The sequence below is a fragment of the Ruegeria sp. BJ6 genome, from assembly GCF_056537885.1.
Genome location: NZ_JBQFSG010000002.1, coordinates 1 through 56100, shown reverse-complemented (window position 1 = coordinate 56100; position 56100 = coordinate 1). Strand labels below are relative to the sequence as shown.

Annotated in this window: 56 protein-coding genes (1 of these 56 only partly in view); 37 read left to right on the top strand and 19 right to left on the bottom strand. The window is 57.6% G+C overall.

What is annotated here, in order from left to right; translation table 11 throughout:
* Positions 1-325, top strand: partial view of a CbtA family protein gene (locus ACR0D6_RS05505; protein ID WP_170651580.1) — the final stretch only. 374 nt of this gene lie to the left of the window's left edge; 325 of the gene's 699 nt are visible here — the last part of the coding sequence; its start codon lies off the left edge, out of view; it ends in the stop codon at positions 323-325.
* A 64-nt stretch (positions 326-389) separates the two neighbouring features.
* The gene (locus ACR0D6_RS05500; protein ID WP_170651579.1) at positions 390-884 is read left to right on the top strand and encodes a hypothetical protein; all 495 of its coding nucleotides are present in this window, start codon (positions 390-392) and stop codon (positions 882-884) included.
* Here the strand turns inward: ACR0D6_RS05500 and ACR0D6_RS05495 are convergent.
* Positions 872-1207 carry a DUF1636 family protein gene (locus ACR0D6_RS05495; RefSeq protein ID WP_480764772.1) on the bottom strand — a complete coding sequence of 112 codons (336 nt, stop codon included), beginning with the start codon at positions 1205-1207 and terminating at the stop codon, positions 872-874. The genes ACR0D6_RS05500 and ACR0D6_RS05495 overlap by 13 nt on opposite strands.
* Before the next feature lie 169 nt (positions 1208-1376).
* Between ACR0D6_RS05495 and ACR0D6_RS05490 the strand changes: the two genes are divergently transcribed.
* From ACR0D6_RS05490 to mdoH, 7 genes are all read left to right on the top strand, one after another.
* Positions 1377-1841, top strand: coding sequence for a DUF302 domain-containing protein (locus ACR0D6_RS05490; RefSeq protein WP_480450111.1), 465 nt, complete (start codon positions 1377-1379; stop codon positions 1839-1841).
* A gap of 78 nt (positions 1842-1919) precedes the next feature.
* Positions 1920-3539, top strand: a complete 1620-nt coding sequence (locus ACR0D6_RS05485) for a thiamine pyrophosphate-binding protein (RefSeq protein ID WP_480764771.1) — start codon at positions 1920-1922, stop codon at positions 3537-3539.
* Positions 3526-4710, top strand: coding sequence for a CaiB/BaiF CoA transferase family protein (locus ACR0D6_RS05480; protein WP_480764770.1), 1185 nt, complete (start codon positions 3526-3528; stop codon positions 4708-4710). Before ACR0D6_RS05485 ends, ACR0D6_RS05480 begins: the two co-directional genes overlap by 14 nt.
* Before the next feature lie 180 nt (positions 4711-4890).
* The gene (locus ACR0D6_RS05475) at positions 4891-6261 is read left to right on the top strand and encodes a tetratricopeptide repeat protein (RefSeq protein WP_480764769.1); all 1371 of its coding nucleotides are present in this window, start codon (positions 4891-4893) and stop codon (positions 6259-6261) included.
* Positions 6262-6290: 29 nt separating this feature from the next.
* Complete coding sequence (locus tag ACR0D6_RS05470) at positions 6291-7508, top strand: OpgC family protein (protein ID WP_480764768.1); 1218 nt, start codon at positions 6291-6293, stop codon at positions 7506-7508.
* Entirely contained in the window at positions 7505-9004 is a 1500-nt protein-coding gene (locus ACR0D6_RS05465) for an OpgD/OpgG family glucan biosynthesis protein (RefSeq protein ID WP_480764767.1), read from the top strand. Before ACR0D6_RS05470 ends, ACR0D6_RS05465 begins: the two co-directional genes overlap by 4 nt.
* The gene (mdoH, locus tag ACR0D6_RS05460; RefSeq protein WP_480765238.1) at positions 9001-10872 is read left to right on the top strand and encodes a glucans biosynthesis glucosyltransferase MdoH; all 1872 of its coding nucleotides are present in this window, start codon (positions 9001-9003) and stop codon (positions 10870-10872) included. The genes ACR0D6_RS05465 and mdoH overlap by 4 nt, the downstream gene beginning before the upstream one ends.
* Here mdoH and ACR0D6_RS05455 read toward each other — a convergent pair whose 3' ends face one another.
* A complete protein-coding gene (locus tag ACR0D6_RS05455; protein WP_480764766.1) occupies positions 10873-11688 on the bottom strand; it encodes a CE1 family esterase in 816 nt (271 codons plus the stop codon).
* Positions 11688-12164: a rhodanese-like domain-containing protein gene (locus tag ACR0D6_RS05450; RefSeq protein WP_480764765.1), complete on the bottom strand. Its 477-nt coding sequence runs from the start codon at positions 12162-12164 to the stop codon at positions 11688-11690. The genes ACR0D6_RS05455 and ACR0D6_RS05450 overlap by 1 nt, the downstream gene beginning before the upstream one ends.
* A 224-nt stretch (positions 12165-12388) precedes the next feature.
* On the opposite strand from ACR0D6_RS05450, the gene ACR0D6_RS05445 reads away from it, so the two are divergent.
* From ACR0D6_RS05445 to selD, 7 genes are read left to right on the top strand one after another with little or no spacing between them, the layout of a single operon-like run.
* Positions 12389-15259 carry a monovalent cation/H+ antiporter subunit A gene (locus ACR0D6_RS05445; protein ID WP_480450120.1) on the top strand — a complete coding sequence of 957 codons (2871 nt, stop codon included), beginning with the start codon at positions 12389-12391 and terminating at the stop codon, positions 15257-15259.
* Positions 15259-15618, top strand: coding sequence for a Na+/H+ antiporter subunit C (locus ACR0D6_RS05440; RefSeq protein WP_170651569.1), 360 nt, complete (start codon positions 15259-15261; stop codon positions 15616-15618). Before ACR0D6_RS05445 ends, ACR0D6_RS05440 begins: the two co-directional genes overlap by 1 nt.
* Positions 15615-17159, top strand: coding sequence for a monovalent cation/H+ antiporter subunit D (locus ACR0D6_RS05435; protein WP_480450121.1), 1545 nt, complete (start codon positions 15615-15617; stop codon positions 17157-17159). Before ACR0D6_RS05440 ends, ACR0D6_RS05435 begins: the two co-directional genes overlap by 4 nt.
* On the top strand, positions 17159-17656 hold the full coding sequence (locus ACR0D6_RS05430) for a Na+/H+ antiporter subunit E (protein WP_480450123.1): 498 nt from the start codon (positions 17159-17161) through the stop codon (positions 17654-17656). Before ACR0D6_RS05435 ends, ACR0D6_RS05430 begins: the two co-directional genes overlap by 1 nt.
* The gene (locus tag ACR0D6_RS05425; RefSeq protein ID WP_480450125.1) at positions 17653-17922 is read left to right on the top strand and encodes a K+/H+ antiporter subunit F; all 270 of its coding nucleotides are present in this window, start codon (positions 17653-17655) and stop codon (positions 17920-17922) included. Before ACR0D6_RS05430 ends, ACR0D6_RS05425 begins: the two co-directional genes overlap by 4 nt.
* 7 nt (positions 17923-17929) lie before the next feature.
* Positions 17930-18316: a Na+/H+ antiporter subunit G gene (locus ACR0D6_RS05420; RefSeq protein ID WP_170651566.1), complete on the top strand. Its 387-nt coding sequence runs from the start codon at positions 17930-17932 to the stop codon at positions 18314-18316.
* A gap of 5 nt (positions 18317-18321) precedes the next feature.
* Entirely contained in the window at positions 18322-20481 is a 2160-nt protein-coding gene (gene selD, locus ACR0D6_RS05415) for a selenide, water dikinase SelD (RefSeq protein WP_480764764.1), read from the top strand.
* On the opposite strand, the gene mnmH is transcribed toward selD, so the two are convergent.
* Positions 20472-21524 carry a tRNA 2-selenouridine(34) synthase MnmH gene (gene mnmH, locus ACR0D6_RS05410; RefSeq protein ID WP_480764763.1) on the bottom strand — a complete coding sequence of 351 codons (1053 nt, stop codon included), beginning with the start codon at positions 21522-21524 and terminating at the stop codon, positions 20472-20474. The genes selD and mnmH overlap by 10 nt on opposite strands.
* On the opposite strand from mnmH, the gene ACR0D6_RS05405 reads away from it, so the two are divergent.
* Together ACR0D6_RS05405 and ACR0D6_RS05400 are read left to right on the top strand one after the other, a co-directional pair.
* Positions 21523-21879 carry a hypothetical protein gene (locus tag ACR0D6_RS05405; protein ID WP_480764762.1) on the top strand — a complete coding sequence of 119 codons (357 nt, stop codon included), beginning with the start codon at positions 21523-21525 and terminating at the stop codon, positions 21877-21879. The two genes, mnmH and ACR0D6_RS05405, sit on opposite strands and share 2 nt — an antisense overlap.
* Complete coding sequence (locus ACR0D6_RS05400; RefSeq protein ID WP_480764761.1) at positions 21849-23594, top strand: tetratricopeptide repeat-containing sulfotransferase family protein; 1746 nt, start codon at positions 21849-21851, stop codon at positions 23592-23594. Before ACR0D6_RS05405 ends, ACR0D6_RS05400 begins: the two co-directional genes overlap by 31 nt.
* Positions 23595-23650: 56 nt before the next feature.
* Here the strand turns inward: ACR0D6_RS05400 and ACR0D6_RS05395 are convergent, their stop codons facing one another.
* A complete protein-coding gene (locus ACR0D6_RS05395) occupies positions 23651-25228 on the bottom strand; it encodes a bifunctional metallophosphatase/5'-nucleotidase (protein WP_170651562.1) in 1578 nt (525 codons plus the stop codon).
* 107 nt (positions 25229-25335) lie between these two features.
* On the opposite strand from ACR0D6_RS05395, the gene ACR0D6_RS05390 reads away from it, so the two are divergent.
* The 4 genes from ACR0D6_RS05390 to arsC are packed head-to-tail and all read left to right on the top strand — an operon-like array spanning position 25336 to position 27495.
* Positions 25336-25674 (top strand): DUF952 domain-containing protein, encoded by a 339-nt coding sequence (locus ACR0D6_RS05390; RefSeq protein ID WP_480764760.1) that lies wholly within the window; start codon positions 25336-25338, stop codon positions 25672-25674.
* Positions 25671-26102: a DUF1330 domain-containing protein gene (locus ACR0D6_RS05385; RefSeq protein WP_480764759.1), complete on the top strand. Its 432-nt coding sequence runs from the start codon at positions 25671-25673 to the stop codon at positions 26100-26102. Before ACR0D6_RS05390 ends, ACR0D6_RS05385 begins: the two co-directional genes overlap by 4 nt.
* Positions 26099-27157: a quinone-dependent dihydroorotate dehydrogenase gene (locus ACR0D6_RS05380; protein ID WP_480764758.1), complete on the top strand. Its 1059-nt coding sequence runs from the start codon at positions 26099-26101 to the stop codon at positions 27155-27157. Before ACR0D6_RS05385 ends, ACR0D6_RS05380 begins: the two co-directional genes overlap by 4 nt.
* Entirely contained in the window at positions 27154-27495 is a 342-nt protein-coding gene (gene arsC / locus ACR0D6_RS05375; protein ID WP_480764757.1) for an arsenate reductase (glutaredoxin), read from the top strand. Before ACR0D6_RS05380 ends, arsC begins: the two co-directional genes overlap by 4 nt.
* 3 nt (positions 27496-27498) lie before the next feature.
* Here arsC and ACR0D6_RS05370 read toward each other — a convergent pair whose 3' ends face one another.
* From ACR0D6_RS05370 to ACR0D6_RS05360, 3 genes are read right to left on the bottom strand one after another with little or no spacing between them, the layout of a single operon-like run.
* Positions 27499-28815, bottom strand: a complete 1317-nt coding sequence (locus ACR0D6_RS05370) for an MATE family efflux transporter (protein WP_480764756.1) — start codon at positions 28813-28815, stop codon at positions 27499-27501.
* Positions 28816-28821: 6 nt separating this feature from the next.
* Complete coding sequence (locus ACR0D6_RS05365; RefSeq protein WP_170651556.1) at positions 28822-29340, bottom strand: PaaI family thioesterase; 519 nt, start codon at positions 29338-29340, stop codon at positions 28822-28824.
* Positions 29341-29760 carry a PaaI family thioesterase gene (locus tag ACR0D6_RS05360; protein WP_170651555.1) on the bottom strand — a complete coding sequence of 140 codons (420 nt, stop codon included), beginning with the start codon at positions 29758-29760 and terminating at the stop codon, positions 29341-29343.
* 116 nt (positions 29761-29876) lie between these two features.
* Here ACR0D6_RS05360 and ACR0D6_RS05355 point away from each other — a divergent pair, with 116 nt between their 5' ends.
* From ACR0D6_RS05355 to ACR0D6_RS05315, 9 genes are all read left to right on the top strand, one after another.
* On the top strand, positions 29877-30245 hold the full coding sequence (locus ACR0D6_RS05355) for a MerR family transcriptional regulator (protein WP_170651554.1): 369 nt from the start codon (positions 29877-29879) through the stop codon (positions 30243-30245).
* Between the two features lie 151 nt (positions 30246-30396).
* Entirely contained in the window at positions 30397-30585 is a 189-nt protein-coding gene (locus ACR0D6_RS05350) for a hypothetical protein (protein ID WP_170651553.1), read from the top strand.
* 213 nt (positions 30586-30798) lie between these two features.
* On the top strand, positions 30799-31200 hold the full coding sequence (locus ACR0D6_RS05345; protein ID WP_170651552.1) for a MerR family transcriptional regulator: 402 nt from the start codon (positions 30799-30801) through the stop codon (positions 31198-31200).
* Positions 31201-31245: 45 nt separating this feature from the next.
* Entirely contained in the window at positions 31246-33027 is a 1782-nt protein-coding gene (locus ACR0D6_RS05340) for an acyl-CoA dehydrogenase C-terminal domain-containing protein (RefSeq protein ID WP_170651551.1), read from the top strand.
* 55 nt (positions 33028-33082) lie between these two features.
* Positions 33083-33295 (top strand): hypothetical protein, encoded by a 213-nt coding sequence (locus ACR0D6_RS05335; RefSeq protein ID WP_170651550.1) that lies wholly within the window; start codon positions 33083-33085, stop codon positions 33293-33295.
* A gap of 276 nt (positions 33296-33571) precedes the next feature.
* On the top strand, positions 33572-34210 hold the full coding sequence (locus ACR0D6_RS05330) for a glutathione S-transferase family protein (RefSeq protein WP_480764755.1): 639 nt from the start codon (positions 33572-33574) through the stop codon (positions 34208-34210).
* An 11-nt stretch (positions 34211-34221) separates the two neighbouring features.
* Positions 34222-35433 carry an acetyl-CoA C-acetyltransferase gene (locus tag ACR0D6_RS05325; RefSeq protein ID WP_480450140.1) on the top strand — a complete coding sequence of 404 codons (1212 nt, stop codon included), beginning with the start codon at positions 34222-34224 and terminating at the stop codon, positions 35431-35433.
* Positions 35433-35921 (top strand): cupin domain-containing protein, encoded by a 489-nt coding sequence (locus tag ACR0D6_RS05320; RefSeq protein WP_480764754.1) that lies wholly within the window; start codon positions 35433-35435, stop codon positions 35919-35921. The genes ACR0D6_RS05325 and ACR0D6_RS05320 overlap by 1 nt, the downstream gene beginning before the upstream one ends.
* A complete protein-coding gene (locus ACR0D6_RS05315; protein ID WP_480764753.1) occupies positions 35914-38115 on the top strand; it encodes a 3-hydroxyacyl-CoA dehydrogenase NAD-binding domain-containing protein in 2202 nt (733 codons plus the stop codon). Before ACR0D6_RS05320 ends, ACR0D6_RS05315 begins: the two co-directional genes overlap by 8 nt.
* Positions 38116-38170: 55 nt before the next feature.
* Here ACR0D6_RS05315 and ACR0D6_RS05310 read toward each other — a convergent pair whose 3' ends face one another.
* From ACR0D6_RS05310 to ACR0D6_RS05300, 3 genes are all read right to left on the bottom strand, one after another.
* Positions 38171-38857 (bottom strand): Hint domain-containing protein, encoded by a 687-nt coding sequence (locus ACR0D6_RS05310; protein WP_480764752.1) that lies wholly within the window; start codon positions 38855-38857, stop codon positions 38171-38173.
* A 281-nt stretch (positions 38858-39138) separates the two neighbouring features.
* Positions 39139-39789 carry a sulfotransferase family 2 domain-containing protein gene (locus ACR0D6_RS05305; protein WP_480764751.1) on the bottom strand — a complete coding sequence of 217 codons (651 nt, stop codon included), beginning with the start codon at positions 39787-39789 and terminating at the stop codon, positions 39139-39141.
* 9 nt (positions 39790-39798) lie between these two features.
* On the bottom strand, positions 39799-40734 hold the full coding sequence (locus ACR0D6_RS05300) for a DMT family transporter (RefSeq protein ID WP_480764750.1): 936 nt from the start codon (positions 40732-40734) through the stop codon (positions 39799-39801).
* 153 nt (positions 40735-40887) lie between these two features.
* On the opposite strand from ACR0D6_RS05300, the gene ACR0D6_RS05295 reads away from it, so the two are divergent.
* Positions 40888-41901, top strand: a complete 1014-nt coding sequence (locus ACR0D6_RS05295; RefSeq protein WP_480764749.1) for a hypothetical protein — start codon at positions 40888-40890, stop codon at positions 41899-41901.
* Positions 41902-41925: 24 nt separating this feature from the next.
* Here ACR0D6_RS05295 and upp read toward each other — a convergent pair whose 3' ends face one another.
* The 6 genes from upp to ACR0D6_RS05265 all read right to left on the bottom strand — a co-directional run bounded on the left by upp (position 41926) and on the right by ACR0D6_RS05265 (position 47641).
* A complete protein-coding gene (gene upp, locus ACR0D6_RS05290; protein WP_170651541.1) occupies positions 41926-42558 on the bottom strand; it encodes a uracil phosphoribosyltransferase in 633 nt (210 codons plus the stop codon).
* Complete coding sequence (locus ACR0D6_RS05285; protein WP_480764748.1) at positions 42555-43541, bottom strand: adenosine deaminase; 987 nt, start codon at positions 43539-43541, stop codon at positions 42555-42557. Before ACR0D6_RS05285 ends, upp begins: the two co-directional genes overlap by 4 nt.
* Entirely contained in the window at positions 43538-44749 is a 1212-nt protein-coding gene (locus tag ACR0D6_RS05280; RefSeq protein ID WP_480764747.1) for a phosphopentomutase, read from the bottom strand. The genes ACR0D6_RS05285 and ACR0D6_RS05280 overlap by 4 nt, the downstream gene beginning before the upstream one ends.
* Entirely contained in the window at positions 44746-46053 is a 1308-nt protein-coding gene (locus ACR0D6_RS05275; RefSeq protein WP_480764746.1) for a thymidine phosphorylase, read from the bottom strand. Before ACR0D6_RS05275 ends, ACR0D6_RS05280 begins: the two co-directional genes overlap by 4 nt.
* Positions 46054-46057: 4 nt before the next feature.
* Positions 46058-46450, bottom strand: coding sequence for a cytidine deaminase (locus ACR0D6_RS05270; RefSeq protein ID WP_170651537.1), 393 nt, complete (start codon positions 46448-46450; stop codon positions 46058-46060).
* A gap of 105 nt (positions 46451-46555) precedes the next feature.
* Complete coding sequence (locus ACR0D6_RS05265) at positions 46556-47641, bottom strand: cupin domain-containing protein (RefSeq protein ID WP_480764745.1); 1086 nt, start codon at positions 47639-47641, stop codon at positions 46556-46558.
* A 143-nt stretch (positions 47642-47784) separates the two neighbouring features.
* Between ACR0D6_RS05265 and ACR0D6_RS05260 the strand changes: the two genes are divergently transcribed.
* Both ACR0D6_RS05260 and ACR0D6_RS05255 read left to right on the top strand, forming a co-directional pair.
* The gene (locus ACR0D6_RS05260) at positions 47785-50058 is read left to right on the top strand and encodes an NADP-dependent malic enzyme (RefSeq protein WP_170651535.1); all 2274 of its coding nucleotides are present in this window, start codon (positions 47785-47787) and stop codon (positions 50056-50058) included.
* Between the two features lie 45 nt (positions 50059-50103).
* Positions 50104-50493, top strand: a complete 390-nt coding sequence (locus tag ACR0D6_RS05255) for a GFA family protein (RefSeq protein WP_170651534.1) — start codon at positions 50104-50106, stop codon at positions 50491-50493.
* 44 nt (positions 50494-50537) lie between these two features.
* Here ACR0D6_RS05255 and ACR0D6_RS05250 read toward each other — a convergent pair whose 3' ends face one another.
* The gene (locus ACR0D6_RS05250; protein WP_480450154.1) at positions 50538-50891 is read right to left on the bottom strand and encodes a hypothetical protein; all 354 of its coding nucleotides are present in this window, start codon (positions 50889-50891) and stop codon (positions 50538-50540) included.
* A gap of 183 nt (positions 50892-51074) precedes the next feature.
* Here ACR0D6_RS05250 and ACR0D6_RS05245 point away from each other — a divergent pair, with 183 nt between their 5' ends.
* The 3 genes from ACR0D6_RS05245 to ACR0D6_RS05235 all read left to right on the top strand — a co-directional run bounded on the left by ACR0D6_RS05245 (position 51075) and on the right by ACR0D6_RS05235 (position 54727).
* On the top strand, positions 51075-51197 hold the full coding sequence (locus ACR0D6_RS05245; protein ID WP_480764744.1) for a hypothetical protein: 123 nt from the start codon (positions 51075-51077) through the stop codon (positions 51195-51197).
* A 117-nt stretch (positions 51198-51314) separates the two neighbouring features.
* Complete coding sequence (gene prpE / locus ACR0D6_RS05240; RefSeq protein ID WP_480764743.1) at positions 51315-53204, top strand: propionate-CoA ligase PrpE; 1890 nt, start codon at positions 51315-51317, stop codon at positions 53202-53204.
* An 89-nt stretch (positions 53205-53293) separates the two neighbouring features.
* Positions 53294-54727 carry an amidase family protein gene (locus ACR0D6_RS05235; protein WP_480764742.1) on the top strand — a complete coding sequence of 478 codons (1434 nt, stop codon included), beginning with the start codon at positions 53294-53296 and terminating at the stop codon, positions 54725-54727.
* A gap of 332 nt (positions 54728-55059) precedes the next feature.
* Here ACR0D6_RS05235 and ACR0D6_RS05230 read toward each other — a convergent pair whose 3' ends face one another.
* The gene (locus tag ACR0D6_RS05230; protein ID WP_480450157.1) at positions 55060-55821 is read right to left on the bottom strand and encodes an NAD kinase; all 762 of its coding nucleotides are present in this window, start codon (positions 55819-55821) and stop codon (positions 55060-55062) included.
* Between the last annotated feature and the right edge of the window lie 279 nt (positions 55822-56100).

The window sequence follows — 56100 nt, the reverse complement described above, 5'->3', positions numbered from 1 at the left end:
TGAAGTGCCCGGGGTTGCCGCAGCCGATGTCTATGACCGGCAGATCTGGTGGTGGGCAACGGCAGCCGCCGCAGCCGTGGCCATGTGGCTGATTGCCTTTGGGGGCAATATCATCAGCTATGTGATTGCAGCGATCCTTTTGCTGGCTCCGCATGTCATCGGTGCACCTGAACCCGATGTCTTCACTGGTCCTGTACCAACCGAAATCGGCGCCCTGTTCGCCGCGCGCGCTTTCGGCATTGGTCTGGTGGCGTGGATTCTGGTCGGTGCATTTGCAGGTTATTTCTGGCAAAGCGAAAGCAAACGCGCAGAAGCTAACACCTGATTATGCATGAAGTTTGCCCGCCGGAGTATCTCCGGCGGGCGTTTCATTTTCGCAAGGAAAAGAAATGTCCCGCTCACTTTCACTTTTCGCCATTGGTCTGGTCTTTGGCGGCGGCGCCGGGTTTGTGTTGGCTGCGGCCAATGGTGTTACCTTTGATGGTCATGATCATTCAGATCCGTCTCATCACGGCGGCGCGCATGCCGAAGCTGCAGCGCATGACCATTCCAAAACCATCAGCCTGCCCGCCGGGCCAGATGCGCCGGGGCTGGAGATCGACCTGATCAAAGACCCGATGGCAGGTTGGAACCTGCATGTCCAACCGCAGAATTTCCGTTTTGCGCCGCAAAACGCCTCGTCTGATGACAGGCCGGGCGAAGGTCACGCGCATGTCTATATCAACGGAGCCAAACTGGCGCGCCTTTATGGGAACTGGATGCACATCCCGGAGTTGCCGAAAGGCGAGGTCGAGGTCGAGGTGTCGTTGAACGCCAACAGCCACAGCCCTCTGGCAGTGGATGACGCGCCGGTCAGTGCCAAATTGACGATTCAGGTGGACTGAAGCGCCGGAATTCGCGCGCGCAGACACAATCGAAGCCGCCCGCAAGGCCGGGCGTCTTCAATCCAGCCCATGGGGCTGTTCAGATAAGTTTGGCACGTTGCAGCAATATCATCCGCATCAGCCTGCACATCGATCCCGGAAAATACATATGAGGCCATGCCTTCCCCCTGTAACGCAAGCGCTGCGGGTTCTTCGCAACTGCTGAAGCAGGCGTGTTCACCAAGCTGAACGTGATCCTCCAACCCAACGCGCACCAACGCCGCGCGCACAGCCAGCCATTCGGCGTCACGATCCCGCGCCCCGGCACAGCTGCTGCAGATCATCAGCCTCATCCGCTCTGAACTCATCCCGCCCTCGTCCATACTATTACTGTTACTGCGGCTTTCGCTGGCGGTGTGCAAGCACTCAACCCGCAAATACACACGGGAATGTGAGCGCGTACAAAGCGGAATTCTGGCATCAAGTCCCCGTGAAGACACCGGAGGGCGAAAAATGAAACCACACTGGGTAGCATTGTGCCTGTTGGCCCTGCCCGCATGGGCCGATGATCTGCAGCCGCGCGACGGTTGGGCCGTGTATCCGACCGACAAGGCCTATGATGAACTGGTGCCGGACGTTGTCGCATCAGTAAAGGCCAACGGCCTGATAGTCGTCACGCAGGCTGGACCGACCAAGGCCGCCGCCGCACGAGGCATAAACATTCCAGGCAACCGGGTGATCGGAGCCTTCAACAATGACTACGCGGTGCGCGTTCTGGAAACCTCGACCGCCGCCATGATCGAGGCGCCGATCCGTTTCTACGTGACCGAAAACGCAGACGGAACATCCACCCTTTCCTACAAGACACCCAGCCATGTATTTTCACCCTATGCCGAAGAAGGCGGCGAGGCACTGGCCGGAATTGCCCGGGAACTGGACGAAAAGTTTCAGGACATCGCGGAATCCGCAATCAAATAGTCACACTGACGTGATCCGGCTTGCACCCGCCCGCTGCCTCCGCAATCTGCTGCACAGCAAGATGAACGGAGCATACTGATGCAGGATCAGCCCCCCCGCGCCGCGGACCTTTTGGCCACAAGACTTTATGAGGCAGGGTGTCGCCACGCCTTCGGAATGCCCGGCGGCGAGGTTCTGACACTGGTGGATGCGCTGGAACGGGCCGGAATCGCCTTTCATCTGGCCAAGCACGAGAACTCGGCCGGGTTCATGGCCGAGGGTGTTCATCACCGCGACGGCGCTCCGGCGATTCTTGTGGCCACACTCGGGCCCGGCGCAATGAACGGTATCAATGTGGTCGCCAACGCCCTGCAGGACCGGGTGCCGATGATCGTTTTGACCGGATGTGTCGATGCGGACGAGGCGCTGACCTATACGCATCAGGTGATGGACCACAGTCAGGTCTATCGCTCGATCACCAAGGGTACATTCTGTCTGACTGCCGAAGGGGCGGATATCGTTGCTGACAAGGCGGTATCTCTTGCCACGCAGGCCCGCCCGGGTCCGGTTCATATCGATGTTCCCATCTCGGTCGCCGATACCCGTGTCAACGGCACCAAGCGTCGGCGGCTGGCCAAGGCCGCGCCGGTCGCGCCCGAAGGAACCTGCCTTGAGAAGGCGCGCAAATGGGTCGCCGAAGCCGAACGCCCGTTGGCAATCATCGGTCTTGATGTGCTCTATGACGACTCCAAGGCCATCGTGCAGGCGTTTCTGGAACATTTCGGCATCCCGTTCGTAACCACCTACAAGGCCAAGGGGGTCGTGCCCGAAGATCACCCTCTGTGTCTGGGCGGAGCAGGTTTGTCACCATTGGCCGACAAGCATTTGGTTCCGCTGGTGGAGCAAGCTGACCTGATCCTTTGCCTCGGGTATGATCCGATCGAAATGCGCCCCGGCTGGCGCGAGATTTGGGACCCGGACAAAAAGCGCGTCATCGATATCGCGGCAGTGGTCAATGATCACTACATGCATCAGGCCAGTCTGAATCTGGTGGCCGATACCGGCGCCACGCTGGAGGCCATTGCCAAAGGAAACCCTGCTTGTGCAACCTGGCCCGATGGCGAACCCGAAAGGGTCAAGGCTGCACTGGCACAGGTTTTCCCGATTGATGATGAATGGGGGCCAGCGGCGATCATTGCCGAAACACGTGCAACCTTGCCGCCTGAAACGCTGGCCACTGCCGACAGCGGCGCGCACCGCATCCTGCTTAGCCAGATGTGGTCATGTCCAGAGGCGCGCGGACTGATCCAGTCCTCGGCGCTATGCACGATGGGTTGCGCCGTACCGATGGCCATGGGCCTGAAGCTGGCCGAACCCACCCGACCGGTCATCAGCTTTTCAGGCGACGCAGGATTTCTGATGGTCGCGGGTGAGTTGTCCACCGCAGCCGAGATGGGCGGCAACCCCATCTTTCTGGTCTTTGTTGATGCCAGCCTCGCGTTGATCGAACTAAAGCAGCGCGGGCGTCAGATGACCAATATTGGCGTTGACTTCGACCGCCACGACTTTGCCGCCATGGGCCGCGCTTTTGGCGGCAATGGTGTGACTGTCCGCAACCGTGCCGAATTGCGCGAAGCGCTGGAACAGGCCGTGCAGGCGGATCGGTTTACCGTGATTGCTGCGGAGATTGACCGGGGAGGTTATGATGGCCGTATCTGAAGGACCGCTGAAGGGCGTCAAGGTTCTGGATCTCAGTCGCATTCTTGCCGGGCCGACGTGCACGCAATTGCTGGGTGATCTGGGCGCCAGTGTCATCAAGATCGAAAACCCGGCCACCGGTGGCGATGATACCCGTCAGTGGGGTCCTCCCTATGTCGTGGATGACGAAGGTAAAAACTCGGACCTGAGTGCTTATTTCATGTCCGCCAACCGAAACAAGAAATCCGTGGCAGTGGACATAACCACTTCGGAAGGTCAGGCCACCGTACGCCGCCTGGCTGCCCATGCGGATATTCTGATCGAGAACTTCAAGCCGGGGGGGCTGGCCAAATACGGTCTGGATTACCAATCCCTGTCAGCAGAACTGCCGGGCCTCGTTTATTGTTCGATTTCGGGGTACGGACAGACCGGCCCGAATGCCGCAAAACCCGGCTATGACCTGATGGCGCAGGGATATGGTGGGATCATGTCACTGACGGGCGAGCCTGATGGCAACCCGATGAAAGTCGCCGTCGGTATCGCCGACGTAATGTGTGGAATGTACGCGTCTGTCGGTATCCTTGCCGCTCTGCGCCACCGCGACCTGACTGGTGAAGGCCAGCAGATCGACCTTGCGCTGGTTGACGCGCAGGTGGCCTGGCTGATCAACGAAGGTGTGAACTATCTGACATCCGGCGCTGTTCCTCAACGGCGTGGAAACGGGCATCCAAATATCGTGCCCTATGACGTCTACCAGACCGCCGATGGGCACGTCATTCTGGCGGTTGGCAACGATAGCCAGTTCAGGCGTTTCTGTGGCTTTATCGGACGCGAGGATTTGCCGGAGGACCCACGGTTTGCCACCAATCCGGCACGGCTGGAACACCGGGACGCTCTCAACGCGATTCTGCGACCTGCTGTTCAAACCCTTGCGACCCGGCATGTTATTGAATCGCTCGAAGAACTCAGGGTTCCGGTCGGACCTGTCCAGTCACTCAATCAGGTTTTTGCGTCGGATCAGGTGGAAGCACGGCAGATGCAGATCGCCATGCAGGCCGACCCGGGTGAAGTGCAATTGATAGGCAATCCGCTGAAATTGTCGAAAACACCTGTAACATTTCGCCATGCTCCGCCCACGTTCGGAGCGGACACATTGAGGGTCCTGAACGCGGAAAATCCCTTCGAAGATTGAAACACTAAGCGTTCTTCGGCGGGGGTTCGCTGAAACATGCCCTTGAATCGGCGGTTTTTTTCGCTTTTTACACACACAGGATTTCACCAATTCGAGAGCAGCGTCGATACTGTTACGCCGCACCAATACAGTCTGATAAATCAACAACAGCGAAATCACGCAATTGGATTGGACCCAGGAATGAAACAAGACATTTTCGGACAAGTGAACAGCATAACCCGTGCAGACAGCGTCGACGCATGGAATGGTGTTCTGCTGGGTTTCATGGCGCACTCTGCGGTTACGCCGCAGCATCTGGGCCGCGTTCTGGAACAGGAACCGGATTTCGCCTTGGCACACGCGATCAAGGGCCTGTTCACGTTGCTTCTGGGGCGGCGCGAGTTGTTTGCCGTTGCAACCGAGGCGCTTGCGACGGCCGAGGCCGCAATGGCGCGACAGCCGGCATCCGCCCGTGAACGTCTGTATGTAGACGCGCTGCGCCTGTGGCTAGCAGGTAAACCGACCCAATCCGTACAGAAATTCGAAGACGTGTTGCGCGCGCATCCCGATGACACACTGGCGATGAAACTCAGCCATGCGACGCGCTTTGTTCTGGGCGACGCGCAGGGAATGCGCCGGTCCATTGAACGTGTGATGCCTGCTTATGCTCCGGACCATCCGGGGCGCGGCTATTTGCTGGGCTGCCATGCCTTTGCACTGGAAGAAACAGGTGCCTACGAAAAGGCAGAAATCGCAGGCCGTCAGGCCCTGTGGATGGTGTCAGACGATGCGTGGGGATTGCACGCAGTGGCGCATGTCCATGACATGACAGGTAATGCCGCCGAAGGGCTGGAATGGCTGGCTGGTCGCGAGGATGCCTGGGCGCATTGTAACAATTTCCGTTATCACGTCTGGTGGCACAAGGCGCTGATGCATCTGGACATGGGTCAGATTGATCCGGTGATGGAGCTGTATGACGCGGAAATCCGCAAGGACAAGACCGACGACTATCGCGACATATCGAATGCCACTTCCTTGCTGTCGAGGCTAGAACTGGAGGGTGTCGATGTCGGCAACCGCTGGGAAGAGCTGGCCGACCTGAGCGCAGCCCGCACCGAAGACGGTTGCCTGATCTTCGCCGACCTGCACTACCTGCTGGCCCTGACCGGCGACAACCGATCGGATGCCACGGCGAAAATGTTGAAGCGCATCCACAACGACGCCAAAATGGCCGGCGACGACATGACCCGCCGCATGGCTGATCCGGGGCTTGCCGCGGCGCAGGGCCTCGAAGCGTTTGGTGACGGGCAGTATGGGCAGGCATTTGACCACCTGCTGAACGCACGCGGGTCGATGCAGCAGGCAGGTGGCAGCCATGCGCAGCGCGATGTGTTCGAACGTATCACGATCGACGCAGGCCTGCGCGCAGGACGTCTGGACGCGGTTGAACGCATTCTGGATGACCGCCGCGCGAAACGCGCCGGCGGCGAGGACAACTATGCCCTTGCGCGTCGCGACCTGATCGCGGCGGCCCGCGGTGAAGGCAACGCACAAAGCGTTCCCGCCGAATAACAAGAAGACTCAAGAAGGACAGAGAACGTATGGCGACTGTATCGCCCGCTACTGATTTTGCTCAGGTCGCGGCCTCGTCCGCGACCCCTGCCCGCACGCGCGATCCGCGACTGGATTTCTATCGCGGTATCGCGATGTTCATTATCCTGATTGCCCATATTCCAAACGACCCCTGGGCCAAATGGATACCCGCGCGTTTCGGCTTTTCCGATGCTACCGAAATTTTCGTCTTTTGCTCGGGCATGGCGTCTGCCATCGCCTTTGGCGGTGCCTTTCTACGCAAGGGATGGTGGTTGGGAACCGCGCGTGTCGCCTTTCGAATCTGGCAGGTTTACTGGGCGCATATCGGCCTGTTTTTCTTTGTTGCAGCGTCCATGGCTGCCCTGGATTTGTCCGGCTGGTTCGACAAAAGCTATGTGTCTTCACTGAACCTGCAGCATTTCTTTGAAGATCCCATGCCAAACATGGTTGGCATGTTCACGCTCACCTATGTCCCGAACTACTTTGATATTCTACCGATGTATCTGGTGGTGCTGGCGCTGATGCCGCTTTTCATGGGGCTGTCACAGATCGGCTTTTGGGCAGTGGCCGTCACGTCGGTCGGGATCTGGTTCGTGGCCCAGACAGGCGCGCTTGCCCTCCCGGCCGAGCCGTGGTCGGATCGGCAATGGTTCTTCAACCCCTTTGGCTGGCAACTGCTGTTCTTCACCGGTTTTGCCTTCATGCGCGGCTGGATACCCGCGCCGCCTGTATCGAAAACCCTGATCTGGGCCGCAGCCCTCTTCCTGATCCTGTCCGCACCATTTGGATCGTGGAAAGTGTTCCTGTGGGTTCAGGCATGGAACCCTGACATCGCCGCTGAAATCCGCAAGGTCTGGCCTCTGACCGAAGTGTTGAGAGGGAAGACCGAATTCGGGTTGTTCCGGTACATCCACTTCCTGTCACTGGCCTATCTGGGTTGGGTCGCCGCGGGTGAACATGGGCATCGTCTGATCGCCACCGGCCATGGGATCGGCGCGCGAATCTGGCAATTCATACTCAGGCTCATCACCAAAGTCGGGCAGCAATCGCTGGCAGTTTTCGTTTTTTCCATGGCTGCTGCGCGACTTATCGGCGTTGGACTGGACCAGACTGGGCGGGATTCTGCCAGTGTGTTTGCCGCTAACATGATTGGCTTTGCCATGATCATCGGCGTGGCCTATCTGGCCGCGTGGTTTAAGTCACATCCTTGGAAGACCAAAAAATGAATTTTACACGTCGCGCATTTCTCGCGTCGACTTCGGCGCTTGCCTTTGCCCCGGCCACTTTTGCCACCGGCGGTGAGGTTCCTTTTGACCGGAGCGATGTCATCAAACTGGCCCGCGATCTGGCCAGCCGTCCCTACGCCGAGCGTGCGATGGTGCCGCAGGAATGGCAGGATCTGACCTATCAGCAGTACCGTTCGATCCGGTTCCGGCTGGACAAGGCGCTATGGTTTGAAACGGAAACACCCTTCAACGTGGATTTCTTCACGCCGGGTCTTTATTTTCCGCGCACGGTTCAGGTGTCGACCGTTGAAAACGGCATGACCACCCCGGTCATGTTCGACCTTGAAATGTTCACCCGCTCGGAAGAGGTGCCGGAATTGCCGGTGGACGAAACCCTCGGCTTTTCTGGCCTGCGGCTGCGGACCGAGATGCACCGCCCCGGAAAGACCGATGAGTTCTGCGTGTTTCAGGGCGCGAGCTATTTCCGGGCCATCGGACTACACGAGGTTTACGGCTTGTCTGCACGTGGCCTGGCCCTGAAAACCGGCGATCCCGATGGCGAGGAATTCCCGGAGTTCATCCGCTTTTGGCTGGAACGCCCGGCGCCCGGTCAGCGCAATATGATCGTACATGCCCTGATGGACAGCCCGAGCGTAACCGGAGCCTATCGGTTCGACGTCTCGGCAGGTGACGACTGTGTCATGGAGGTCGAAGCCACCCTCTTTCCGCGCACGGATCTGACCCACGTTGGTATCGCGCCCGGCACGTCGATGTTCCTGTACGATCAGACCAATCACAACCGTTTCGATGACTTCCGCCCGGCGGTGCATGACAGCGACGGCCTGTTGATCACCAACGGCGCAGGAGAGGTTCTTTGGCGACCGCTCGCCAACCCGACCCGGCTGCAGATCTCGTCTTTCGTGGACACCAATCCGCGCGGTTTCGGTCTGTTTCAGCGCAAACGAGAATTCTCGGACTATGCCGACCTTGAGGCCAACTATCACAAGCGCCCCGGTCTTTGGGTGGAGCCAAAAGGGGATTGGGGCAAAGGTACGGTCACTCTGGTCGAAATACCCGCCGATCAGGAAATCTATGACAACATTGTCGCGTATTGGCGCCCGGCCGAGGCATATGCCGCTGGCCAGCAGGTGGACATGTCTTATCGCCTGATCTGGGGTGAAGAGCCGCAACGTACTGCGATGCCGCGCGTCATCAATACGGCCATGGGTGAAAACACGTTCGGCGAAGGACGTCTGGCCGTGATCGATTTCGAGGCCAGCGATCTGTTCGAAGACATCGAGGCGCTCAACATCTTTGTGCAGTCGCCCCATTCAGAAACCTCTGAGGGTGTGCTGCAGCGCAATCCCGACACCGGCGGTGTTCGGCTGGCCTTTTCCTTTGAGCCCGGCGACCGCGATCACGTCGAACTGAGGGCTCAGCTACGGCTTGGCAAACAGCCCGCTTCCGAGGTCTGGCTGTACAGATGGACCACATGACACGCGACCTGCATATCATGCCGCCCGAGGCCGCCCTGCCCATGCCCGCGCAGGATTTCGGATCGAGGTTTCGCGATGCACATGTGCCTTCGGGCGCCCAGCGCCAGTCGGCAGGCTTCTGGCGTGCATTGGCCTTTTCTCCGGCAATGGTCGCCACCCTGACGTTGTTGTGGATCATGACTGACTGGTTCAGCGCGCAGGGGATCAACCTGATCGAAGGTGTGCTGCTGGCGTTGATCTCATTCAATTTCTTCTGGATTTCTTTCACCGTCTGCACCGTTTTGCTTGGAATGGCCTCGCTTTCCCGGCAGGAACGCCCAAAGCGGCAGGCCAACTCGCAACCACTGCGGGTCGCCTTGCTGATGCCAGTTTATAACGAGGTTCCGTGGTTCGTTTTGGGTAACGCCCGCACGATGTTGGAAGAATTGCGCGCACGCGGCGGGCAGCATCACTATGCAATGTTCATATTGTCGGACACCCGGGACGAGGAAATAGCGGCACAGGAACAGGCCAGCGTCGAGGCGCTGCGCACCACCCTCGCCCCCGGTCTGGAGCTTTATTACCGGCGGCGCGAACAGAATACGGATCGCAAAGTGGGCAACATCGCCGACTGGGTCAGCCGCTGGGGCGCCGACTGGGACGCAATGCTGGTTCTGGATGCCGACAGCCTGATGACCGGACGCGCAATCGTTCGTCTGACCGATGCACTGTCCCGCGATCCCGGTGCGGGCCTGATTCAAAGCTATCCGCAGCTGATCGGGGCGCAATCCGTCTTTGCCCGCATGCAGCAATTCGCCAATGGCGTCTATGGCATCGCCTTTGCTGAAGGGCTGGCGCGCTGGTGTGGTCAGGAAGGTAATTACTGGGGGCACAACGCCATTATCCGCACACGTGCGTTTGCCAGCAGCGCAGGCCTGCCCAAGTTGCGATCGTTCGGCGGGCAGGAAAAGCTGATCATGAGCCACGATTTCGTCGAGGCCGGTCTGCTGCGCCGCGCCGGATGGGGTGTGCGGTTCCTTCCGCGCATCCGTGGCTCGTACGAAGAAACACCGCCGACGCTGATCGATCACGTCCTGCGCGACCGCCGCTGGTGTCAGGGCAATCTGCAACATCTCAAGCTGTTACGCTCACGTGGATTCCGGGCGGTATCGCGGTTTCACATGTTCCATGGCGCGGTTGGCTATCTGATGTCTCCGCTGTGGTTCGCATTGCTTGTCATGTGGGCGCTGATTGGTCAGGGCAAGGATGCCTCGGTGCTGCATTATTTCAGCCCGGACAATCCGCTGTTCCCGCAATGGCCGGAAATGTCGGAAACCCGGCACGTGCTGATCATTCTGGTGATGTACGCCATGCTGCTGGCCCCCAAAATTCTGGGCGTGGCGGCCCTGCCCCTGAGCGGCACGCGCTATTCCGAATTTGGTGGCGGCCGCCGGTTTGCAACATCGTTCCTGTTCGAGGTCATCCTATCGGTCCTCTATGCGCCGATTATGATGGTGCAACAGATGATTGCCGTGTTCCGCACCGCGCTTGGCCTGCAAAAGGGTTGGTCGCCTCAGGCGCGCGATGGTGGCACCTACGGACTGCGCACGCTGATTTTCTGTCACGCGCTGGAGACCGTCAGTGGCATTGCCCTAAGTGTTGGTATTGCCGCCGGGCTGGTTTCTGTCTGGCTGGCGCCGATTGCCATCAGTCTGGCGCTGGCAATTCCTTTGTCCGCGCTGAGCGGTGTATCCGCCAAGGCCGCACGTCGTATGGTTGGTATGCGTGAGGATTTTCGCGAACCGGCAATTACCCGATCTGCCCGCCGCCATCGAGACGAATTGAAACGGGTGATCGAAGGCAAAGCCGTAATGACCCCGGCGGAATGATCAACTGCCGGGCAGGCCTTCGTACCAGTCCACCATCATGTCAGCCCATCCCTTCGGAACCGTGTGCCCCCCGGGAAACAGGGCAAACTCCAACGCACTGCCATCCGCACATCGGGTCCACTTGCGGCGCATGAATGGGCCGGTTGTACCGAAGGCGTCGGGCCGATTGTCGACGCATTCATTTGCTGTGCGCCATATCTCCAGCCCCGCAAAGATATCGCCCTGCTGAAACCGACCGCCTCCAAGATACCGGCCTTCCAGCGGGACGACATTGTCGGTCCAGCCATGAGTATGGAACAAGCGCACTGGCCCTTTGCATTCCTCTGGATGTGGCCGCCAGAACCCGCCGGAAACGGGCGCATAAGCGGAAAAGGTTTCGGGTGCCGCGCAAGCCAGATAGTTCACCATGAACCCGCCTGCGGAAAATCCGCCCAGAACAACCCGGTCACCGTCAATCCCGAAACGCTCGACGGCATCCTCGACCACATCAGTCAGAAACGCAGCCTCATCCCGCCCTTCCCAGCCCGGATAGAAGTTCCAGCTTTTCCTGCCATTTCGAACGGCCCCTTCAGGTGCCATCACCGCGTACCCCCGAGCCAGTAGAGGGTCGACCATATTGCGGTTTTTCATCGTGCCTGCAGCACTGCCGCCATATCCATGCAAGAATATTACCAAGGGAGGAGTGTCCGCCCGGGGTAACTCAATATGATACGCTCCCGACGCAACCTCACAATGCCCTTCCTCATCCCCGCAGGTGGCCTGTGCGGCCTGTCCGAAAATGCCAAAGCACAAGGCCAGCCACAATTTCTTGTTCATCACGTGTCCTCTTTGAAATTCGCAACGGGTAGACCCGCCCGCACCCATCCAGGTCCGGCTGCCGAGCCCAGCATTCCTTCGGGCACATCAATGATGTTGGTAAAGCCTGCTTCGGTCAGAAATTTACTCATTCGGGCAGAGCGTACTCCGCGCGCACAGATCAGCGCGATCGGGGCCCCCCGATCCCCTGCCGCAAGGTGCGCAACCGTCTCAGCAAAATCATTGCGGCGCATATCGACCGGATGTGCGCCATCACCGATACCGGTAGCGCGCCATTCACGGGGTGTTCTGATATCGACCAGGATGATCTTGCCGGATAGGGCCTGTTTGTGCGCCTCACCAACTGTCAAGCTACCGCCGTCATAATCCGGTGGAATCAAACGGTATTCGCGAACGGCCAACCCACCCGCCACTGCCGTACCGCCCGCCAGCAATAGCCAGCGCCGGGTTTTGGAATGGCCAGCCTTCTCGTTCACTACACGACCTCCTTGCTGCTTACGCGGCTAATATCACAGCACAGCCGCAAATTCTGCCATTTCCACTTTTTCATCAATCAAGTTCACGTCATGTGCCTATGCGGTTTACTCTTCGCCGCAGACTGGCCCTATGAAACATCGAATTTCCCGCAATAGCTGGACACTATGAGAATTATCCTTACAAAATCAGAACCACTTTGACCGCCCAGACCGGAGTATCGCACTTGTCCCTATTCCTTATCGCGGCCCTTCCTTTTCTCGGAGCTGTCTTTCCGGCCCTGTTGATCCGTGCCGGACGAAATGCAGCCGCATCGTCGGCGGGGTTAACAAGTTTTCTGGCCTTTGCCGGTTTGCTGATTCACACGCCTGCGGTCATGCGTGGCGAGGTGGTCACAGCCCATTTCGACTGGATTCCCGGTCTGGGGCTGAACGCGAATTTCATGCTGGATGGGCTGGGTTTTCTGTTTGCCGGGCTGATCCTTGGCATCGGCCTGCTGATCATCCTCTATGCGCGGTTCTACCTGTCACGAGAAGATCCGATGGGTCAGTTCTATACCTATTTGCTGCTGTTTCAGGGCGCGATGGTCGGAATTGTTCTTAGCGACAACATCCTGTTATTACTTGTTTTCTGGGAGCTAACCTCTCTCAGCTCGTTCCTGCTGATCGGGTATTGGAAACACCTGCCCGAGGGACGGCAAGGCGCGCGTATGGCACTTGCGGTTACCGGTTCGGGCGGGCTGGCGATGATCGCGGGTATGCTGATCCTTGGCAATATCGTGGGGTCTTATGACCTCAGTGTGATCCTTGAAAATCGCGAACTCATTCAGGCATCCCCCTATTACCTGCCTGCACTGGTTTTGATCCTGTTGGGGTGTTTCACCAAATCCGCGCAATTCCCGTTTCACTTCTGGCTGCCACACGCGATGGCCGCGCCGACACCGGTGTCGGCCTATCTGCACTCTGCCACGATGGTAAAAGCGGGCCTGTTCCTTATGGCGCGCATGTGGCCGGTCCTGTCGGGCACCGATGCGTGGTTTTATATCGTGGCGACAACCGGTCTGGTGACCATGCTGATCGGGGCTGTAATTGCTCTGTTCAAGGACGATCTGAAAGCGCTGCTGGCGTTTTCGACCGTATCGCATCTGGGACTGGTGACAATGCTGCTGGGCTTTGGCACCAAAATTGCCGCCGTCGCGGCCATTTTCCACATCATCAACCACGCGACCTTCAAGGCGGCCCTCTTCATGACGGCGGGCATCGTCGATCACGAGGCACACACCCGCGACATCAAACGGCTGGGCGGGTTGCGGCACCTGATGCCGATCACCTTTACCATCGCGGGTATCGCGGCCCTGTCCATGGCCGGTCTTCCGCCGCTGAACGGGTTCCTGTCCAAGGAGATGATGCTGGAGGAGACGGTCCATACGACCTGGCTGAATTCACACTATCTGGTGCCCGGTCTGGCGCTGCTGGCGGCGTTGTTTTCCGCCGCCTATTCGTTCCGGTTCATCGGGCATGTATTCCTTGGCCCCGAACGTAACGATTATCCCGCGCATCCGCATGATCCACCCGTGGGTATGTGGCTGGCACCTGCTTTCCTAGTGGTGCTCGTGGTGCTGATCGGCTTGTATTCCAATGCAATCGTGGGGCCACTGGTCGCCGTGGTATCCAGCGCTGTGATCGGGGGCGAAAAGCTGCCCTATTACTCACTGAAGCTTTGGCATGGTTTCACCCCTGCACTTTACATGTCGGCGGTTGCAACGGTGGGAGGGTTGTTCCTGTTGTCCCTGCATCGTCGTGGCGAGCAGATTTGGAACGCACTGCCGCGACCCGAAGCCAAGACGATTTTTGATGCCGTTATTCACGGATTTACAGCCCTGAGCCGCTGGATCACGGACGAGTTGCACAATGGTGTCATCAGCCGCTACGCGATTATCATGATCACCTTTACCGTGGGCCTGGGATATTACGCCTATTCCACCGGCTCCATCGGCATTGAAACCCGTGTTCCGTTGCCTGCACCGATCATTCCGATCATCGGCTGGGTCTGTCTGGTCGGCGCGACCCTGGCCATCATGTGGTTCCACCGCAACCGCCTGTTGTCGCTGGTCCTGATCGGCGTTGTCGGCCTGATCGTATCAATGGCGTTCAACTATCTTTCGGCCCCCGATCTGGCACTGACCCAGATTTCGGTCGAAGTGGTGACGATGATCCTGTTGCTGCTGTCGCTGAATTTCATGCCGACAGAAACCCCGTGGGACAGTTCCGCAGCGCGACGTTGGCGGGACGCTGCCATTTCGGTCGTGGCCGGGATCGGCTCAGGCGGGCTGATCTATGCGCTGATGATGCGCGACTTTGCCTTTCCGACGATCTCGGATTTCCATCTGGCCAATTCGTACAAAGGCGGTGGCGGGACCAATGTGGTCAACGTGATCCTGGTCGATTTCCGGGGCTTTGATACCTTTGGCGAGATCATCGTGCTGGGCATCGCCGCGCTGGTTATCTTTGCCCTGACAGAGAGTGTTCTTTCCACAAACGTTCGCGCCTATCTGCTGAACCGTAAACCGCACTGGCCACAATCCGGCGACTCACATCCGCTGATGATGGTTGTCGCCACCCGCGTAATGATGCCCATCGCACTGATGGTTGGCGCCTATATCTTCTTCCGCGGCCATAACCAGCCCGGAGGCGGCTTCATCGCCGGTCTGATCGTCGCCATCGCCTATCTCATGCAATACATGGCCAGCGGTTACACCTGGGCCATCGAACGGCAGCGTTTCTACTATCACGGCACCATTGGCTGGGGCGTACTGATCGCGGCGGCAACAGGACTGGGAGCATGGTTCAATGAACGGCCTTTCCTGACCAGCGATTTCGGCTATCTTCACTGGCCACCGCTGGAAGAATTCGAGTGGGCGACGGCGATGCTGTTCGACACGGGCGTGTTCCTGGCGGTTCTGGGTGCGGTCATGCTGGCTCTCGACAGTCTGTCGCGTTTTGCTTGGCAGCCCGGCATGGCGCAGGAATTCCCGATGGACATCAACCCGCTGAGGGACGATCAGCCTGAAGAAGAACAAGAAAAGGAGCAGGCCTGATGGAAGCGCTGGTTGCCTCTGCCGTAGGCGTTCTGACCGCCGCCGGGATATTTCTGATCCTGCGTCGCCGCACTTTCCCGGTCATTCTGGGCCTGTCACTGCTGACCTACGCGGTGAACGTGTTCCTGTTCGCAACAGGCCGGCTGGCCCTGAATGCACCTGCGGTTCTGAACAAATACGAGGATGTGCCCTACACCGATCCCTTGCCACAGGCGCTGGTGCTGACGGCCATCGTGATCTCGTTCGGAATGACTGCGGTCATCGTAATGATCGCGCTCAGCGCCTATCTGTCGTCAAAGGATGATCATATCGACATGACCGCGCAGGACAGCGTGGACGCGCCGGGAGAAGACGCATGAACCACTGGATCGTTGCGCCCATCGTCCTTCCGGCGATCCTGGCCCCGTTCATCATCATGGTCCTGCGTTATCATCTGGACCTTCAACGCATCTTCTCGGTCGCAGGCGTTGTGGGCCTGCTGGGCATCGCGCTAACGATTACAGCGCAAGCGTCGGGCGGGGATATTCACGTATACGAACTGGGCGACTGGCCTGCCCCGTTCGGAATCGTCCTGGTCCTTGACCGAATGTCAGCCATGATGGTGCTGTTGACGGCGCTTCTGGCCATACCGATCGTACTATATGCCATCGCGTCAGGATGGGACGACAGAGGTAAACATTTCCACGCGTTGTTCCAGTTCCAGCTGATGGGCGTCTGCGGTGCATTCCTGACTGGTGATGCATTCAACCTGTTCGTGTTCTTCGAAGTTCTGCTGATCGCATCCTATGGTTTGATGACCCATGGCGGGGGCGCGGTCCGGCTGAAGGCAGGCGTGCAATATGTTACCTACAACCTTCTGGGTTCGACCCTGTTCCTTTTCGCGCTTGGCACCATCTACTCTGTTACCGGGACACTGAACATGGCCGACATGGCCGTCAGGGTGGCAGAGCTGCCGACCGAAGATACGGCACTGATACGGGTCGGCGCCGTTCTTTTGCTACTGGTGTTCTGTATCAAAGCCGCTGTTTTACCGCTGCATTTCTGGCTGCCCGCCAGTTACGCCAACGCGCCGCTGCCTGTGGCCGCCCTGTTCGCGATCATGACCAAAGTCGGCGCGTATTCGATCCTGCGGGTCTACACGCTGGTATTCGGCCCGGACGTTTCCATCACTGAAGGTCTGGTTGGCGACTGGTTGCAACCTGCGGCGTTGCTTACTCTGGCGGTGGGAACAATCGGCATACTGGGTGCCCGCCACATCGCGCGCATGGTGGCCTTTTGCGCCATCGCTTCGATGGGGACGCTGCTGATTGCCATCTCGTTGTTCAGCGAAGCGGCGACCGCCGCCGCGTTGTACTATATCGTCCATTCGACCTTGGCGACCGCTTTGTTGTTCCTGGTCGCCGATCTGGTGATGGAGCGTCAGGGCGGCAGCATCGAGCCGAAACCTCCGATGCCGCAAAGCGGGCTGATCTCGGCCCTGTTCTTTGTGGGTGCCATCGCCATGGCCGGGATGCCACCGCTGTCCGGTTTCATCGGCAAACTGCTTGTGCTGGACGCATCACGTGACGCAACCGACGCCAACGCGGTCTGGGCCGTGATCCTGATCGGGTCCTTCGTGACCATCGTGGGCCTCGCCCGGGCGGGCTCTCTGATCTTCTGGAAAAGCCATGACGAGCAGCACAATACCGAACAAGACCCCGAAAACGAGGAAGAGGTCGTTGCCCTGCCCGCACCGGAACCACAGCCCGGTCTGGCATTTACCGCCATTTTCGGTGCCGTCTTGGGTCTGGTGCTGCTGACCCTGTTCGCAGGGCCCGCGCTGGAATATTCCAGAAATACAGCAGCGCAATTGTTCGCACCTGAGCAATACATTTCTGCCGTACTGGGAGGGGAAGAATGATGAAACTGCTACGCCGGGTATTCCCTCATCCCCACCTGACCATTCTATTGACGCTGGTCTGGATGCTGCTGGCGAACTCGCCATCGCTCAATTCACTTGTATTCGGCCTGATACTGGGGATTGTTATTCCATTCATCACACAACCCTACTGGCCCGACCGTCCAAAGCTGCGCAACTGGCCGATGATCGTTGAATACATACTGGTTGTGCTGTGGGATATCGTAATTGCGAACATCACGGTCGCCCGGATCATCCTGTTCAAGCGGGATGCGGCGCGTGAGCCGAACTGGATCTGCGTCCCGCTGGAACTGCGTACACCCGAGGCGATTACGGTGCTTGCCGGCACGATCACCATGACGCCGGGTACGGTCAGTTGCGATTTGTCGGCGCAGGGGCACAACCTGCTGGTGCATTGCCTTGACGCCCCTGATCCCGATGCCGTGCGGGACCAGATCAAAAGCCGCTATGAGCGCCGATTGAAGGAGATTTTCGAATGATCACCTATGCAATCTATTTCACCTTCGCCTGTTTTGGTGCTGCCATCATGATGTGCCTGTGGCGGATCATTACCGCCGAAGGTGTCGGAACCCGCGTTCTGGCGCTGGATACGATGGTGATCAACACGATCGCGCTAATGATCCTGTACGGGTTGAGACTGGGAACGGAAATATTCTTTGAGGCCGCAATGATCATTGCCATGCTGGGCTTTGTTTCAACCGTGGCTTATGCGCGGTTCATGCTGCGCGGCAATATCATCGAGTGAGGGCGGAATGGCATATATCTTCGAATTCCTGATCGCCTTTTTCCTGATCGTCTCGGGTATCTTCGGCTTTGTCGGATCGTTCGGAATGATCAAGCTGAAGGATCCGATGTCACGGCTGCACGCCCCAACCAAGGCAACGACGCTAGGCGTGGGCGGCGTACTGCTTGCATCTATCTTTCATTCCCTTCTGCTCGAACCACACCTGTCGCTGCATGAACTTCTGATCACCCTGTTCCTGTTTCTAACCGCACCGATCACGGCCCTGTTCATTGCAAAATGGCACATCCACCGGCATGAAAAGCCTGAAAACCTGCCGGACGCAGGCGAAGATGAACTTTGGGCAACGCACGCGGTCGAGCAGGCCGAAGACGTACCGGATCACAGCACGAACTGAATCAGATGCACACGCCACCTCTGCCATTGACCCGCGATCTGGTACTGATCGGCGGGGGACACACTCATGCGCTGGTTCTCAGGAAATGGGGCATGAACCCTTTGCCGGGGGCTCGGCTCACTGTGATCAACACCGGTCCTACCGCACCCTACTCGGGGATGCTGCCGGGGTTTGTCGCTGGCCACTACACGCGAGAGGACCTGGACATCGATCTGGTCCGCCTGGCACGCTTTGCTGATGCACGCGTAATTTTGGGTGGTGTCGAGGGAATTGATCTGGACCGCCGTCAGGTGCATGTGCCGGGCCGTCCACCGATTGCGTTCGATGTGGCCTCGGTCAATGTCGGCATCACCTCTGACATGCCAACGCTGCCGGGCTTTGCTGAACATGCTGTCCCCGCCAAGCCACTTGGTCCTTTCGCGGCCCGATGGAAAGACTACCTTGCCAGCGACGGCCCGGCCTCTGTCGCGGTGATTGGCGGCGGCGTGGCGGGGGCCGAGTTGGTGCTGGCCATGGCTTATGCACTGAGGACCCGCGGTCGGCCAGCACAGGTAACACTGATCGACAGTGCAGCGGCGTTGTCTGCGACCAGCCCGAAAGCCAGCGCTACAATCCGGCGCTCGATGGGTGATCTGGGGATCGAAATCATCGAACACTGCGAGGTTACCAAGGTGGCCGCGGACCACCTGCAACTCAGCGACGGGCGCCGTATCGAGGCAGATTTTGTCACTGGTGCAGCAGGCGCACGGCCACACGGGTGGATTGCCGATACCGGGTTGGCGTTGCACGAGGGGTATGTTGCGGTGAACGACTATCTCCAGTCCAGCGATCCCGGTGTGTTTGCGGCCGGGGACTGCGCCCACCTGAGTAGCAATCCCCGCCCCAAAGCAGGCGTTTACGCGGTGCGTGAGGCGCCGGTTTTGTACGACAATCTGCGAGCGGTTCTGGGTGCGGGAAAAATACGGCGATACCGCCCGCAAAAGGACTATCTGAAACTCGTGTCGCTGGGCGGAAAATCGGCTCTGGCGGAACGGCTTGGAACCTCGTTCAGCGGCCCCCTGATGTGGCGATGGAAAGACCGTATCGATCAGAACTTTATGAACCGGTTCCGCGAATTGCCTCAGATGGCAACACCTGCGCTACCCGGCGCCCATGCGGCGGGCCTTCGCGAAGCCATCGGAGACAAACCGCTGTGCGGAGGGTGTGGGGCCAAGGTCGGGCGCGGCGCGTTGCGGTCGGCGCTGAAGGGCATGCCAGCACCTGAGCGTTCAGATGTCATTCCCCTGCCGGGCGACGATGCCGCCCTGTTGACCACCGGTGGGCTCAGACAAGTGATGACGACGGACCACTTGCGCGGCCTCACCAACGACCCGGCCACTATGACTCGCATTGCTGCTGTTCACGCACTTGGCGACATCTGGGCAATGGGCGCGCAGCCGCAGGCCGCAACGGTAACGATCATCCTGCCGCGCATGTCGACTGAATTGCAGCACAGAACGATGGCCGAGATAATGACGGTCGCCACGGAAGTGATTAAGTCAGCCGGAGCTGAGATCGTGGGCGGGCACAGCTCTCTGGGTGACGAGATGACGATCGGGTTCACTCTGACTGGCCTGTGTGACGCTGAACCGATCACGCTGTCTGGTGCCCGGCCGGGTGACATGCTGGTACTGACCAAACCACTTGGCAGCGGGGTGCTGATGGCGGCCGAGATGGCTGGAAAAGCCGACGGCGCCTGGGTGGCCGCAGCATATGATCACATGAGCCAGCCGCAAGGCGAAGCAGCCCGCATTCTGTCATCGGCGGACTCAATGACAGATGTCACCGGTTTTGGACTGGCTGGCCATCTGAAGGGAATGTGCGACGCATCGGGATGCGGGGCAATTGTCGACCTGGATGCCATTCCCCTGATGAAAGGAGCACTGTCGCTTGCCCGGCAAGGCGTCCGCTCCAGCATTTTTGCTGACAACCGGGCCATCGCACCTGACTTGCCGACAGGGGATAAGGCCGATTTGCTGTATGACCCACAAACCGCAGGCGGTTTGCTGGCGGCCGTCCCTGCGCAACAAGCCGAAGAAGTCCTGAACCAGTTGCAAAACGCGGGCTATCCGGCTGTGATCATCGGAAAGATGACTGCAGAACCGGGATTGCGTATTCAAATCTGATCCAGAAATTCCTCGATCTGCTTTGCTGCCAGCTGCAACGCTTTATCATCCAACGCCGGAACGTCGATCCTAGCCACCGCCAAGGCCTTGTGCGCCTTTCGGGACTTTGCGTAGGCAGGGTCATAATGCTGTTCCATTAGCGCGCGGGTCAGCGCGTGCTTGTCCCCCGCGTCAATCAGGCTTAGCCATTCATCCACCACCTCGTGCCCTTTGTGAAATCGCAGCGGGGACAGGCGATCCCGTAACCTTTCGGCGTCACTCAGAATATCGTTATAGGCCGAGACCAGATAGTCCGTGCGCGCAGCAATTGAGGCGTGGATTTCAATTCTTGGCGCGCTGCGAAGAGCCGACCAGAGGCTGGGCGGCAAAATGCGTTCGCCGATCTTTGATGACTCCGCTTCGACAATAACAGGGCGGGCAGGATCAAGCTTGCAAAAGGCGGCCGCCACGGCAGACTCAAAGGCCTTTTGACTTGGCTGGCCCCCGGGTTTTTCGCCCAGCAGCGACCCCCGGTGATTTGCCAGCGCCTCAAGATCCACAACCTGCACCCCCCTTGCGTGCAAGGTCGCAAGCAGGTCGGTCTTGGCGGTTCCGGTATAGCCGTCCAGCGCGATCAGGCGGTGCGGCAGCGGGTCATCATAGAGATACCGGTTCACCAGACGACGATAGGTTCGGTACCCGCCGTCGACCACCTCGGCGCGCCAGCCAATCTGTTGCAGCATCCATGTAAACGAACCCGAGCGTTGACCGCCACGCCAGCAATAGACCAGCGGCCGCCATGCGCCTTCGTGGTGACTCAGGCTGTTTTCGATGTGGTTGGCTGCGTTGCGAAACACCAGCGCCGCACCCAGTTTTCTTGCCAGAAAAGGGCTTTGCTGCACGTAAATAGTGCCAACCCGGGCGCGTTCGTCATTGTCCAGAACCGGCAGGCTGATAGCGCCCGGCAGGTGATCCTCGGCGTATTCTGCCGGGCTGCGCACGTCGATCACCGTGTCAAAGGCATGCCCGTAAAGTTCAGGCAGAGTATTGAATTTCAAGGCCATGGATGCGGTGTATCGCGCGCCGTGTAAAAGGGAAAGGGTCAGAACTTTCGCAGGCCTGCACCAACAAATTGCATTGTATTCGATCAGCGTGATCAACCCTGATCCGCTTGCCAGATGGAGTTTTTGGCACACACAACGCGAAAAAAACCAAAACGTTCTCACAACCCGGCGTAAATCATTACGCCGCATCTTTTCCAGCCTATCGTCGGCATATGCCGATGATCATTTTCTGCTTTGGCTGAAATCATCATTCATTCTCGCCTTGTCTCAGCAAGCTCAGCGTCATACTTCCGTTACATTGCTCAATAGCAAAGACTTTCGGACATGTATCAAAACCTCATTGAAAAAGCGCTGAACGCCGTAAAGTCCGGGCAGTTTGCGACTGCTCGGAAGCACGCTTTGCGTGGGATAAAGCAATTCCCCGACCGCCCCGAGTTTCAGAACATTGCCGGGATAGCTGCCAGCGCGAAAGGACATCATAAAGAGGCTGTCCTGCACTTTCAAAAGGCGTTGAAGCTGGCGCCTGCATTTCACGATGCTCGGCGCAATCTAGGTCAGGAATTGATATTCTTGAACCGTCCCGGAGCAGCTTTGGTGCAATTGGATGATTTGTTGAAGAAAAATCCCAAAGACACTGCCGCAAGGTTCCTAAAGGCCGAGGCCTGTCTGGCCAACGGCAATGCGCAAACTGCCCTTGACCAAGTCAACATTGTTGCCACGGCCAGTCCCGAGAATCTACGCGCAATTTCGATGCGAGCGCGGATTCATATGGCACTCGGGAAAGAGGCTGAGGCAATCGCCGATTATGAGCGAATTCTGGCGGTTGAACCAAATCGTATCGAAGCTTTGGTTGATATCTCCCAACTTCTGGCCCGTTCTGGGCGGCACGACGAAGCGGACAAGGCCATCCGTGCTGCTATAAAAATTGATCCGGAAAACGTATCTGCGCAGTTACGATTTGCCGCTCATCAGGAGGAAACCGGTCAGACGGAAGAGGCCGTTGACACCTGCCTGACGATTCTGGAACTGAAACCCGGCCAACCATCCGCACTGGAGAAACTGGCTAGGCTAAGCGCGGATAAATTCGGCGAAAGAATCTCAGCCGAAGCTAAAAAGGCGCTTAAGGTCGCCGAAAACCCTAGCATTGACAGAGCGAGCCTGAATTTCGCTTTGGCTACCATCGCCAAATCCTCTTCGAATTCAGGTGACTTCGCCGCCTATGTACGTCAGGCCAACGAAAATCTGGCAGCGTTTCACCCTTACAATCCGGAATATGAAGATAATCTGACTTCATCTTTGATTGAGCGTTTTCAGAGCCATCCCGTTCCTAGCGAACCGCATGGAAGCGGCAGCCCTCGACCGGTTTTTATTGTCGGCTTGCCTCGCTCGGGTACGACTTTGGTGGAAGCGGTACTTGCTTGCCACCCGAGTGTTTTTTCTCTGGGCGAACGAAACTCCGCGGGACGTCTGCTTGCCCCTGTGATTAACAGTGGCAAGCCTTTCGGGCCGGATGAGCAGAGTGAATTTCGCATTTCTTATGATGCCGATCAGCCAGCCCAAAGCCAAAACGCCACCGTTCGTGTTGACAAGATGCCAGAGAATTATCGACTGGTCGGCTTTTTGATAAACTCGTTACCGGGTTGCAGGATCATCAACATGCGTCGTGATCCCCGTGATCTGGCGTTGTCGCTTTGGCAGGCGCATTTTTCCGGATCGGCCTTGTCTTACGCATACGATCTAAAAGCGATGGCGCATAAATTCAATCAGTATGCGGCTCTGGCAAATCACTGGACGAACGTTTTTCCCGAACAAATTTTGGATGTCAGCTATGAGGATTTGGTAGCCGATATCGACACCAGCAGCCGACGGATCGCAGAATTCTGTGAGTTGGAATGGTTGGAGAGCATGACCCGCCCTCATGAATCGGCCGGAGCGGTTTTGACGCTCAGCGCCACTCAGGTAAGGCAACCTGTACACTCCCGGTCAGTAGGTGCGTGGCGCGAGCATGAGAAAATGCTCGCGCCATTTATCGAGGGACTGGATAAATCACTTTGGCCAAACCTAGAGTGAATTTCCAATCCACGGTGCAGAGCGGCTTCGCAGTGCCGCTCTGGCCTTTTGCAAATTTATTTCTGTTGGATACGACCATCCAGATAGGGCTGGTACGGTGCGTTCGCGGCTAGGTATTCTGCCGTCACATCCGCCAGATCAGGCCCGAAATCATAGGCGTTTTTGTCGTCGCCCGAAAATACCGAATAGCCATCGCCGCCGTTGCGGACATAGTTGTTGGTCACCACCAGATAGGTCGCTGCCGGATCGATGGGAACGAAGTTGTCGCCGTCAGCCACCATGACCTCGGTCACCCGCCCCTCATTCGGTGCAATCGCCGGGTCCCAGGTGAATGTAAGACCAGCCACCTGCGGGAAGCGGCCCTTGACCTCTTCCACCTGGCTAACGCCGTTTTCCAGTGCGTCGATGACCCCTTGGCCGCTGATTTCAAAGGTCGAGAGAGTGTTCTGGAATGGCAGAACGGTAAGAACTTCGCCCATGGTCACGTCGCCAGGGTCAATCGATGCCCGCAAACCGCCGGAGTTGGCAATCGCGATTGTCACACCCTGATCAGCCACCCGATCCAGCATAGCATCAGCGACAAGGTTGCCCATTTCGCATTCCTGAACCCGACAGACCGAGCGGTCACCTTCGATGGGGGCTGCCGCATTTGCCACCACTTTGTTGCGGATTTCATCTAGCGGCTTGGCAAGTTCCGCTATGCGCTCCAGCGCAGCGGTATCCTCGGTCACCGTGTTGTCCATGATCAGCGGCTCACCTGCCGCCTCGACCACGTTCCCCTCGTCATCAAAGGTCACGTTCAACTCGCCCAAAAACTTCCCGTAGGCATAGGCCTGCACGATCTGAACACCGTTGACTACCGTCGGGTAAGGCCCGGCCGCCTTTTCGGAAACGTTGGACAGATATGTATTCGAGTGACCGCCCACGATCACGTCCACGCCGCTGGTCTCCTGCGCGACGCGTTGATCCACCCCATAGCCCGAGTGGCTGAGTACGATGATCTTGTTGACGCCTTCGGCAGTCAGCTTGTCCACTTCGGCCTGCACTGCCGGAACCGGATCGCTGAACTTGACGTTCGGGCCGGGTGAGGCCAATTCATGGGTGTCTTCGGGCGTCAGTCCGATCAAGCCGATCTTTTCGCCGCCCACCTCGATCACCGTCGATTTCTTGATCTTGTCGGTTAGCAGTTCCTCATCCCGGATATCCGCGTTTGACATCAGAACCGGAAAATCCACGGTATCGACAAATCCACGCAACACTTCCGGCCCATCGTCGAATTCGTGGTTGCCGACGGTCATCGCATCGTAACCCAAGCGGTTCATGAACTCGGCAGCCATCTGCCCCTTGTAGTACGTGTAGAACAACGACCCCTGAAACTGGTCGCCCCCATCCACGAGGATCGAGTTCCCGGCGCGTTCACGCGCATCCTGAACCGCGGTCACAAGGCGGGCCGAACCGCCAAAGCACTTGCCTTCGGCATTGTCTTCGGAATCGCAGGCGCTGTCATACTTGTTGATCGGCTCGAACCGGGCGTGAAAGTCATTTGTGTGCAGAATGGTCAGTTTGTACTCGGCAGCGGCCATACCTGCGGTCAGGCCGAGAATGGCAGCAGAAGCCAGAAAACGGGTGAACATGTATATCTCCCTGAAGTTGATTGCGGAAATCGTGCGCTGGCAGCGGGAAAGAGTCAAACAGGGAAATGCGACTTGATTCCGGACGTTGCGCAAGGCATCAGAACCACATGCTGATTTACAAGATTTTCCGGGCCGATGAATGGAATGACCTGCAGAAATGCGGGGAAACCTCGGGTGCGCCAATCGACGTGGCCGATGGGTACGTCCATTTTTCAACGGCGGAACAGGCCGCAGAAACTGCGGCAAAACACTTTGCCGGGGAAAAGGGGTTAACCCTTCTGGCCTGTGACAGCGAAACCCTGGGCGACGATCTGAAATGGGAACCCTCGCGAGGCGGTGCGCTTTTTCCCCATCTGTACCGCAATATTAGGCTGACGGATGTGGTTTGGTCTGCCCCCCTTCCGTTTGAGGATGGCGTACACAGATTTCCCGAGGATATGAAATGAGCAACTATGTAGACCCCGAGCGCGAGCAGTTCGAAACGTTCAAGGCGCTGGACCGCGATCAGCCGATCGAGATGCTGAATCTCGTGAAATTCCGCGCAAAGGCCGCCTACCCCGAAGGGCACGTTTTGGCCGGTTCCGATCTGACCGGGGCCGAAGCCTATGGGCGCTACGGGGCCGAGACGGCGCCGATCATTGCGCGCCTTGGGGCCTCAATCGTCTGGCGTGGGGTTTTTCAGACCGTTCTCATCGGGCCTGATTCCGAAGATTGGGACGAGATATTTGTTGCACGCTACCCAACCGTAAACGCCTTTCTTGAGATGGTGACGGACCCTGAATATAGAAAAGCGGTGGTTCACCGACAGGCGGCGGTGGAAACTTCACGCCTGATCCGATGTGCCCCTGCCGATAGCGGGAAGTCGTTTGGATGAAACTGGTCGAGAAACTTGGGCTGGCAACCCTGCACAGGCTGGACCCCGAGGTAGCGCATGGATTGTCCATCAAGGCCCTGAAGTCAGGCCTGATACCAACTCCTGGGCCGGTGACCTCATCGCGTTTGCGCACCACGGTCGCGGGTCTGGACCTTCCCAATCCGGTTGGGCTTGCCGCTGGCTTTGACAAGAACGGCGAGGCTTTGGCCCCCCTCTCCCGTTCGGGCTTTGGGTTTATTGAAGTTGGTGCAGTGACACCCCGCCCGCAGCCCGGCAACCCCAAGCCTCGCCTGTTTCGTCTGACCGAAGACAGCGCCGCAATAAATCGCTTTGGCTTTAACAACGAAGGGATGGAGGTGATGGCCCGGCGGCTTGCTAACCGCCCCTCGGACGCCGTCATCGGCCTAAATCTGGGCGCAAACAAAGACAGCACCGACCGCTCTGGTGACTTTGCCAAAGTGCTGGCCCATTGCGCGGATCATCTGGATTTTGCGACGGTCAATGTCTCTTCGCCCAACACTGAAAAACTAAGGGACCTGCAGGGCAAAGAGGCACTGAGCGCCCTTCTTGCCGGCGTGGTTCAAACCCGCAACGGCCTGACGCGAGGCTTGCCGATTTTTCTCAAAATCGCCCCGGATCTGTCAGACGCCGAGATTGAGGACATTGCCGAAGTGGCGCGCGAAACTGGTGTTGATGCCGTGATCGCAACAAACACAACGCTTTCCCGTGAAGGGTTGAAAAGCAGCCACAGCAACGAGGCAGGTGGGCTGTCGGGCGAACCTCTTTTTGAAAAATCGACCCGCGTGCTGGCCCGCCTGAGTCAATTGACAGGCGGAGACATCCCGTTGATCGGGGTTGGTGGTATTGGTTCGGCGGAACAAGCTTACGCCAAAATTCAGGCAGGTGCGTCCGCAGTACAGTTTTATACGGCGATGGTTTTTGGTGGTGTTTCACTGGCCGCTGAAATTGCACAAGGTCTGGATCAGCTTTTGGCCCGTGACGGTTTTGCAAACGTGGCCGAGGCAGTCGGCACCAAACGAAAGGACTGGCTTTGATCGAATACTGGCATAACCCTCGTTGTTCGAAGTCTCGTGCCGGGCTGGCGCTGTTGGAAGAGCGTCGGGTCGATTTGACCGTTCGAAAATATCTTGAGGACGCACCTTCAGAACCGGAATTGAAAGCCGCGCAACAGGCATTGAATGTCCCAGCCGTTGATATGATGCGAACCGGCGAGAAACTGTTCAGGGAACTCAATCTGTCAAAGACAGATTCCGACGAAACACTGATCAGGGCAATGGCCGCGAACCCCATACTCATTGAACGACCATTGGCAATTTCAGGTGGCAAAGCGGTAATCGGGCGGCCGACCGAAAGGTTGTTGGACCTGATTTAAGGTTCAGGTCACACGGGCCTCAAGTCTGGGGTAACGCAGTCCCAATGTCAGACCGCGGGCGATGTTCAGAACCATAAGCGCTGCCCATAAACCGTGGTTGCCAAAGGTCGGAACCAGAATGAATAGCGCGACGACGTATATGGCGACCGACTGGATCATTGCCTGCCGCATATCTCGTGTCCACGTGGCACCAATATAAATTCCGTCGAACATCCAGCTGGCAACCCCCACAACCGGCGCGATTGCCGCCCAAAACAGGAATTCCCGACCAGCCGCCCGAACTTCAGGCGAGGTCGACATTATGTCGATGAGAACCGGCCCGGCAAGAAAGAACGTCACTCCCAGTGCAACTGCGCCACCCGCGCCCCACTGTGAGGCCATGATAGATGCGCGCCGGACCTGATGACGGTCTTTTGCGCCAACAGCGCTGCCAACCAATGCTTCAGCTGAAAACGCAAAACCATCCAGAGCGAAGGCCGTGATTTCCAGAAACTGCAAAAGCACCTGATTTGCGGCAAGGTTAACGTCGCCCAGATCTGAACCGACGAACAGGAAAGTCGTAAACGACCCCGTCAACAACACCGAGCGCACCATGATGTCGGCATTGACCTGTAACATGCGGCGCAAACGGGCAGGATCGAAAATTCGGGGCCAATCCCTCCACTGGTTTCCGCCAAAGGCATCCCTGCAAAGCCACAGTCCCAAGGCCAAACCGGTCCACTCTGCAATCAATGTGGCCGTGGCGACGCCTTCGACACCCCATCCCAGACCAAGAACAAACCAAAGGTCGAGCAGGATGTTCAACCCGTTCATCCAGATTTGCAGGACAAACACACCGCGCGTCCGCTCGACCGCGATCAACCAGCCGGTAACCGCATAAAGCGCAATGGTGGCCGGAGCACCCCAGATGCGGATTTCAAGATAATCCCGCGCCAAAGCCTCGACTTCAGCACTGGCAGGGGCCAGGGAAAACGCTCCCCAGAAAACAGCAACTTGCGCCAGAATAAACACGACCCCGGCAGTGACGCCCAGCATCAGGCCACGCATGAGCAAGGCGCCCGTTTCCGCAGTATCACCTGAACCCCGGGCTTGGGCTGCCAGACCGGTCGTGCCCATCCGGAGAAAGCCAAAAATCCAATAGATCGAGGCCAATATCACCGCGCCAATACCAACGGCGCCAATCGGCGCGGCCTGTCCCATTTGCCCGACCACGCCAGTATCCACCGCACCCAGAATCGGAACGGTGGCATTGGACAAAACAATGGGCAGCGCGATCTTCAGTACCCGCCGGTGCGTGATGGGCGCAGACGAGTCCTGCATGTTTTCTCAGGCTTTGGTGGTTCGAGGTTGCGGCATCAGGAAATGGCCGGTTCCCTGCGCAAACAGTTTGGCGTGATTGTCCTGCCACGCTTCGACCCGAACGGACGCATATCGCCGCCCTGCCCGGTTGATAAAGGCCCTTGCGTAGGCATCTCGCGGCAAACCTGAGCGAAGATAGTCCACTGTGAAATCAATGGTTTTCGGAAAGCGGATGCTCTCGTCATTCAGAATTTCGCTGGCGTCGATCTCCCCGCTTTCGATTTTCGGAAACAAATGTTCCCAGCTGAGGGTTATGACTGCGGTCACCTCAAGAAATGCAGCGGTCACGCCGCCATGAATTGCAGGCAGAAAAGGGTTTCCAATCAGCTTCTCATCAAAGTTCAGCACACCAGTCAGTTCGTCGCCGCGGCGGTCAAAACTGATGTTGAGGAACCGGATATACGGCACCCCTTCGACAAGTGCCTTGAGCGCACCGTCGCGGCGTTGTTTGACGACCTGCATTGGTTCGGGACGGGGGCGCGCCATTTAACGACCCTCCACGGTGAAAGCGCCAGATGCAGCGGCTACCGGACGTTCCTGATCATCGTCCATTGCAGTGGCCCGTACAAAGGCCACATTGCGGGTGATTTGGTAACAGGTTGCGCGAGTGGTGATGCTTTGTCCGGGCGTCGCGGCACGCATGTAGTCGATTCGCAAATCAATGGTTGCAGTGCCGCCCGGTGCCGAAGGGTGGCTCATCACCGCCGCGCCGCAACACGTATCAAGCATCGCCGATACTGCCCCACCGTGGATGACGCCGGTTCTGGGGTCGCCTATCAGATCCTCATTATAGGGCATGGATATTTCCGCTTCGCCCTCGCCAATGTGCGTCAGGGTCAACCCCAGGGCCTTTGCATGCGGGATCGCTTCGATGAATTGACGTGCAAGTACTGTTTTATCGGCCATTCGGTTTGGTCCTGTCCTCTCGTTACCCCTTTATGAGCCGCGGGCCGCGCAAAGGGCAAGCCCACCTGTTGCGCTTGCCGCCGCGACGCCCTAGGTTGCACGCGAGGAGAACAGGAATGTCCGACAACCGTTTGTCATTCAAAGAGATGTGTGCCGAGTTCGATGTAACTCCGCGTACCCTGCGCTACTATGAATATATCGAGCTGCTGCAGCCGGATCGCGAAGGCCGATCCCGGTTTTACGGAGCCCGCGAGCGTGCTCGAATGAAACTGATCATGCGAGGGCGCAAATTCGGCTTCCCTCTGGAAGAGATTCGTCAGTGGCTGCTGATCTACGAAGATCAGGGGAACGAGGCGCAGATGGCGACCTTTGTTGAAATGGCCGACCGCCAGATGGATGAACTGCGCCAGCAGCGGCAGCAACTGGACGAAGCCATGGAAGAGTTGCAGCGGCTTCGCGACCAGACCTCAAAAATACTGGGCTAAGCGTTTCTGACGAAGCCTCACTTGATCGTTAGCTGTGCTCGTCGCAGGTTGATTGGATTAATTCCTCATCGCATGCTGATACCGGTATTTTGGCCGGTCATGCGGACTTTCATACACGCCTGACCGGCAGTGAGTGATCGGAGAACCGATGATGAAATTCACACAAGCCCTGTTTCTTTGCGCAATTACCGCCATAACCGCTGGGTGCGATGTCGGCCCCTCTGGGTACGGCACAGCACCGCCCGGTGTTTCCCAGGAAGAGTGGGATGCTCAGGTTAGGGCAAGGCGTCAGGCTAGGCGCGATCATTATTCCGGCTCGCGCGGTGGCACGGCCCGATAGTCCGCAAAACCAATCCAATTCCACTGGAAACGGTGCGAACACCCATGTTCGCGACGAAATAAAACTACTCCCACGTCGCTTTACGTGAATTGATCTTACGTCAACAATTTTGTGACGCAGCGTCTGCATTACGTAAACGTCAATGTCATGTTGTAAATGGGACATCGACTGCGCAACTCATGGTTCAAGACGCAAGCGATGAGAGTTTGAACAATGACCGAAGATCTGATGACCATTCGCGAAATGTGCGAGTCATACAACGTCACGCCGCGCACTTTGCGGTTTTACGAAGCCAAAGAGCTGCTGTTTCCGATCCGCGAAGGACAAAAGCGGCTGTTCACCAAGCGTGACCGCGCCCGCCTGAAACTGATCCTGCGCGGCAAACGCTTTGGCTTCAGCCTTGAGGAAATTCGCCAGCTTCTGGACCTCTATCACGTCGGAGACCAGCAGCTGACCCAGATGACGCGCACATACGAAATCGCCTGTGAACGCCTTGCTGATATGGAATCACGCCGCGACGAGCTGAATGAGGCGATTGACGATCTGAAGGAACAGTTGAGATGGGGCGAAAAAGCGATCGCCTCGATGAAGCAGGAAAAAAACGCGGCCGAGTGATCCACTCGCCCGTCCCCGTACATTTGAATAATCAGGGAGCCCCCAATGCCCGTCTACAATGCGCCAACAAAAGATACCCAGTTCATTCTGCACGAAGTGTTGAAAGTCTCGGAACTCGACATCCCCGGCTACGCTGAGTTGGAAGCCGAGTTCACCGGCGCCGTGCTGGAGGAGGCCGGGAAGCTGGCAAGCAATGTGCTCCACCCACTTAATGTGGTCGGCGACACCGAAGGCTGCCGGTTGGAAAATGGTGTGGTTTATACGCCAACGGGTTTCAAGGACGCGTTCGAGCAAGTGAAGGAAGGCGGATGGACCGGCCTGGATATGCCCGAGGAATACGGCGGACAGAATATGCCGTACGTTCTGGGGTCGGCCGTCGGAGAGATGTTCTCGGCGGCGAACCAGGCATTCGTGATGTATCAAGGCCTGACCCACGGCGCCGCCTCGGCCATTCTGGCGCATGGCACTGACGAGCAGAAAAATACCTATCTGCCCAACATGGTCAGCTGTGAATGGACCGGCACCATGAACCTGACCGAACCGCATTGTGGTACTGATCTGGGCCTGATGCGTACCAAGGCTGAACCTCAGGGGGACGGTAGCTACAAAATTTCCGGCCAGAAAATCTTTATCTCGTCCGGCGATCACGACATGGCGGATAACATCATCCATCTGGTACTGGCCAAAATCCCGGGCGGCCCCGAGGGGATCAAAGGCGTATCGTTGTTCATCGTGCCGAAATTCCTCATCAAAGAGGACGGTTCGCTGGGCGAACGCAACGGTGTCTCGGTCGGCAAGATCGAGGAAAAGATGGGCATCCACGGCAATTCGACCTGCGTCATGAACTATGACGAAGCCACTGGCTGGCTGTTGGGCGAAGAGCACAAAGGCATGCGCGCGATGTTCACCATGATGAACGAAGCGCGTCTGGGCGTCGGCATGCAGGGCCTCAGCCAGGCCGAAGCCGCATTCCAGAATGCGCTGGAGTATGCCAAGGACCGCCTGCAGGGGCGTGACGTCACAGGCGTGAAAAATCCCGACGGCCCGGCTGACCCGCTGATCGTGCACCCTGACATCCGCCGCAACCTGATGGATCAAAAAAGCTTCACGGAAGGCGCGCGTGGTTTCATTCTGTGGGGCGCCACAATGCTCGACCAGGCGCATCGCTCCGGAGACAAGGATGCCGACGGCCTGATTTCGCTTCTGACACCGGTCATCAAGGGCTTTTTGACGGACGAAGGTTATGACATGACCGTTCAGGCCCAACAGGTTTATGGCGGGCACGGCTACATCGAAGAATGGGGCATGTCGCAATACACCCGCGACGCCCGCATCGCCATGATCTATGAAGGTGCCAACGGCGTTCAGGCTTTGGACCTTGTTGGTCGCAAGCTGGCGCAGGACGGTGGCAAGCACGTCATGGCGTTCTTTGAGATGGTCAAAACTTTTTGCAAGGAAAACGCTGGCCAAGACGAGGCTTATGACAAGGCGTTCATCGAACCTCTGAAAGCCGCATCCAAGGACCTGCAGGCAGCGGGAATGTATTTCATGCAGAACGGCATGACGAACCCGAACAATGCGCTGGCCGGATCTTACGACTTCATGCACATGTTCGGGCACGTCTGTCTGGGGCTGGTATGGGCACGTATGGCGAAGGCTGCACAAGCCAAGCTTGACGCAGGTGCAACAGACAAAGAGTTCTACGAAACCAAAATCAACACTGGCCGCTACTACATGGCACGCCGCCTGCCGGCCACCGCTATGCACCTGACCCGAATTCAATCAGGCGCGGATACGGTTATGGCTCTGGACGCGGCGAATTTCTGATCTCAGTCTGGTTCCGGATACCGTTATCCGGAACCAGCCATCCAGAGGACAAGACATGCCAAAACGCTTTCGCCTGACCCGACGTTTTCCCATCGCAATGACCGAGGACGGATATCGCAAACTAAAGGGGTTCGCACGAGAGGCCGGGCTGGACGAGGGTGAGGCGCTGTCTTTCCTATTTGAGAACTTCAACAGTGTCATTGATGAGGAAAATCTGACCCACCGACTGCGTATCTTCAATTCCGAACTAGAGGCGCGCAAACGGTGAGGGCACACGTAAAATTGCTGCCTGTAAACGCTTCAAGACCAGATGCCTCCGGCGGGAGTACTTTTGAAAAGATGAAGACATGACGCGCCCCTGCCACCGGGCGCACTCGCCATCAGGACAGGGACGACTTCACCTTTTGCGGCCATCGGCTCTCCAGCCTGTACCGCATGCCGAGTGGAGCAGACCCTGGTTGATAAAAGGTAAACGCCGGTTCTTCATCTTTTTACAAATACTCAATTCAAACCTAACCACATGCACCTTGGGAGGGGTAATTGCATGACGATCAAACTGCATTGCTTCGGAGAAAGTGGAAATTCATACAAAGCGGCGTTGGCTTTGGAAATGTCCGGACTGGACTGGGAGCCGGTCTTTGTCGACTTTTTCAAAGGTGAAACCCGCACCCCGGAATACCGTGCAAAGGTCAACGAAATGGGCGAAGCCCCTGTCCTGATCGACGGTGATTTCCGCACCAGCCAGTCAGGTGCGATTCAGGCTTATGTAACTGAGAAATCCGGCAAGTTTGGTGGCGGATCGCGCGAAGAGAATTATGACATTCTGCGCTGGGTGCTGTGGGACAATCACAAGCTTAGCTCAATGGCCGGATTGACGCGTTTTTTGATAAACTTCCTTCCCGAGCAGCACCAAAATCCCGATGTCATTGCGTTTAATCAGGGTCGGCTGAAGGCAGCCTATCAGGTGCTGAATGATCACCTTGAAGGTCGCGACTGGATCGTAGGCGACGGTGTGACAAATGCCGATATCAGTTGTTGCGGCTACCTCTATTACCCAGAACCTTTCGGCTTTGACCGTGCCGACTGGCCCCATATCGACGCCTGGCTAACCCGCTTGTCCGAGCAGCCCGGCTGGAAACACCCCTATGACCTGATGCCCGGCAACCCGTCGGATCGAGCTTGAGGAGAAGACCCATGACCGAAGCATATATCTATGACGCCCTGCGCACCCCGCGCGGCAAGGGCCGCAAGGATGGCAGCCTGCACGAGGTGACCTCGGTGCGCCTGTCCGCCCTGACCCTGAACGCGATGAAAGAGCGGAACAATCTGGAAGGCCACGCCGTTGAGGATGTGATCTGGGGCAACGTCACACAAGTGATGGAACAGGGCGGCTGTCTGGCGCGCTCGGCGGTGCTCGCTTCGGATTTGGATCAGTCGATCCCCGGCCTGGCCATCAACCGTTTTTGCGCGAGCGGAATGGAAGCCGTCAATCTGGCAGCAAACCAGGTCAAGGGCGGCGCAGGCGACGCCTACATCGCCGGTGGTGTCGAGATGATGGGCCGCGTGGCCATGGGTAGCGATGGCGCGGCGATCGCCGTTGACCCCTCGTTGGCGATGGACACTTACTTCGTGCCTCAGGGCATCTCTGCCGACATCATCGCCACCGAGTATGGCTTTAGCCGCGACGAAGCAGACGCGCTGGCAGTTGAATCGCAAAAACGTGCGGCAGAAGCATGGGCCGACAATCGGTTCGAAAAGTCGGTCATCACCGTCAAGGATCAAAACGGCCTGACCATTCTGGACCGCGACGAATACATGCGGCCCGGCACGGACATGCAGAGCCTCGGCGCGCTGAACCCCTCATTCGCTATGATGGGTGAGCAAATGCCGGGCTTCGACAAGGTGGCGATGCTGAAATACCCGCATCTTGAGCGCGTAAATCACATCCACCATGCAGGCAACAGCTCGGGCATCGTGGACGGTGCGGCGGCTGTACTGATCGGCAACAAGGAATTCGGTGAGAAATACGGCCTGAAGCCGCGCGCCCGCATCAAGGCGACCGCCAAGATTGGTACCGATCCGACCATCATGCTGACCGGCCCGGTTCCGGTGACCGAGAAGATTCTGGCCGACAATGGCATGAAGATCAGCGATCTGGACCTGTTCGAAGTGAACGAAGCCTTCGCCTCGGTCGTTCTGCGGTTCCAGCAGGCGTTTGACGTCGATCCGGCACTGGTTAACGTCAATGGCGGTTCCATCGCAATGGGTCACCCGCTGGGCGCGACCGGCGCAATGATCATCGGCACGCTGCTGGATGAGTTGGAGCGTCAGGACAAGGAAACCGGTCTGGCGACGCTCTGCATTGCATCCGGGATGGGTGCAGCCACAATTATCGAACGCGTCTGATGCCCAAGCTGGATCTTTCACAAATCCCCGTTCGGAGCGGCTCGGGCTACCCCGGTAAGCTGGCCCGGGCTGGTGACGGCCGCTTTGTCCAAGGTGTGGGCGACGCAGGCGGGTTGACCCAGTACGGTGTCAATATTGTGCGATTGGACCCGGGCGGGCTGTCCTCGCTCCGCCATTACCATATGGAGCAGGACGAGTTCGCGATTGTCCTCAGCGGCACCTGCACGCTAGTCGACGAAGAGGGTGAACATGAGATGCAGCCCGGCGATTGCGCCGCCTGGCCCGCGGGTGAGGCCAATGGCCATCACCTTGTGAACAAGACCGATGCGCCCGCGACCTTTCTGGTGGTGGGCACACGGACCCCGACCGAGACCGGCTATTACAGCGACATAGACATGATGGTGAAGTTTGAAGGCCAAGATTTTCGCTTCACCCGCAAGGACGGCAGCCCGCTGACGGCTGACCAGATTGGAGATGACAATGACTGATTTCACTCTGACCAAAGACACAGATGGCGTTGGGATCATCACCTGGGACGTTCCCGGCAAAACAATGAACGTGATGTCCTTCGAAGGACTCCAGCAACTCAACGACTGTATCGATCAAGCGCTTGCCGATGACGAGATCAAAGGCATCGTTGTCACGTCAGGCAAGGAAGGATCGTTCGCGGGCGGCATGGACCTGAACCTGCTGGCGGTGATGAAGGAGCAGGCGGGCGACGACCCGGCCAAGGGTCTGTTCGAGGGTACGATGCAGATGCACGCCCTGCTGCGCAAGATCGAACTGGCAGGCATGGACCCCAAGACCAAAAAGGGTGGCAAACCGATTGCGACCGTCCTGCCCGGCACTGCCGCTGGCATCGGTATGGAGTTGCCACTGTCAACTCATCGCATTTTTGCCGCCGAGAACCCCAAGGCCAAATACGGCCTGCCCGAGATCATGGTCGGCATCTTCCCCGGCGCAGGCGGCACCACTCGGATGGTCCGCAAAGTCGGCGCCATTGCGGCGGCTCCACTGCTGTTGGAAGGCAAAATGCTGGACGTCAAAAAGGCGAAAGGCGCAGGCTACATTGACGAGATTGCCGCCGACCCGATGGCTGCAGCCAAGGAATGGGTGCTGAACGCCAAGGATGCCGATCTGGTCAAACCTTGGGATGCGAAGGGCTATAAGATGCCCGGCGGTGCGCCCTACCATCCTGCAGGCTTCATGAACTTCGTTGGTGCTTCGGCAATGGTGAATGGCAAGACCCAAGGGGCGTTTCCTGCCGCCAAGGCTCTGCTGAGCGCGGTGTACGAAGGCGCTCTGGTCGATTTCGACACTGCCCTGAAGATTGAGGCACGCTGGTTCACCTCAGTCCTGATGAATCCGTCTTCGGGTGCAATGATCCGCTCGCTATTCCTGAACAAGGAAGCACTGGAGAAAGGCGCTGTACGCCCGCAAGGCGTGCCGGATCAGTCGGTCAAGAAAATCGGCGTTCTGGGCGCGGGTATGATGGGTGCAGGTATTGCACTCGTATCCGCACAGGCGGGGATGGAAGTGGTTCTAATCGACCGCGATCAGGCCGCCGCCGACAAGGGCAAAGCCTATACCGAGGCCCATCTGGACAAGGGTATCAAGCGCGGCAAGACCACGGTTGAGAAGAAAGAGGCGATGCTGGCCCGCATCACCGCGACCCCGGATCTGGATCACCTGAAGGGTTGTGACCTGATCATCGAAGCCGTTTTTGAAGACGTTGGCGTCAAGGCCGAGATGACCAAAAAGGTCGAGGCGATCATCCCAGAGGATTGCATCTTTGCCTCGAACACCTCGACTCTGCCGATCACCGATCTGGCCAAAGCCTCGGAGCGGCCGGATCAGTTCATCGGCATCCACTTCTTCTCGCCCGTCGAAAAGATGTTCCTGGTCGAGATCATCAAGGGCAAAGAAACCGGGGATCGTGCGGTCGCCAAAGCTCTGGACTACGTGCGCCAGATCCGCAAAACGCCGATCGTGGTCAACGACGCACGCTTCTTTTACTGCAACCGTTGCATCATTCCTTATGTCAACGAAGGCGCGCGGATGATCACCGAAGGTGTGACGCCTGCCCTCATCGACAATGCGGCGCGGCAACTGGGTTTCCCTGTGGGTCCGATCCAACTGACCGACGAAACCTCGATTGATCTGGGCGCCAAGATCGCCCGTGCGACCAAGGCCGCGATGGGGAATGCATATCCTGCAAGCGCGGCAGACGATCTGATCTTCTGGATGGAGGAACAAGGCCGTCTGGGCCGCAAGGCGAACGCGGGCTTTTTCGACTATGACGAAAAGGGCAAACGCGTCGAATACTGGAAAGGCCTGCAGGAAAAGTATCCGCTGGCCGAGGAACAGCCCGACCTGATCGAGGTTCAGGAACGTCTGATGTTCGCCCAGGTGCTGGAGGCGGTGCGCGCGCTGGAAGAAGGCGTGCTGGAAGACATCCGCGAAGGCGACGTAGGTGCGATCCTGGCCTGGGGCTTTGCACCATGGTCCGGTGGCCCACTCAGCTGGCTGGACATTATCGGCACACCCTACGCGGCAGAGCGCTGTGATCAATTGGCCGAAAAATATGGCGAGCGTTTTGCCTGCCCGCCTCTGTTGCGGGAAATGGCGGAGAAGTACCAGAGCTTTTACGGCCGGTTTAACCCCGAAGCCAAAGCCGCCTGAAATAGTGATGCAGGCGCCCAAAAACGGGCGCCTGCATCTTTCTTTTAGTGCTTGGTTAGATCTGCCATTCAGACCGCAGGAACAACGGCAACAGTTTGGGCCTTCCGGGTCGATGAGGACGACGGACACCACCAACTGGCCGCAACGGAAAAACCGGATCCTGCGTTATGGGCGCTGGCAGGACGCCCAACTGGTTTGCAAGGGCAGAGGTATCGCCCATTTGCGCAATCTTGTTTACCAGCTCTGCGGCGTCTTCACCGTCCAGAACCGGATATTTCTCTGAAATCTTAGCCCGCCTCACCCGCAAGCCCGGGCTGATTGAGCGGCAGTGTGCAAGCATGCCACCTTCGATAAAAATCACTTCCTCCCGGGCGAATAGCAGCGTTGCGACCTTCAGATGCTGCCCCGGGTAATGTGATTTCATGCCGTGGAAACCATTCAAATTTCGGGCAGGAACAGCGGCATGACGGCTTTCACACTCACTTCCTGTTCCGCGGGTGTCGACCAGCATGTTCTGGTCCGGCAACAACCAAACTGAACGCCCGTTATAAACCGTGTTTGCGGGAACATGGACTGGCAGATGCCTGGCCAGCAACCCTTCGGTCGGCAGAAACATCTCTTCGTGATTTACACTCAGCACCTGCTGAAACCCCTGATCCAGTGTCCTGACCAGATCACCGGCCACCAGACCCTCGACCGGTTTCCACCCCCGTACTGTCGCGACTTTGGTTCCGTGCAGCAAACCCGCGCCGCAACTTGATGCACAGGTCTCTGAAACTGCCTGCTCATCATCTTCCAATAAAATTGGATAACCAGATATACCCTTTAACTCTAACACGTGCCTTACCCCCTTGTTGGCACACAACCTTTGTCCAAACTGGGTAGCACAGCCGGTGGCGCGCCCGACTTATTTTCGACACATTTACGTCCATTTCCCGCCCTGATTGAGCGATTTCCGGCAAATCAGGAAACAAAGCCACTAATTTTACAGAAATTCACCTTACCCGAGAAACATGCCACACGTTATTGGCTAAACTGATATCCGAATCTTCGAATATCTTCCGAACAGGCGTCAGCGACTGCCTCGGCGGTTGCTGATCGATAATACTGCCGGAAATCCGCCGCCCGCGTGGATCGGTTCAGATGCGGCAGTTCAATTGAGAAACCCAGATGATCGATCAAAGGAGTGACGTCTTCGCGAAAGTGCTCGATCCGGATAAAAAGATCACACTGTTCAGTCCCTGCGGTTCGACGCATGTAAGCGCTTGCCGGACTTTTCCGGAAGGAGGCCATGGTCGACGGGTGCAGAACAAACGACTGAAAATCCAATCTCTGAGATAATAAAACCGCCGGGTGGTCGAACTTCTGTACTCTTAGCCAATGGTAATAGCTGACGATCCGGTCCCACGGGTTGCGTACCAACGTGAACGAAAAAAGGTCTGACAACTGATCGGGTGGGATCACCCCCTCGATATCGCGCAGGGTCGAGTGTTTCCACAACCGTCCTTGTGATGAAAGCGCCTTTGCGCGCTTTCGACGCTTTCGGGCCTTGGGTGTATCGCCCAGCAGTATGTCGTCCTTCATCGCCCTTTGCTCCAACGCCTGCGCAAGCGATGTTCCGCCAGTTTTGGGGATGTGAACAAAAACATATCTACGGCCGGTCGAGATGATCATTGCAATCGTCTATCCAGGCTGAACCTCGGTCGCCACCCGGCCCGACCGCCAAGCAAGTATCCCGCCTGCGGATGCAATCAGTCCAATGCCTGCAATCTGCAACGTACCCAACGTTTGCCCAAGCGATACCCACGCAAAAACCGGCCCGAAGATCATGACAGAATACTCAAAGACCGCGACATAAGAGGGCTCTCCCAACTGATAGGCTTTGATCAGCATGAAAACGGCAAGCGTCGATCCCACAGCCTGAATAGCGATCCACGGGGCGGCCGCTTCAATTGGCCAAACCCAACCGCGCGTAACAAATCCGGCCGGACCATCAGGTGTTTCAACCGGAAAGACGGAAAACAGAACAAGGCCGGCAGCACCGGACAGGCCTAGCGCCAAAACCATTCCGCATAACAGCGATACAGTGCTTTCCTCTGCGCAGTGACTGCGCGTGATAATGGCGCTGAGCGCATAGAAAAATCCGCCAGCGACCGGGATCAGAGTTTTTACATCGAATGCGTTCGGGTCGGGCTGCAAAACGCAGAGAATTCCGATGAACCCGACCATGACCGCGCCTATTCGCCAAGGTCCGATTTTCTGTTTCATCGCCAGCGCAGAAATCAAAAGAACAAAGATTGGAGAAGTGAACAGGCCAGCCAGCGCCTGCGCAATCGGCATGAGCGCCAGCGCGCTGAAGTAAAACAGCATCGCCGTGGCAATCAACACGCTTCTGAGTACTACAAACCCAAGGCGTTGCGGGCGCAAACCGCCAAGACCGATCAGTGACAGCAACCCGATCAGGGGCAGCATCAGTAACGCGCGGGAAAAATGAAACTGCCACAGGCCAAGGGTTTCTGCCACGCGCACAACAAAGTTGTCGATGACACCGATGATTGCCATGGCGCCCACCATCAGCACCGAGGCCAGGACAGGTGAAGAATGATCTGATGCCTGCATTCACACTCCTACCGGGTTCATCAACAGCCAACCGGCATTCAAATACCCTAAATGCCATCGACCACATTTTTAGCTCTTCGTGCAACAAGTTTGCCCCACACGATTTTGGCATGCTAAGCTGCCGATAAATAATAACGAGCATATTTCACCCGAATGACGGCACTGACACAGTACGAACGGATCGAAGCCACCGGTCTGTGGAGACCATCGCCCGAGGAACAGCGGCGCGAGGTTGTCATTTCGATTGGCGAGGCCACTCTGACCATATCGGATTTTAACGACAAGGCGCTGACACACTGGTCGCTGGCTGCAATTGAACGACAAAACCCCGGAGAGTACCCGGCCGTTTTCAATCCTGACGGCGATCCCGGAGAAACGCTGGAGCTGCAGCAATCCGAGACCATGATGATCGAGGCTATCGACCGGCTGCAACGCGCCATCGACCGGGCCCGCCCACATCCCGGGCGTTTGCGTTGGCTCAGCGTGGCTGGTGTTGTTGCGGCAGTGGTTGCGGTGATGATCCTGTGGTTGCCCGCAGCGCTGCAAAGCCACGTCGTTTCGGTCGTGCCTGAAATCAAGAGGCAGGACATCGGTGACATGATCCTGCAGCGGATTGAGCGGGTCGCCGGGCGTGCGTGCCATTCCGAGGATGCGCAGCTTCCGCTGGAACGTCTGGCACAAAGGACCGGCATCCGCAAAATCGTCATTTTGCCAGCAGGGGTTACGGACAGCCTCGCCCTGCCCGGCGGTATCGTCCTTTTAAACAGGGCTTTGGTTGAAGATCACGAAGACCCCGCAGTGGCCGCAGGTTATGTCATCGCCGAACGCGCGCGTTCTCAGAATTCCGACCCCTTGAACGAGTTGCTGGATCGTGCCGGACCAACCGCCGCGTTCCGGCTGCTGACCACCGGTGAGCTGACACCGGACATTGTCGATCGGTACAGCGAAAAAATCCTGAACGAACCTAGGCCTGAAATTCCCGAAAGTGAGCTGCTTGCCGTTTTTGCGCAAACGGCAATGCCCTCGACGCCCTACGCCTACGCCAGAGACATTACCGGAGAAACCGTACTGGGCCTGATCGAGGCTGATCCGATGGCGGGCCGTTCGTTGGAACAGGTGCTGCCGGACCGCGATTGGGTCCGACTGCAGAATATTTGCATCGAATAATCCGGGAGGCAGATGCCCTGCCCGTTACTTTGTTCCGAACATCCGGTCGCCTGCATCCCCCAGCCCCGGCATAATGTAACCTTTGGAGTTCAGTTCGCGATCCAACGCTGCGGTTACGATTTTTACATCTGGATGCGCTTCTTTCATACGTGCGACACCTTCGGGCGCAGCCAACAGGCAGAGGAACCGGATATCGGTCGCGCCGGCTTTTTTCAGCAAATCAATAGCAGCCGCTGAGCTGTTGCCAGTGGCAAGCATCGGATCAACGGCGATGACCAGACGATCCTTCAACCCTTCGGGAGCCTTGAAATAATACTGAACCGGCTCAAGCGTTTCCTCGTCACGATACAGGCCGACAAAACCCACGCGAGCTGAAGGCACCAGTTCAAGAACCCCGTCCAGCATCCCGTTTCCGGCGCGCAGAATCGAGACCAAAGCCAGTTTCTTACCTGCGAGGATCGGCGCGTCCATTTCTTCCATCGGGGTTTCGATGTGACGCGTTGTCAATTGCATCTCACGCGTAACCTCATAGGCCAGCAACAGCGTAATTTCACGCAGAAGCTGGCGAAACGATGCGGTCGACGTGCCTTTGTCTCGCATAAGCGTCAGCTTGTGTTGCACCAGTGGGTGATCGACGACGGTCAGATGTTCGCTCATGTCTTCTCCAGTCTTTTCTTGACCCGCGCACGGGTTTCCTCATCGCAAAATGCCGCATTCAAGGCCGTATCATTGAGCGCGGCGAAATCTTCAACGCCCCAGCCGAACGCCTTGTTCAGCATCTCATATTCACGGCGCATGGTGGTATGGAAAAACGGCGGATCATCGGTCGATACCGTGACCTTGACCCCGCCCTCGCGCAACCGGGCAATCGGGTGCGATGCGAAGTCAGGAAAAAGTCCCAGCACGACGTTTGATCCGGGGCAAACTTCCAGCGTTATTTCCCGATCTGCCAATTCATGGACCAGATCCGGGTCTTCGATGGCGCGAACGCCATGACCGATGCGCTCGACCCGCAGATCGCGGACCGCTTCGCGTACACTTTCGGGACCACCAAATTCGCCTGCATGGGTGGTCAGGCGCAAACCTGCCTCGCGCGCGCAATCAAACGCCCAGTCAAAATCGCCCTGACGCCCAACGGCTTCGTTGCCGCCCATACCAAAACCGGTGATCCAATCCCCCGCCGTTTCCGCCGCGCAGATCGCGCTGTGTTTCGCCTTGTCTGGTCCGAAATGCCGAACGCAGGTCACGACACCGCGCAGCGTGATATCAAACTTTCGCTCGGCCTCGTCCGCCGCATCCCTGACCGCATTCAGATAATCGCGCCAGGCGTGGACGTCACCACCACCACAAAAATCGGGGCTGAGAAAGGTCTCGGAATAAACCACCCCGTTCGCCGCACTTTCTTCCAGAATGGCAAGGGTCAGCCTTCGGAAATCCTCGGGAGAGTTCAGAACCTCGCACGCGGCCTCATATACACTTAGAAAATGGGCAAAGTCCCGGAAATCATAAGTGCCGTCGGCTTTGAATATCCCGCTCAGGTCAATGCGCTTTTCGTGCGCCAACTGCCGGATGAATGCCGGTGGCGCAGCCCCTTCGTGGTGCAGGTGCAGTTCGACCTTGGGTAAATCGGCGACGTTCACAGAAAACTCCTTCCCGGCCCCTGAGACGGAACGCCCAAATGCTGCGCGACACTTGCGGCGACATCTGCAAAATCAATCTGTCCGATCTCGCCACTACCCTGCCCGGCAATCAGTACCGGAACCTGTTCGCGCGTGTGATCCGTACCTGTCCAGGAAGGGTCATTGCCATGATCCGCTGTCAGCAGCAGCAGGTCGCCCGGCCGCAGCTTCCGCAAGATCGTACCGATTTCACGGTCAAACCATTCAAGCGCGCGGGCATATCCACTGATGTCACGTCGGTGCCCAAACAGACTGTCGAATTCCACGAAGTTAGCGAAGGTCAGACTGCCCTCTTCCGCCGTGTCCACAAGGTCGGACAAGTGATGCATGAGTTCTGCGTCCGAGCCCTTGCGCAATGTGTCGATCCCCTGCATCGAGAATATGTCGCCAATCTTTCCCACCGCATGGACGCGCCGTCCGGCATCCTGCACCCAATTCGTCAGAACCGGCGCGGGCGGCAGGATGGCAAAATCCTTGCGATTGGTCGTGCGCGTGAAACCCTTTTCGGGCGATCCGACAAATGGCCGCGCAATGACCCGGCCTACTTTCATCTGATGCAGTCGGGGGGCGAGCGCTTTGCACAAATCCAGCAAACGTTCGAGGCCAAAGGTCTCTTCGTGTGCGGCGATCTGGAAAACACTGTCTGCCGACGTGTAGCAAATGGGCCAGCCCGTTCGCATGTGCTCAGCGCCCAGATCAGCTATGATCGAGGTGCCGGAAGCGTGGCAATTGCCAAGAACGCCGTCTGTACCCGCAAGCTCTGCCGCTGCCCGTCCGAGCTCCTCGGGGAAAGCCGGAACCGTGTCCGGGAAATAGTGCCAGTCCCACGGCACCGGCAATCCGGCCAGTTCCCAATGCCCTGAAGGTGTGTCCTTGCCCGGCGAATGTTCCCGTGCGCACCCCCAAAGACCATTGGGAGCTGTTCCCAGCCCGGGTGTTTGATCGCCAGAGGCCAACCGAACCGCCGCCCCCAATCCCAAAGCGGTCAGGTTCGGCAACTGCAACGGTCCCGAGCGGCCTTCCTCTGCCCGACCTTCGGCACAAGCCTGCGCGATATGTGCTACCGTGTTGGCGCCAGTATCCGGCACGTCGCCATTGAAAAACCGACCAGCATCCGACGCACCGCCGATGCCAACTGAATCCATCACCACCACAAATGCGCGCGTCACGTTGAAATCCTTTCGTGGACGAGTTCGGGCGTGACAACCGCATCAGGGCCAATCTGGATCGCGCGCAGCACCGCCTGCGCAGCATGCCGCGCTGCATCCTCGCGCCCTGCATGAACCACGGCAATCGGGGTGCCTTTTGACACTTTGTCCCCCAGCCGAACGATATTCGAGAGGCCGACAGCCGGGTCAATCACATCGCTTTCGACCTGACGTCCGCCGCCAAGGGCGACCACGGCAAGTCCCAGCGCCTCGCCATCAATTGCAGTGACATACCCGTCATTGGGCGCGGTTACTTCCTGTATGACGTTGGCTTCGGGCAAAAAACGGGACCAAGTGTCAACGAATTGGACCGGGCCGCCAACTGCCGCCATCATCCGCCCGAACCGCTCAGCAGCGCGCCCGTCCCGGATCACATCCCTGATCCTGTCGCGACCTTCCTGAGCGTTCGCTGTCATCCCCGCATCCGCCAGCAGTACACCGCCCAGTTCGGCGGATATCTTGGAAAGCGGAGTTTCGTGTCCGCCGGTCATCACCTTCATAACCTCAGTGATTTCCAAGGCGTTTCCCAGCGAAGACGCCAGAGGCTGATTCATATCCGTGATCAAAGCCGATGTCCGGCACCCTGCCGCATTTGCCGTTTCCGACAGGGCTACTGCCAGTTTGCGCGCGTCCTCGGGCGTTTTCATGAATGCGCCGCTACCGACCTTGACGTCCAGCACCAGCGCATCCGGGCTGGCCGCCAGTTTCTTGGACAGGATCGAGGCGGTGATCAGATCCAGGCTCTCGACGGTCGCAGTCACGTCCCGAATTGCGTAAAGCCGCTTATCCGCAGGCGCGATCTGCGCCGTTGCCCCGACAATCGCCGCGCCGGTTTCCCGCAGTATCTGGACCAGCCGATCCTGACCGATCTGTGTCGTCACCCCGGGGATCGCCTCAAGCTTGTCCAGCGTCCCGCCCGTGTGGCCCAGCCCCCGCCCCGAAATCATCGGGACATAAGCTCCGCATTCCGCAAGCGCAGGTGCCAACACCAGAGACACGCAGTCGCCGACCCCACCTGTCGAATGTTTGTCGATCACCGGACCATCCAGATCCCAGTGCAACACGTCCCCACTGTCCCGCATGGCCACGGTCAGTGCGGCACGCCCCTCGGCCCCAAGCCCGCCCATGCAGACGGCCATGGCAAAGGCTCCGGCCTGTGCATCGCTGACGCTGCCGTCAGCCAGCCCCTGCGCGAACCAAATCAGTTCTTCCTGACCGGGAACTTCGTGGCGGCGCAGTTTCGAGATGATCGAACGGGCATCCATCGATTCAGGACTCCGCCATCTGTGCAGCGTCGAAGGCACCCGGGAGGAGCTGAGAAATAGTCAACGTGGCCTCAGCCCCTTTTACGGTCGCCATTGTTACAACCACATCACCCTTACCGAACTCCGCAAGTTTCTGCCGACAACCACCACAGGGCGTCACCGGGACCGGGCTGTCTGCCACGACATAGACCTCGGTCAGTTCTTTTTCACCGGCGGCAACCATTGCGGCAATCGCGCCGGCCTCGGCGCATGTACCTTCGGGGTAAGCCACGTTTTCCACGTTGCACCCCGAAAAGACCGCCCCTGAACCGGAACGGATCGCCGCGCCCACCTTGAAGTTAGAATAGGGTGCGTGGGCATTTTCACGGACTTTCAGGGCGGCATCTTTGAGCTGCATGGCGATTCCCCAATTTTTGATCATCTGGTCAGAATGCCCTAACCTAAATGAAAGCACCTTGGGAATTGAAGCCCCTGAACCGCGTTTTCCGTCGCAGCTTTCAGCCTAGTTCAAAATCGTTTGGAACGTGCCCGGCAATGTGATCTCCAGCAATTCGACGTCATCGGACGGATCGCCAAGGCGGGTTCGCATTCCAGGCGGTATGACAAAGGCATCACCCTGTTCCAGCCGAAATGAATCACGCCCCTCGCCTTCAAGCGTGACCTCACCATTCATCACGAACGTAAAGTGTATGTCGGCGTCATGGCTTGCCCATTCAGGATCGCCGTCTCCCTTGCGGATAACCTGCACCCCGGCAACACCTTTGGTGTTTTCCGCGATGGTCGTATCCCTGCAGATATATCCAGGTAGGCGGAACGGTACCCATTCCGCGTCTCTGGCCTGATTGTAGACAAAGCGCTGACCCTGCCATTCCCGGTCAGGACGATAGTGTGGCGTCGGCAAATCCATGTCGTGGTCGATTTCGGTCACATGCTCGGCAGGGACACCGATTTCGATCACCTGCACGTTATCCGATGCCTCCAGAACACGATGCCGGATCTCCGGCGGCTGGATAAAGCAGTCTCCGGCCGTCAGGCGCATCTTATCTCCCTGATCTTCGTAAACCACGTCCACCCAGCCGTGAATGCAAAAGATCAATTGAAAACCGACCTTATGAAAGTGGACCATATCCGGAACCGGCCCGCCATCGGGAATGCGGATATGGCTGGCAATGATCGAGCCCCCCAGACGCGACGGCACCAGATCGCGATAGTGCATCCCTGCCCTGCCGATAATCCAAGGCGCCTGATCCTTGAGCCGCCTCACAACGAACGAATGAACTGTGTCCGGCATAACCATCGGCGGATTACGCTCTTCGATTTCAACTCGCGTTCCATTTGGTGCAACCATGCTGCGGGTGCCATCCGCAAAGCTATCCGGGTCTTCAGTCAGAATTCGGATGGTACCGGGTGTCTCGGGTGCGTCCTTCTCGATCCTCAGACGCAAACCATGTCCGGAGAAAACGGCTACACGCGGATCGTCAGCGGGATAGATCATGTCCATCCTCATCCCCAGCACCTTTGTAAAGAACGGGATGTCATCACGCAGCTCATTGGTTGGCAAACGGATTTCGCCTATGGTGTCGGTCATGCAAATCTCCTCTGTGGCGGAGATTGGCCGCAGGTCCCGAGATTTGCAAGAAGCCGCCTGCGACCCTGTGGCCTGAATTCCCCTGTTCCCCCAACGTCAAATTTAGTTTAGCACTAAACTAAATCCCACAAGGAGCTTGCAAGATGTCAGACACCCCAAGTTTACGCCAGGCGGCCCTTGAATATCACGCATTTCCAAAACCGGGCAAACTCGAGATCAAGGCGACCAAGCCGATGGCGAACGGACGCGATCTGGCGCGGGCCTATTCGCCGGGGGTGGCCGAGGCCAGCCTTGAGATCAAGGAAAACCCCACCAACGCCGAACGCTATACCGCGCGGGGCAATCTGGTTGCGGTTGTTTCGAACGGCACCGCCGTTCTGGGGCTGGGCAATATCGGTGCCTTGGCATCCAAGCCCGTCATGGAGGGCAAGGCGGTTCTGTTCAAGAAGTTCGCCGGTATCGACTGTTTCGACATTGAAGTGAACGAGCCCGACCCGGAGAAGTTGGCGGATATCGTCTGCTCACTGGAGCCCACATTCGGGGCGATCAATCTTGAGGATATCAAAGCTCCTGACTGTTTCATCGTGGAAAAGCTGTGCCGTGAGCGGATGAACATTCCGGTCTTTCACGATGATCAGCACGGCACGGCGATCGTTGTGGGCGCTGCGGCCAAGAACGCGCTGCACGTGGCCGGGAAGTCGTTCGAGGATATCAAGGTCGTTTCCACGGGTGGCGGTGCGGCTGGCATTGCCTGCCTCAGCATGCTGGTCAAGCTTGGTGTCAAACGAGAGAACATCTGGCTTTGCGACATTCATGGTCTTGTCTACGAAGGACGGGCCGAGGATATGAACCCGCACAAGGACCAGTTTGCGCAAAAATCCGATCTGCGGACACTGGACGATGTAATTGGGGACGCCGATCTGTTTCTGGGCCTGTCAGGACCGAATGTCCTGAAGCCCGAGATGGTCGAGAAAATGGCGGACAGGCCGATCATCTTTGCGTTGGCCAATCCGACCCCGGAGATCCTACCGCAAGCTGCCCGCGAAGTGGCCCCGAATGCAATTATCGCAACTGGCCGCAGTGATTTTCCCAATCAGGTCAACAATGTACTGTGCTTTCCGTTCATCTTCCGGGGTGCTTTGGACGTCGGCGCGACCGAGATCAATGATGAGATGCAAATCGCCTGCGTGGATGGAATCGCGGATATGGCCCGCGCAACCACAAGCGCCGAAGCAGCCGCCGCATATAAGGGTGAACAACTGACATTCGGGCCGGATTACCTGATCCCCAAGCCTTTTGATCCGCGTCTTGTCGGCGTTGTCTCCTCGTCAGTTGCGAGGGCTGCGATGGAAAGCGGCGTGGCCAAACGGCCCATCGACGATCTGGAAGCCTACAAGGAACGTCTCAATCAGACGGTCTTCAAATCCGCCCTTTTGATGCGTCCCGTTTTCGAGGCCGCCGCAGTCGCGTCGCGCAGGATTGTATTTGCCGAAGGCGAAGACGAGCGTGTGCTGCGGGCCGCCCAGGCGATCCTCGAAGAAACCACAGAAACCCCAATTCTGATTGGCCGTCCCGAAGTGATCGAATCCCGTTGCGAGCGGCTTGGCCTTGTGGTTCGCCCCGGTCAGGACTTCCAGATTGTGAACCCGGAACACGATCCGCGCTACTATGACTATTGGAATTCGTATCACCAGATCATGGAACGCCGTGGTGTGACACCCGATCTGGCCAAGGCGATTATGCGTACGAATTCAACAGCCATTGGCGCGATCATGGTACAACGGGGCGAAGCCGACAGCATGATTTGCGGCACGTTCGGAGAATATCGCTGGCATCTGAATTATGTCGAGCAGGTTCTCAACCATGGCGATCTGCGCCCGCATGGCGCCCTTTCTCTTATGATCCTCGAGGATGGCCCACTGTTCATCGCAGATACACATGTCCGGCAGTTGCCAAACCCGGAAGAACTGGCCGAAATTACACTGGGAGCGGCGCGCCATGTACGCCGTTTCGGCCTGGAACCCAAAATCGCCTTTTGCTCGCAATCTCAATTCGGAAACCAGGCTGAGGGTTCGGGAAAGCGACTGCGGGAAGCAATTGAAATTCTCGACAGCAAACCGCGCGATTTCACCTATGAAGGCGAAATGAATCTGGACGTCGCGCTTGACCCTGAACTGCGGCAACGGATTTTCCCGAATTCCCGGCTTGAAGGGGCGGCCAACGTGCTGATCTTTGCCCATGCCGATGCAGCAAGCGGTGTTCGCAATATTCTCAAGATGAAAGCTGACGGGATCGAGGTTGGCCCAATCCTGATGGGCATGGGCAACAAGGCGCACATCGTCACGCCTTCCATCACGGCGCGCGGACTGTTGAACATGGCCGCCATTGCCGGAACGCCTGTCGCACATTACGGTTGACGGCGGCGGCCCCGATGGACGGCCGCCTGTTCAGGGAGGTCAGAAATGAAAGGGCATTGCCACTGCAAAGCGGTGCGCTGGGAAAGCGATGGCGAAACGGCCTGGAGTTGCTATTGCCACTGCGCCGACTGCCGCCGGAACTGCGCATCACCAGTTACCGCCTTTTTGGGTTTACCGCATGACTCGGTCAGGTGGCTTGGCCAGACACCAAGCGTCTATAACTCGTCGCAAGGCGTGGAGCGCCTGTTTTGCAGTACCTGCGGAACGCAGATGGCCTATCGAACCGAACGGGACCCAGTGAACATCCACCTTTATACGGCGACCCTGGAAAACCCGGACGATCTGCCGCCAAAGTTTCACGTTTTCCACTCCGACCATCTGCATTGGCTGAACATTCAGGACAGATTACCACGCTACGCGAAAACCACAGGGTAAAAACCCTGTGGCCTTCGATGTCCGTGAGTGCGTGGCTGGAGTTATCAGCCGATCACCTTGTGTCCTCGACCCTGCATGCAGTTCACCAATACTTGCCGCCGGATCAGTTCATCATTGTATTGGCCTCTCGCGGCTCCAACAATCGCCCCGCCCAAGGCGCCTGTTACAACGTCCTCTCTTTCACCCAAGGACCACCCCGTGACAGCTCCGCTAACCGCGCCATAGGCAATGTCCGCGCCTTGCTTGCCTGGGTGGTAATTCGCAGCCAATGCTCGGCACTCTGTTTCATCGAGGCCAAAATTAGCGTTCCGCGTGCCATCAACTGCCAGAGGTTTTTGCATTGGGTATTGGGCACAAGCAGAAAGACCAAGAAAAGCGACAAGCATAAGCTTTTTCATAGCGGTAATCCTTGAAATTTTGGAACTATGCCTCGGTATTCAAGATGATCTCTCCTGCCTTGGCGAAGCTGATATAAGGATTTGGAGGGCAGCAAAAAATGGAAATCCGAGAATCTGACGCCGCGTAACAATGTAAATCGAACGCTTTCGCGAACTAGCCACTTTGGCATTTTGACGAATAGGATGGGCAATATTGAGGCAGCGGGTTGGCTGGCTTTGCAGAAAAAAATTTGCAACTATTCAGAATATGGAAAATTTGCGGTCATTTTCGCCAAAAAACAGAAGTTTGCAAAAATTTGCAGCTGAATTTACGTGATCATTGCAAATTTTTTGCGATAAACTGACGCGCCGTCATTTCTGCCGCTTGCCCGATACATTCAGTATGCCTAACACATTCCGCAAGCTGAGTGGGAGGAGGACGCAATGGCATATCAGGACGTTTATCAGAGCTGGGAGAACGACCCCGAAGCATTCTGGCTGGAAGCAGCCAAGGGGATCGATTGGGTAAAAGCGCCGACCAAAGCGCTTTTTGACGAGAACGCCCCGCTCTATGAATGGTTCTGCGACGCCAGGGTAAACACCTGCTGGAATGCGGTTGACCGTCATGTCGAGAATGGGCGCGGTGAACAGGCGGCCATCATCTATGACAGTCCGATTACGCATACAAAACGCGAAATCTCGTATGTCGAACTGCGAAATCGCGTGGCAAATCTGGCCGGTGCCTTGCGCGCGAAGGGTGTCGAAAAAGGTGATCGCGTCATTATTTACATGCCGATGATTCCCGAGGCGCTGGAGGCGATGCTGGCCTGTGCGCGTCTTGGCGCAGTGCATTCCGTTGTGTTCGGCGGTTTTGCCAGCAACGAACTGGCTGTGCGCATTGATGACGCCAAACCAAAGGCCATCATCGCCGCCTCCTGCGGGATGGAGCCGGGCCGCGTGGTGCATTATAAACCTCTGCTGGATGGCGCAATCGACATGGCCAGCCACAAGCCGGACTTCTGCGTAATTTTCCAGCGCGAACAGGAAGTGGCGCAACTGGTCGAAGGCCGGGATTTCAACTGGCATGGGTTTCAGTACGGTGTCGAACCCGCCGAATGTGTGCCCGTCGCCGGTAATGATCCGGCGTATATCCTCTATACCTCGGGCACGACTGGCGCACCCAAAGGCGTTGTGCGCCCGACTGCAGGCCACCTTGTGGCGCTGAACTGGACGATGAAGAACATCTACAACGTCGATCCGGGTGACGTCTTCTGGGCAGCGTCGGATGTGGGTTGGGTCGTCGGCCATTCCTATATCTGCTATGCACCGCTGATCCACGGCAACACGACAATCGTGTTCGAGGGCAAGCCGGTCGGCACCCCTGATGCCGGAACTTTTTGGCGGGTGATTTCCGAACACAACGTCAAAAGCTTTTTCACTGCCCCGACCGCGATCCGTGCCGTCAAGCGCGAAGACCCGAAGGGAGAGTTGCTGAAATCGTACGACCTGTCCTGCCTCAACGCATTGTATCTGGCAGGTGAACGCGCTGATCCCGATACGATTGAATGGGCGCAGGATGCCCTGAAGGTTCCTGTAATCGACCATTGGTGGCAAACGGAAACTGGCTGGACCATTGCCGGCAACCCGCTGGGGATTGAAGAACTGCCCGTCAAACTGGGCTCGCCAGCGAAACCTATGCCCGGCTATGACGTTCAGATTCTGGACGAAGGCGGCCATCCGATGAAACCCGGTGAACTGGGTGCGATCGCGGTCAAACTGCCCCTGCCCCCAGGCACTTTGCCAACCCTGTGGAATGCCGAAGACCGGTTCAAAAAATCCTATCTGGAACACTTCCCCGGATATTATGAAACCGGTGATGCTGGCATGATTGATGAGGACGGATACCTGTACATCATGGCGCGCACGGATGACGTCATCAACGTTGCAGGGCACCGTTTGTCTACAGGCGCCATGGAAGAAGTACTGGCCGCGCACCCAGACGTTGCAGAATGCGCCGTGATCGGCGTCACAGATCAGTTGAAGGGGCAAATGCCCGTCGGGTTTCTGTGCCTGAATTCCGGGTCAGAGCGCGCCCACGGCGACGTAGTACAAGATGTGGTCAGGATGGTACGGGAAAAAATCGGCCCGGTTGCGGCATTCAAACAGGCCGTTGTCATAGATCGGCTTCCCAAAACCCGCTCGGGCAAGATCCTGCGCGGGACCATGGTATCGATTGCGGATGGCAAGGACTACAAGATGCCTGCCACAATCGACGATCCGGTCATTCTGAACGAAATCAAATCCGCCTTGCAGACGATTGGATACGCACAGTGATGCCGCCGGGGTGTCAAACACCACCCCGGCATCGCAATACGCTTGCAACTTGACCCTCACGACCTACTGTGCCCTCAGAGGGAGGGCACATGGCACAAAATGAGACTTGGCGCTTGAGCGCCACGGAACTGAGCAAGCTAACACGAAACGGCGACCTGAGCGCCGAAGCTGCGGTCCAAAGCTCGATCAACCGCATGAACAGGGTGAATCCCGACCTGAACGCGGTTGTCGAGGACCTGAGTAGCGAAGCCCTTGAGCGTGCCCGGAATCTGGACATCGCCCGCGCTCAAGGTGCCAGTCCGGGGCCTCTGCACGGCATCCCCGTTACGATCAAAGTCAACGTGGATCAAAAGGGGCATGCCACAACCAATGGCGTAGTAGCCCTAAAAGACGTGATCGCGCCGGATGACGCCCCGGTCGTCAACAACCTACAAATGGCAGGCGCCGTTGTGATCGGGCGAACAAACACACCAGAGTTTTCCTTTCGCGCTGACACGGACAATCCGCTTCATGGCCGAACGCATAACCCATGGGGGCGCCACATCTCGCCGGGTGGCTCATCGGGTGGGGCGGGTGCTGCAGTCATGGCCGGTATCGGCGCGCTCGCACATGGAAACGACATTGGCGGCAGCTTGAGATTTCCGGCAGCGGCCAACGGCGCGGTCACCGTGAAACCCGGTCTGGGCCGCGTACCGGCGTGGAACCCAAGCCAAAAGGCCGAACGAGGCTTGCTCGCGCAATCCATGTCAGTTCAGGGCCTGATCACCCGACGGGCAGCGGACCTGCATCTATCCATGCCCAGTCTGATCGCACCAGATACGCGTGACCCTTTTCATGCGCCCATTCCCTGGCGGGGCCCGGCACTGGATCAGCCAATAAAGGTGGCCTTCACAAAGAACACCTTCGGGTATGAGTTGCACCCCGAGGTTGATAAGGCACTGGATACGGCTCGGGACGCCCTTATTGACGCCGGGTATCACGTCGAAGAGGTCTCGCCGCCCGACGTCTTCGAATGTGGCCGCATAGGCTATCGCACTTTGATGGGCGAAGTTCTGACCCTGATGCAGTCGGATATTGAAGCGGCCGGATCGAAAACCATCCGCGATATATTCGAGGTCTATTTTCAGGAATTCCCACCGATTGTCGGAACAGAACTGATCGAAATGCTGGCCCGACGCAGCCACTATGCCCGCGAATGGTCTCTGTTCATGCAGGATTACCCTCTGGTTTTGTCACCGTTCCTGCCGCAGCCGTTTTTCAGACCCGACCGCGACACGGAAGGGGTCGAAGGTGTTCATGAAGTTCTGGGGTGTGCAGTCTATTCCTACGCGATGAACTTTATCGGCCTGCCCGCCGCTTGCGTTCCTGCCCGTCTTGCAAACCTTCCCAGTGGCCCACAACCTATCAATGTGCAGGTGGCAGCGCGCCGGTGGCGTGAAGATCTGGCCGTTGATGCAGCCATCGAAATCGAGGCCCGCGTTGGGTCAATGGCCGAAGTGCTGTGGAAAAAAATGGACGGCTAGCGCCCGGACAGGCGTTTGGTCCAATGTGAAAAGCAGTTCCGGCCCCTGTGCGCAGCGGCCAGGACATCCTTAACAGTCTTTTCAAAAAATAGACCCCGGGGATCTCAACCCGGGGCCTGTCGTTCTAAAATATTCCCGGATTGTGATGACGAGCGTAGTACCACCCACCCTCGCCAGCGCGAAAACTGCGCAATCATCTGACACGTCGCTTGGTGGCCACTCACTCCCACCGGGACGTAATCTCCGGGCAAGTTCAGATTATCCGAAACTTAATGTTCCGCCTGTGATCTTGTTCACATAAGGACAAGAAAATCCCGCTCAGATTGTGAAGTTTATGTAAATTGCTCGGAAATCAGGCGTTCTTCCAGACCGTGCCCCGGATCAAAAAGGATGCGATGTTCGATAGTTGGCTCGGACCGAATCTCGACCCAGTCGATATCCGGAATCGAGATCGAATCTGCGTCTGCCATCACCGGGCGCTTGTCTGCCTCCATGACGTCGAACCGGACATGCGCCGTCTTGGGCAGCAGTGCGCCCCGCCAACGACGCGGACGGAACGCGGCAATGGCGGTCAAAGCTAGAACATCAGATCCAATGGGCAATATCGGCCCATGTGCTGAATAATTATAAGCTGTCGAACCAGCTGGCGTAGACAGCAACGCGCCATCGCAGACAAGTTCAGCCAACCGCAGTCGACCATCCACCGATATTTTCAGCCGCGCCGCCTGCGGCCCGGCCCGCAGCAACGAAACCTCATTGATTGCCAGCGCCTCATGAATTTTCCCGGACTGGTCCATAGCGGTCATGGCGAGCGGATTGATGATTTCCTCTTCGGCCTCGGAAAGGCGTGTCAGCAGATCGGTGTCATCATATTCGTTCATCAGGAAGCCGATGGTGCCCCGATTCATGCCATAGACCGGCGTTCTGAGATGCTGAGTGCTGTGTAGCGTCCGCAGCATGAAACCATCACCCCCCAGCGCCACGATGACATCGGCGTCTCTGGGCGCGACGTTCCCGTATCGGCTTTTAAGCATCTCGCGCGCCGATTGGGCGACTTGGGCGTCACTGGCCAGAAAGGCGATTCTTTTTTTCATATTTTCCGGTTTCCGGTGTTGCGCATTTGGTTCCGAAACAAACATACCTTTCCGCCAGAGGCCAGAGTTGACGCCACTGCGGGCCAATTCGTCGCTTTACAGCCTTTCTCGGACCCTCGGTTTCCGATAGGAAATTCGCCAAACAGTCTCAAGCCATGTGGAGCCCCCATGAACGCCAATCTTCGTGATACCGGTTTCTTTACCCAGTCTCTTTCGGAGCGTGACCCCGAGCTTTTCGGTTCGATCACGTCTGAGCTTGGCCGCCAGCGCGACGAGATC

What these genes read in the sequence shown, in the direction of transcription:
- ACR0D6_RS05500 (WP_170651579.1), top strand. Translation starts at nt 390, where the DNA reads ATGTCCCGCTCACTTTCACTTTTCGCCATTGGTCTGGTCTTTGGCGGC.
- ACR0D6_RS05495 (WP_480764772.1), bottom strand. Translation starts at nt 1,207, where the DNA reads ATGATCTGCAGCAGCTGTGCCGGGGCGCGGGATCGTGACGCCGAATGG.
- ACR0D6_RS05490 (WP_480450111.1), top strand. Translation starts at nt 1,377, where the DNA reads ATGAAACCACACTGGGTAGCATTGTGCCTGTTGGCCCTGCCCGCATGG.
- ACR0D6_RS05485 (WP_480764771.1), top strand. Translation starts at nt 1,920, where the DNA reads ATGCAGGATCAGCCCCCCCGCGCCGCGGACCTTTTGGCCACAAGACTT.
- ACR0D6_RS05480 (WP_480764770.1), top strand. Translation starts at nt 3,526, where the DNA reads ATGGCCGTATCTGAAGGACCGCTGAAGGGCGTCAAGGTTCTGGATCTC.
- ACR0D6_RS05475 (WP_480764769.1), top strand. Translation starts at nt 4,891, where the DNA reads ATGAAACAAGACATTTTCGGACAAGTGAACAGCATAACCCGTGCAGAC.
- ACR0D6_RS05470 (WP_480764768.1), top strand. Translation starts at nt 6,291, where the DNA reads ATGGCGACTGTATCGCCCGCTACTGATTTTGCTCAGGTCGCGGCCTCG.
- ACR0D6_RS05465 (WP_480764767.1), top strand. Translation starts at nt 7,505, where the DNA reads ATGAATTTTACACGTCGCGCATTTCTCGCGTCGACTTCGGCGCTTGCC.
- mdoH (WP_480765238.1), top strand. Translation starts at nt 9,001, where the DNA reads ATGACACGCGACCTGCATATCATGCCGCCCGAGGCCGCCCTGCCCATG.
- ACR0D6_RS05455 (WP_480764766.1), bottom strand. Translation starts at nt 11,688, where the DNA reads ATGAACAAGAAATTGTGGCTGGCCTTGTGCTTTGGCATTTTCGGACAG.
- ACR0D6_RS05440 (WP_170651569.1), top strand. Translation starts at nt 15,259, where the DNA reads ATGGAAGCGCTGGTTGCCTCTGCCGTAGGCGTTCTGACCGCCGCCGGG.
- ACR0D6_RS05435 (WP_480450121.1), top strand. Translation starts at nt 15,615, where the DNA reads ATGAACCACTGGATCGTTGCGCCCATCGTCCTTCCGGCGATCCTGGCC.
- ACR0D6_RS05430 (WP_480450123.1), top strand. Translation starts at nt 17,159, where the DNA reads ATGAAACTGCTACGCCGGGTATTCCCTCATCCCCACCTGACCATTCTA.
- ACR0D6_RS05425 (WP_480450125.1), top strand. Translation starts at nt 17,653, where the DNA reads ATGATCACCTATGCAATCTATTTCACCTTCGCCTGTTTTGGTGCTGCC.
- ACR0D6_RS05420 (WP_170651566.1), top strand. Translation starts at nt 17,930, where the DNA reads ATGGCATATATCTTCGAATTCCTGATCGCCTTTTTCCTGATCGTCTCG.
- selD (WP_480764764.1), top strand. Translation starts at nt 18,322, where the DNA reads ATGCACACGCCACCTCTGCCATTGACCCGCGATCTGGTACTGATCGGC.
- ACR0D6_RS05405 (WP_480764762.1), top strand. Translation starts at nt 21,523, where the DNA reads ATGGATGCGGTGTATCGCGCGCCGTGTAAAAGGGAAAGGGTCAGAACT.
- mnmH (WP_480764763.1), bottom strand. Translation starts at nt 21,524, where the DNA reads ATGGCCTTGAAATTCAATACTCTGCCTGAACTTTACGGGCATGCCTTT.
- ACR0D6_RS05400 (WP_480764761.1), top strand. Translation starts at nt 21,849, where the DNA reads ATGTATCAAAACCTCATTGAAAAAGCGCTGAACGCCGTAAAGTCCGGG.
- ACR0D6_RS05395 (WP_170651562.1), bottom strand. Translation starts at nt 25,228, where the DNA reads ATGTTCACCCGTTTTCTGGCTTCTGCTGCCATTCTCGGCCTGACCGCA.
- ACR0D6_RS05390 (WP_480764760.1), top strand. Translation starts at nt 25,336, where the DNA reads ATGCTGATTTACAAGATTTTCCGGGCCGATGAATGGAATGACCTGCAG.
- ACR0D6_RS05385 (WP_480764759.1), top strand. Translation starts at nt 25,671, where the DNA reads ATGAGCAACTATGTAGACCCCGAGCGCGAGCAGTTCGAAACGTTCAAG.
- ACR0D6_RS05380 (WP_480764758.1), top strand. Translation starts at nt 26,099, where the DNA reads ATGAAACTGGTCGAGAAACTTGGGCTGGCAACCCTGCACAGGCTGGAC.
- ACR0D6_RS05370 (WP_480764756.1), bottom strand. Translation starts at nt 28,815, where the DNA reads ATGCAGGACTCGTCTGCGCCCATCACGCACCGGCGGGTACTGAAGATC.
- ACR0D6_RS05365 (WP_170651556.1), bottom strand. Translation starts at nt 29,340, where the DNA reads ATGGCGCGCCCCCGTCCCGAACCAATGCAGGTCGTCAAACAACGCCGC.
- ACR0D6_RS05360 (WP_170651555.1), bottom strand. Translation starts at nt 29,760, where the DNA reads ATGGCCGATAAAACAGTACTTGCACGTCAATTCATCGAAGCGATCCCG.
- ACR0D6_RS05355 (WP_170651554.1), top strand. Translation starts at nt 29,877, where the DNA reads ATGTCCGACAACCGTTTGTCATTCAAAGAGATGTGTGCCGAGTTCGAT.
- ACR0D6_RS05350 (WP_170651553.1), top strand. Translation starts at nt 30,397, where the DNA reads ATGAAATTCACACAAGCCCTGTTTCTTTGCGCAATTACCGCCATAACC.
- ACR0D6_RS05345 (WP_170651552.1), top strand. Translation starts at nt 30,799, where the DNA reads ATGACCGAAGATCTGATGACCATTCGCGAAATGTGCGAGTCATACAAC.
- ACR0D6_RS05340 (WP_170651551.1), top strand. Translation starts at nt 31,246, where the DNA reads ATGCCCGTCTACAATGCGCCAACAAAAGATACCCAGTTCATTCTGCAC.
- ACR0D6_RS05335 (WP_170651550.1), top strand. Translation starts at nt 33,083, where the DNA reads ATGCCAAAACGCTTTCGCCTGACCCGACGTTTTCCCATCGCAATGACC.
- ACR0D6_RS05330 (WP_480764755.1), top strand. Translation starts at nt 33,572, where the DNA reads ATGACGATCAAACTGCATTGCTTCGGAGAAAGTGGAAATTCATACAAA.
- ACR0D6_RS05325 (WP_480450140.1), top strand. Translation starts at nt 34,222, where the DNA reads ATGACCGAAGCATATATCTATGACGCCCTGCGCACCCCGCGCGGCAAG.
- ACR0D6_RS05320 (WP_480764754.1), top strand. Translation starts at nt 35,433, where the DNA reads ATGCCCAAGCTGGATCTTTCACAAATCCCCGTTCGGAGCGGCTCGGGC.
- ACR0D6_RS05315 (WP_480764753.1), top strand. Translation starts at nt 35,914, where the DNA reads ATGACTGATTTCACTCTGACCAAAGACACAGATGGCGTTGGGATCATC.
- ACR0D6_RS05305 (WP_480764751.1), bottom strand. Translation starts at nt 39,789, where the DNA reads ATGATCATCTCGACCGGCCGTAGATATGTTTTTGTTCACATCCCCAAA.
- ACR0D6_RS05300 (WP_480764750.1), bottom strand. Translation starts at nt 40,734, where the DNA reads ATGCAGGCATCAGATCATTCTTCACCTGTCCTGGCCTCGGTGCTGATG.
- ACR0D6_RS05295 (WP_480764749.1), top strand. Translation starts at nt 40,888, where the DNA reads ATGACGGCACTGACACAGTACGAACGGATCGAAGCCACCGGTCTGTGG.
- upp (WP_170651541.1), bottom strand. Translation starts at nt 42,558, where the DNA reads ATGAGCGAACATCTGACCGTCGTCGATCACCCACTGGTGCAACACAAG.
- ACR0D6_RS05275 (WP_480764746.1), bottom strand. Translation starts at nt 46,053, where the DNA reads ATGGATGCCCGTTCGATCATCTCGAAACTGCGCCGCCACGAAGTTCCC.
- ACR0D6_RS05270 (WP_170651537.1), bottom strand. Translation starts at nt 46,450, where the DNA reads ATGCAGCTCAAAGATGCCGCCCTGAAAGTCCGTGAAAATGCCCACGCA.
- ACR0D6_RS05265 (WP_480764745.1), bottom strand. Translation starts at nt 47,641, where the DNA reads ATGACCGACACCATAGGCGAAATCCGTTTGCCAACCAATGAGCTGCGT.
- ACR0D6_RS05260 (WP_170651535.1), top strand. Translation starts at nt 47,785, where the DNA reads ATGTCAGACACCCCAAGTTTACGCCAGGCGGCCCTTGAATATCACGCA.
- ACR0D6_RS05255 (WP_170651534.1), top strand. Translation starts at nt 50,104, where the DNA reads ATGAAAGGGCATTGCCACTGCAAAGCGGTGCGCTGGGAAAGCGATGGC.
- ACR0D6_RS05250 (WP_480450154.1), bottom strand. Translation starts at nt 50,891, where the DNA reads ATGAAAAAGCTTATGCTTGTCGCTTTTCTTGGTCTTTCTGCTTGTGCC.
- ACR0D6_RS05245 (WP_480764744.1), top strand. Translation starts at nt 51,075, where the DNA reads ATGGGCAATATTGAGGCAGCGGGTTGGCTGGCTTTGCAGAAAAAAATT.
- prpE (WP_480764743.1), top strand. Translation starts at nt 51,315, where the DNA reads ATGGCATATCAGGACGTTTATCAGAGCTGGGAGAACGACCCCGAAGCA.
- ACR0D6_RS05235 (WP_480764742.1), top strand. Translation starts at nt 53,294, where the DNA reads ATGGCACAAAATGAGACTTGGCGCTTGAGCGCCACGGAACTGAGCAAG.
- ACR0D6_RS05230 (WP_480450157.1), bottom strand. Translation starts at nt 55,821, where the DNA reads ATGAAAAAAAGAATCGCCTTTCTGGCCAGTGACGCCCAAGTCGCCCAA.